42 protein-coding genes (2 of these 42 running past the window's edge) are annotated in these 57,671 nt (G+C 60.1%); 21 read left to right on the top strand and 21 right to left on the bottom strand.

Annotated features, from left to right (window positions below):
• From JQR87_RS10350 to JQR87_RS10330, 5 genes are all read right to left on the bottom strand, one after another.
• Positions 1-305 carry the 5' portion of a TRAP transporter substrate-binding protein gene (locus JQR87_RS10350; protein ID WP_407297456.1) on the bottom strand. 691 nt of this gene lie to the left of the window's left edge, so the window shows 305 of its 996 coding nt (coding positions 1-305); its start codon is at positions 303-305; its stop codon lies off the left edge, out of view.
• Positions 306-516: 211 nt separating this feature from the next.
• Positions 517-1,920 (bottom strand): efflux transporter outer membrane subunit, encoded by a 1,404-nt coding sequence (locus tag JQR87_RS10345; RefSeq protein ID WP_407297458.1) that lies wholly within the window; start codon positions 1,918-1,920, stop codon positions 517-519.
• Positions 1,917-5,087 carry an efflux RND transporter permease subunit gene (locus JQR87_RS10340; RefSeq protein ID WP_407297460.1) on the bottom strand — a complete coding sequence of 1,057 codons (3,171 nt, stop codon included), beginning with the start codon at positions 5,085-5,087 and terminating at the stop codon, positions 1,917-1,919. The genes JQR87_RS10345 and JQR87_RS10340 overlap by 4 nt, the downstream gene beginning before the upstream one ends.
• Positions 5,088-5,181: 94 nt before the next feature.
• Positions 5,182-6,411 carry a multidrug efflux RND transporter periplasmic adaptor subunit MexE gene (gene mexE, locus JQR87_RS10335; RefSeq protein WP_407297462.1) on the bottom strand — a complete coding sequence of 410 codons (1,230 nt, stop codon included), beginning with the start codon at positions 6,409-6,411 and terminating at the stop codon, positions 5,182-5,184.
• A gap of 282 nt (positions 6,412-6,693) precedes the next feature.
• Entirely contained in the window at positions 6,694-7,632 is a 939-nt protein-coding gene (locus tag JQR87_RS10330; protein WP_407297464.1) for a LysR family transcriptional regulator, read from the bottom strand.
• A gap of 267 nt (positions 7,633-7,899) precedes the next feature.
• Here JQR87_RS10330 and JQR87_RS10325 point away from each other — a divergent pair, with 267 nt between their 5' ends.
• The 12 genes from JQR87_RS10325 (at position 7,900) to JQR87_RS10270 (ending at position 27,087) form a co-directional block, all read left to right on the top strand.
• The gene (locus JQR87_RS10325; protein WP_407297466.1) at positions 7,900-8,916 is read left to right on the top strand and encodes a zinc-dependent alcohol dehydrogenase family protein; all 1,017 of its coding nucleotides are present in this window, start codon (positions 7,900-7,902) and stop codon (positions 8,914-8,916) included.
• A gap of 109 nt (positions 8,917-9,025) precedes the next feature.
• Positions 9,026-9,883 carry an SDR family oxidoreductase gene (locus JQR87_RS10320; protein ID WP_407297468.1) on the top strand — a complete coding sequence of 286 codons (858 nt, stop codon included), beginning with the start codon at positions 9,026-9,028 and terminating at the stop codon, positions 9,881-9,883.
• A gap of 29 nt (positions 9,884-9,912) precedes the next feature.
• Positions 9,913-10,932: a Ku protein gene (locus tag JQR87_RS10315; RefSeq protein WP_407297470.1), complete on the top strand. Its 1,020-nt coding sequence runs from the start codon at positions 9,913-9,915 to the stop codon at positions 10,930-10,932.
• A 17-nt stretch (positions 10,933-10,949) separates the two neighbouring features.
• Positions 10,950-11,870 (top strand): non-homologous end-joining DNA ligase, encoded by a 921-nt coding sequence (ligD, locus tag JQR87_RS10310; RefSeq protein WP_407297472.1) that lies wholly within the window; start codon positions 10,950-10,952, stop codon positions 11,868-11,870.
• A 155-nt stretch (positions 11,871-12,025) separates the two neighbouring features.
• Positions 12,026-15,094 carry a formate dehydrogenase-N subunit alpha gene (fdnG, locus tag JQR87_RS10305; protein ID WP_407297474.1) on the top strand — a complete coding sequence of 1,023 codons (3,069 nt, stop codon included), beginning with the start codon at positions 12,026-12,028 and terminating at the stop codon, positions 15,092-15,094.
• 9 nt (positions 15,095-15,103) lie between these two features.
• Positions 15,104-16,039, top strand: coding sequence for a formate dehydrogenase subunit beta (fdxH, locus tag JQR87_RS10300; RefSeq protein WP_407297476.1), 936 nt, complete (start codon positions 15,104-15,106; stop codon positions 16,037-16,039).
• Positions 16,036-16,728: a formate dehydrogenase subunit gamma gene (locus JQR87_RS10295; RefSeq protein ID WP_407297478.1), complete on the top strand. Its 693-nt coding sequence runs from the start codon at positions 16,036-16,038 to the stop codon at positions 16,726-16,728. Before fdxH ends, JQR87_RS10295 begins: the two co-directional genes overlap by 4 nt.
• 45 nt (positions 16,729-16,773) lie before the next feature.
• Positions 16,774-17,667, top strand: coding sequence for a formate dehydrogenase accessory protein FdhE (gene fdhE, locus JQR87_RS10290; RefSeq protein ID WP_407297757.1), 894 nt, complete (start codon positions 16,774-16,776; stop codon positions 17,665-17,667).
• 457 nt (positions 17,668-18,124) lie between these two features.
• Positions 18,125-20,137, top strand: a complete 2,013-nt coding sequence (locus tag JQR87_RS10285; protein WP_407297480.1) for an alpha-1,4-glucan--maltose-1-phosphate maltosyltransferase — start codon at positions 18,125-18,127, stop codon at positions 20,135-20,137.
• A gap of 144 nt (positions 20,138-20,281) precedes the next feature.
• On the top strand, positions 20,282-23,605 hold the full coding sequence (gene treS / locus JQR87_RS10280; RefSeq protein ID WP_407297482.1) for a maltose alpha-D-glucosyltransferase: 3,324 nt from the start codon (positions 20,282-20,284) through the stop codon (positions 23,603-23,605).
• Positions 23,602-25,818 (top strand): 1,4-alpha-glucan branching protein GlgB, encoded by a 2,217-nt coding sequence (glgB, locus tag JQR87_RS10275; RefSeq protein ID WP_407297483.1) that lies wholly within the window; start codon positions 23,602-23,604, stop codon positions 25,816-25,818. The genes treS and glgB overlap by 4 nt, the downstream gene beginning before the upstream one ends.
• 276 nt (positions 25,819-26,094) lie before the next feature.
• Positions 26,095-27,087: a cation diffusion facilitator family transporter gene (locus tag JQR87_RS10270; RefSeq protein ID WP_407297485.1), complete on the top strand. Its 993-nt coding sequence runs from the start codon at positions 26,095-26,097 to the stop codon at positions 27,085-27,087.
• Between the two features lie 125 nt (positions 27,088-27,212).
• Here the strand turns inward: JQR87_RS10270 and JQR87_RS10265 are convergent, their stop codons facing one another.
• From JQR87_RS10265 to JQR87_RS10240, 6 genes are all read right to left on the bottom strand, one after another.
• The gene (locus JQR87_RS10265; protein WP_407297487.1) at positions 27,213-28,244 is read right to left on the bottom strand and encodes a lysylphosphatidylglycerol synthase domain-containing protein; all 1,032 of its coding nucleotides are present in this window, start codon (positions 28,242-28,244) and stop codon (positions 27,213-27,215) included.
• Positions 28,241-29,476: a cardiolipin synthase ClsB gene (gene clsB / locus JQR87_RS10260; RefSeq protein ID WP_407297489.1), complete on the bottom strand. Its 1,236-nt coding sequence runs from the start codon at positions 29,474-29,476 to the stop codon at positions 28,241-28,243. Before clsB ends, JQR87_RS10265 begins: the two co-directional genes overlap by 4 nt.
• Positions 29,473-30,276 carry an endonuclease/exonuclease/phosphatase family protein gene (locus JQR87_RS10255; protein WP_407297491.1) on the bottom strand — a complete coding sequence of 268 codons (804 nt, stop codon included), beginning with the start codon at positions 30,274-30,276 and terminating at the stop codon, positions 29,473-29,475. The genes clsB and JQR87_RS10255 overlap by 4 nt, the downstream gene beginning before the upstream one ends.
• The gene (locus JQR87_RS10250) at positions 30,273-31,190 is read right to left on the bottom strand and encodes a DUF72 domain-containing protein (protein ID WP_407297493.1); all 918 of its coding nucleotides are present in this window, start codon (positions 31,188-31,190) and stop codon (positions 30,273-30,275) included. The genes JQR87_RS10255 and JQR87_RS10250 overlap by 4 nt, the downstream gene beginning before the upstream one ends.
• A 16-nt stretch (positions 31,191-31,206) precedes the next feature.
• Complete coding sequence (locus JQR87_RS10245) at positions 31,207-32,472, bottom strand: zinc-dependent alcohol dehydrogenase (RefSeq protein WP_407297495.1); 1,266 nt, start codon at positions 32,470-32,472, stop codon at positions 31,207-31,209.
• Between the two features lie 270 nt (positions 32,473-32,742).
• Positions 32,743-33,663 carry a LysR family transcriptional regulator gene (locus JQR87_RS10240; RefSeq protein WP_407297497.1) on the bottom strand — a complete coding sequence of 307 codons (921 nt, stop codon included), beginning with the start codon at positions 33,661-33,663 and terminating at the stop codon, positions 32,743-32,745.
• 99 nt (positions 33,664-33,762) lie between these two features.
• Here JQR87_RS10240 and JQR87_RS10235 point away from each other — a divergent pair, with 99 nt between their 5' ends.
• Both JQR87_RS10235 and JQR87_RS10230 read left to right on the top strand, forming a co-directional pair.
• The gene (locus tag JQR87_RS10235) at positions 33,763-34,593 is read left to right on the top strand and encodes a DODA-type extradiol aromatic ring-opening family dioxygenase (RefSeq protein ID WP_407297498.1); all 831 of its coding nucleotides are present in this window, start codon (positions 33,763-33,765) and stop codon (positions 34,591-34,593) included.
• Between the two features lie 21 nt (positions 34,594-34,614).
• Positions 34,615-34,899, top strand: a complete 285-nt coding sequence (locus tag JQR87_RS10230; protein ID WP_407297500.1) for a DUF2218 domain-containing protein — start codon at positions 34,615-34,617, stop codon at positions 34,897-34,899.
• Positions 34,900-34,913: 14 nt separating this feature from the next.
• Here the strand turns inward: JQR87_RS10230 and JQR87_RS10225 are convergent, their stop codons facing one another.
• From JQR87_RS10225 to glgA, 7 genes are all read right to left on the bottom strand, one after another.
• Positions 34,914-35,768, bottom strand: a complete 855-nt coding sequence (locus JQR87_RS10225) for a M23 family metallopeptidase (protein ID WP_407297502.1) — start codon at positions 35,766-35,768, stop codon at positions 34,914-34,916.
• A gap of 233 nt (positions 35,769-36,001) precedes the next feature.
• Positions 36,002-38,152, bottom strand: coding sequence for a glycogen debranching protein GlgX (gene glgX, locus JQR87_RS10220; RefSeq protein WP_407297504.1), 2,151 nt, complete (start codon positions 38,150-38,152; stop codon positions 36,002-36,004).
• Between the two features lie 105 nt (positions 38,153-38,257).
• A complete protein-coding gene (locus JQR87_RS10215) occupies positions 38,258-38,653 on the bottom strand; it encodes a DUF2934 domain-containing protein (protein ID WP_407297505.1) in 396 nt (131 codons plus the stop codon).
• Positions 38,650-41,463 (bottom strand): malto-oligosyltrehalose synthase, encoded by a 2,814-nt coding sequence (locus JQR87_RS10210; RefSeq protein ID WP_407297507.1) that lies wholly within the window; start codon positions 41,461-41,463, stop codon positions 38,650-38,652. Before JQR87_RS10210 ends, JQR87_RS10215 begins: the two co-directional genes overlap by 4 nt.
• Positions 41,460-43,538 carry a 4-alpha-glucanotransferase gene (malQ, locus tag JQR87_RS10205; RefSeq protein WP_407297509.1) on the bottom strand — a complete coding sequence of 693 codons (2,079 nt, stop codon included), beginning with the start codon at positions 43,536-43,538 and terminating at the stop codon, positions 41,460-41,462. The genes JQR87_RS10210 and malQ overlap by 4 nt, the downstream gene beginning before the upstream one ends.
• On the bottom strand, positions 43,535-45,319 hold the full coding sequence (treZ, locus tag JQR87_RS10200) for a malto-oligosyltrehalose trehalohydrolase (protein ID WP_407297511.1): 1,785 nt from the start codon (positions 45,317-45,319) through the stop codon (positions 43,535-43,537). Before treZ ends, malQ begins: the two co-directional genes overlap by 4 nt.
• A gap of 12 nt (positions 45,320-45,331) precedes the next feature.
• A complete protein-coding gene (glgA, locus tag JQR87_RS10195) occupies positions 45,332-46,882 on the bottom strand; it encodes a glycogen synthase GlgA (RefSeq protein ID WP_407297513.1) in 1,551 nt (516 codons plus the stop codon).
• A gap of 300 nt (positions 46,883-47,182) precedes the next feature.
• Between glgA and JQR87_RS10190 the strand changes: the two genes are divergently transcribed.
• Positions 47,183-47,683 (top strand): CinA family protein, encoded by a 501-nt coding sequence (locus JQR87_RS10190; protein ID WP_407297515.1) that lies wholly within the window; start codon positions 47,183-47,185, stop codon positions 47,681-47,683.
• A gap of 84 nt (positions 47,684-47,767) precedes the next feature.
• Here the strand turns inward: JQR87_RS10190 and JQR87_RS10185 are convergent, their stop codons facing one another.
• Complete coding sequence (locus tag JQR87_RS10185) at positions 47,768-48,880, bottom strand: mechanosensitive ion channel family protein (protein WP_407297759.1); 1,113 nt, start codon at positions 48,878-48,880, stop codon at positions 47,768-47,770.
• A gap of 191 nt (positions 48,881-49,071) precedes the next feature.
• Here JQR87_RS10185 and JQR87_RS10180 point away from each other — a divergent pair, with 191 nt between their 5' ends.
• Positions 49,072-49,602, top strand: coding sequence for a ferritin-like domain-containing protein (locus JQR87_RS10180; protein ID WP_407297517.1), 531 nt, complete (start codon positions 49,072-49,074; stop codon positions 49,600-49,602).
• Between the two features lie 43 nt (positions 49,603-49,645).
• Here JQR87_RS10180 and JQR87_RS10175 read toward each other — a convergent pair whose 3' ends face one another.
• A complete protein-coding gene (locus JQR87_RS10175; protein WP_407297519.1) occupies positions 49,646-49,927 on the bottom strand; it encodes a DUF1652 domain-containing protein in 282 nt (93 codons plus the stop codon).
• Positions 49,928-50,100: 173 nt separating this feature from the next.
• Here JQR87_RS10175 and ligD (JQR87_RS10170) point away from each other — a divergent pair, with 173 nt between their 5' ends.
• The 5 genes from ligD (JQR87_RS10170) (at position 50,101) to JQR87_RS10150 (ending at position 56,828) form a co-directional block, all read left to right on the top strand.
• Complete coding sequence (ligD, locus tag JQR87_RS10170) at positions 50,101-52,665, top strand: DNA ligase D (protein ID WP_407297521.1); 2,565 nt, start codon at positions 50,101-50,103, stop codon at positions 52,663-52,665.
• 578 nt (positions 52,666-53,243) lie between these two features.
• Positions 53,244-53,462 (top strand): DUF3203 family protein, encoded by a 219-nt coding sequence (locus tag JQR87_RS10165; protein WP_407297523.1) that lies wholly within the window; start codon positions 53,244-53,246, stop codon positions 53,460-53,462.
• A 208-nt stretch (positions 53,463-53,670) separates the two neighbouring features.
• Positions 53,671-53,952 (top strand): general stress protein, encoded by a 282-nt coding sequence (locus JQR87_RS10160; protein WP_407297525.1) that lies wholly within the window; start codon positions 53,671-53,673, stop codon positions 53,950-53,952.
• 48 nt (positions 53,953-54,000) lie between these two features.
• On the top strand, positions 54,001-54,207 hold the full coding sequence (locus JQR87_RS10155; protein WP_407297527.1) for a DUF2795 domain-containing protein: 207 nt from the start codon (positions 54,001-54,003) through the stop codon (positions 54,205-54,207).
• Between the two features lie 479 nt (positions 54,208-54,686).
• Positions 54,687-56,828 carry an FAD-dependent oxidoreductase gene (locus JQR87_RS10150; protein ID WP_407297529.1) on the top strand — a complete coding sequence of 714 codons (2,142 nt, stop codon included), beginning with the start codon at positions 54,687-54,689 and terminating at the stop codon, positions 56,826-56,828.
• A gap of 16 nt (positions 56,829-56,844) precedes the next feature.
• Here JQR87_RS10150 and ampC read toward each other — a convergent pair whose 3' ends face one another.
• Positions 56,845-57,671, bottom strand: the 3' portion of a protein-coding gene (gene ampC / locus JQR87_RS10145) for a class C beta-lactamase (protein ID WP_407297531.1). 334 nt of this gene lie beyond the right edge of the window; only the last 827 of its 1,161 coding nucleotides appear in the window; its start codon lies off the right edge, out of view; the stop codon is at positions 56,845-56,847.

The following is a 57,671-nucleotide window of genomic DNA, read 5'->3' as shown; positions in this document are numbered from 1 at the left end:
ACTTGAAGTTGCTTGGTGTACTTCTCGAACTTGGCCAGCGAGGGTGCCAATAGCTGCACCTCGTTCTTGGCAAGTGCATCAAGCTCATTTGCATCGCCGTACAGCGAGGAGTTGGGGTACACCTCGACGGTTACCTGGCCGGGCAGACGCTCTTCTGCCAGCTTCTTGAACAGCAGGGCACCCTGGCCTTTGGGGGTATCCTCGGCGACGACATGCGAGAACTTGATAACGATCGGCTCAGCTTCGACCGCGGTCGCGGTCAATGCCAGCAGCAGGCCGGCAAGGGTGATGATCGGCTTGACCATGAAAAGGCTCTTTGTTTTTGGTGGGTTGGCATAACATCCGGAGCCGGATGCGATTGAGCTTCAATGAAGCCTTATGCCAAATAAGCCGCACCGTAAAAAGGGCTTTCTCACAGAATTCATAATTGAGGCAGCGAGAGTTGGAGCAGGTCACATTTTGGTGGCTGATGAGGCTGCTCTGCGCCCAAAGTCAGCGGCGCAGAGCAACCCCCGACTAGCTGCTTGTCAGTTGCCAGCCGCCGCCGAGTGCCTTGTAGAGACCCACAACGCCTCGATAGACGTCGACTTCTGCCTGAGCCTGCGCATCTTCGGCTGCCAGCCGTTCACGTTCGGCATCCAGGAGTACCAGAAAGTCCACCGTACCTTCTCGGTAGCGGATCGCGGCTTGCTCCGCTGCTGCGCGACTGGCGCCCGACTGGCGCAGCAGTGCCAGTAGTCTTTCCTGGGCTCGTGAATAGTCGCTGAATGCGTTTTCGGATTCCTCCAATGCGAGCAGCACTTGCTGCTCGTAACTGGCCAATGCCCCTTCTGCGTCCGCTTTTGCACCTCGCAATCTGGCGCGAACGCTGCCCATGTCGAACGCCGCCCAGGTGATACTCGGCGCGACGCCCCAGGCCTGGGCTGCGCTAGAACCGATCTGCGAACCACGCCCTGCGATGAAGCCCAAAAAACCACTCAGGCTCACACGCGGAAACAGATCGGCAGTCGCTACGCCCACATTGGCAGTGGCGGCAGCCAGCTGCCGTTCAGCCGACAGAATGTCAGGTCGCCGACGCAACAGTTCGGTGGGGTCTCCAATTGGCAATGCCTTGGCAATAGCAGGCAAGTCGCGTGGGGCCAGATCGACACTGAGCCTATCGGCGCGCTGGCCTAGGAGGGTCGCGATGCGATTGGTTGCTCGAGTCTGCTGCGCCTGCAACTGTGGCAAGCTGGCCTCGGTCGCCGCCAGCCGCGCATCGGCGCGCAGCACATCGAGCTCACTACCCACGCCAGCGTCGCGTAACTGCTCGGTCAGCCGATGTGAGTTGCGCTGGTTTTCGAGATTTTCCCTCGCGATGCGTTCACGCAATTGCGCGCCGCGCAGCTGGCCGTAGGCATCGACCAGTTCGGCAATCAGGCTGACCTGGAGCTGGTAGAGCTCAGCTTCTGCGGCTTCGCTCTGTGCTTCGCTCGCTTCGATGCGCCGTTGAACCCGGCCGAACAGGTCGAGCTCCCAGGCCATGTCCAGTCCCAGATCGTAGCGCTCGATGCTGCTGCGCTCCTCGCCGAAGCCAGGTTGCTGAGCCTCGCCGTATTCGGCACTGGCCCCAGCGGTCACGGTCGGGAAGCGATCGTTGGCCACATCATCCCGAATCGAGCGAGCGGCGCGGAGCCGGGCGAATGCGATGCGCAGTTCGCGGTTTTCTGCCAGCGCTTGCCCCACCAGTGCGTCGAGCGTCGGATCGTCGAACTGACGCCACCAGGCCGCCTGGAAACGTGACTGATCGAAGCCAGCCGTCGCAGCACGTTCGATCTCTACGGGAGCAACCTCAGGCGTGCGGTAGTCCGGCCCTACTGCGCAGGCGCTCAGGGCAAGAGCGGCTGTAAGCAGTAGCGGGGTAGATATGACAGCCTTCATGCGTGCGCCTCCTCAAGTACTGCTTTGTTCTCAGCGCGCCGTTCGACATAGGCACGAATCACCAGATAGAACACGGGCGTCAGCAACAGCCCGAAAAAGGTAACACCGAGCATGCCGCTGAACACCGCGACGCCCATGGCGTGCCGCATCTCAGCGCCGGCCCCGGTGGAGAGCACCAGCGGCACCACACCCATGATGAACGCGAAGCTGGTCATCAAGATCGGACGCAGCCGCAGGCGGCAGGCCTCAAGTACCGCGGACAACCGATCCATGCCTTCTTCCTGTTTGTCCTTGGCGAACTCGACGATAAGGATCGCGTTCTTGCATGCCAGGCCGACGAGCACGATGAGGCCGATCTGGGTAAACACGTTGTTGTCGCCGCCAGACAGGATTACCCCGGTGATGGCCGACAGCAGCGTCATCGGCACGATCAGGATCACCGCCAGCGGCAGGCTCCAGCTCTCGTACTGCGCCGCCAGTACCAAGAAGGCCAGCAGCACGCAGAGCGGGAACACAAACATCGCGGTGTTACCAGCCAGGATCTGCTGATAGGTCAGCTCGGTCCATTCGAAGCTCATGCCGTTCGGTAGCTCGGCTTGCAGCAGCCGCTCCATAGCCGCTTCGGCCTGGCCGGAACTGTAGCCAGGTGCCGCCGCGCCGTTGATTTCAGCGGTCAGGAAACCGTTGTAGTGCATCACGCGATCCGGGCCGGAACTGTCACTGACCTTGACGAAGGTTGAGAGCGGCACCATCTCGCCGCGGTTGTTGCGCACCTTCAGCTGACCGATCTGGTCGGGTGTCAGGCGAAACTTCTGTTCGGCCTGTACATTGACCTGATAGGTGCGACCAAAACGGTTGAAGTCGTTGGCATATAACGAGCCAAGGTAGACCTGCATGGTGTCGAAGATCTGATCGATCGCTACGCCGTGGGTCTTGGCTTTCTCCCGGTCGATGTCGGCATCGATCTGCGGCACGTTCACCTGATAGCTGGTGAACAACCCCGCAAGCTCGGGATAGTCCGCGCTCTTGGCGATGACGTTCTGCACCTGCTTGTACAGCTCCTCATAGCCGAGGTTGCCACGGTCCTGCACCTGTACACGGAAACCGCCAATGGTGCCCAGCCCTTGTACCGGCGGTGGCGGGAAGATCGCAATGAAGGCGTCTTGTATCTGGGCGAACTTGCCGTTCAGGTCAGCAGCAATTGCGTTGGCTGACAGTGAGGGGTCCTTGCGCTCATCGAAGGGCTTGAGCGGGGTGAAAACGATCCCGCTGTTCGGGCTGTTGGTGAAGCCATTGATGGAAAGGCCTGGGAACGCCACGGTGTTCTCGACACCGGGGTGGTCGGCAGCGATTTGCGACATGCGCTTGATGACATCCTCGGTGCGATCCAGCGTGGCGGCATCTGGCAGCTGCGCGAAGGCGACCAGGTACTGCTTGTCCTGCGGCGGCACGAAGCCGGTCGGTGTGCTGGCGAAGCCCATATAGCCCAGTCCCACCAGGCCCAGATAGATCACCAGGGCGATGCCGCTGCCACGCAGAATGCGTTTTACCGCGCCGACGTAGCCGTGGCTGGCGCGTTCGAACACCCGGTTGAACGGTGCAAAGAGCCAGCCGCCAAACAGCTTATCCAACAGACGCGAAAAGCCGTCTTTTGGGGCATCGTGGCTGCGCAGCAGTGCGGCCGCCAGCGCTGGTGAGAGCGTCAGGGAGTTGAACGCCGAAATCACCGTCGAGATTGCGATGGTCAGGGCGAACTGTTGATAGAACTGCCCAGTGAGGCCGGAAATGAACGCGGTCGGGATGAATACGGCACAGAGCACAAGCGCCGTCGCAATGATCGGTCCGGTCACTTCCTTCATGGCCTGCTTGGTGGCTTCGACCGGCGACTTTCCGAGGCCGATATTGCGCTCGACGTTTTCCACCACCACGATGGCGTCATCCACCACGATGCCGATTGCCAGCACCAAGCCGAACAGTGACAGCGCGTTGAGCGAGAAACCCAGCATATGCATGACGGCGAAGGTACCGATCAGCGATACCGGCACGGCCGCCAGCGGGATGATCGAAGCACGCCAGGTCTGCAGGAAGAGAATCACCACCAGCACCACGAGCACAATGGCTTCAAGCAGGGTATGCACCACCGCCTCGATGGAGCCGCGCACGAAGATGGTTGGGTCGTAGACGATCTCGTAATCCACACCTTCCGGGAAATCTTTCTTCAGCTCGGCCATGCGTGCACGTACCGAGTCGGAGATTTCAATCGCGTTCGAGCCAGGACGCTGGAAAACCGGAATGGCGACGGCAGGCTGGTTATTGAGCAAGGAACGCAGCGCGTACTGACTGGAGCCCAGTTCGATACGTGCAATATCCCGCAGGCGGGTGATCGAGCCGTCTTCGCCGGCGCGAATGATGATGTTTTCGAATTCTTCCTCGCTGACCAATCGGCCTTGGGTGTTGATCGACAGCTGGAAGTCCGTCGCGCCCGGTGCAGGTGGCGCACCCAGCGAACCTGCTGCAACCTGGCGATTCTGCTCGCGGATCGCATTGACCACGTCGGTCGCGGTGAGGTTGCGTGAAGCGACCTTGTTCGGATCGAGCCAGACGCGCAGAGAATAATTACCCATGCCGAACAGCTGTACGTCGCCAATCCCGTCCAGTCGCGCCAGCTCGTCCTTGACGTTGAGCGCTGCATAGTTGGACAGATAGAGCATGTCGTAGCGCTCGTCCGGCGAGGTCAGGTGCACCACCATCGTCAGGTCGGGCGAGGCTTTGTCCACCGTCACGCCCAGGCGCTGGACTTCGGTCGGCAACGTCGGCTGGGTACGTGTGACGCGGTTTTGCACCTGCACCTGGGCATTGTCCAGGTCAGTGCCCAGCGCAAAGGTGATGGTCAGCGTCAGCATGCCGTCTGCGGTCGCCTGGGACGACATGTAGAGCATGCCTTCGACACCGGTGATGGCCTGTTCGAGTGGCGAGGCTACGGTTTCGCCGATCACTTTCGGGTTGGCACCCGGGAAGCTGGCGCGGACCACGACAGTCGGCGGCACGACCTCGGGATACTCGCTGATCGGCAGTTGGAACAGCGAGATGGCTCCACCGATCAGGATGATCAGTGACAGTACCGCGGCAAAAATCGGCCGCAGGATGAAGAACTGAGAGAAATTCATGACGCACTCCGGGGGAGAGGGTGCGCATGACGCACCCTGACGGAATCGGTGTTGTGGGGCGCCTCGGCGCCGGTCAGCTGGACGCGTGGGCCGTTTAACTGCTCGGCCCGCGCGCCAGGGTGCGATCGACCAGCTGAGGGTTCATTGCGGCTGAAACGGCGCGGCTCTGCTCTTTCAACGCGGCGAGGGTATCTGCATCTGCCATCGGTACATTCTGCGGCTGTACGGCGTTACCTGGCCGAACGCGCTGCAGGCCGTTCACAACAATGGTCTCGCCATTTTTCAGACCGCTACGCACGATGCGCAGGCCCTCCAGCTTCGGACCGAGCTCAATGGAGCGATACTTGACTGTGTCGTCCTTCCCAAGAACCAGGACGAACTTCTTGCCCAGGTCGGTTCCGACCGCGACATCCTTGATTAGGACTGCGTCGTAAGTGGCGCTGCCGACCAGCTTCAGGCGGGCATATAGACCGGGCGTGAAGCGCCCGTCACGGTTATCGAACACGGCGCGACCGCGAATGGTGCCGGTGCGCGGGTCCACCTGGTTGTCGATGAAGTCCATGTGTCCCAGATGTGGATGGCCTTCCTCGCTGGACAGCCCGAGATAAACGGGTGTTTCCTCGCCACGCTCACCGTCGCGGGCAAGCTCGCGGTACTTGAGGTAGGTGCGTTCGTCCGCCTCGAAGTAGGCATAGACCTTGTCGGTCGAAACCACCGTGGTCAGCAAGGCTTCGCCAGTATTTACCAGGTTGCCCGCGGTGATCAACGCGCGACCAACCCGACCATCGATGGGCGCCGTGACGCGGGTGAAGCCGAGGTCCAGCTTGGCCGCATCGAGCTGCGCCTGGATGGCCGCGACGGCCGATTTCGCTTCGCTGGCGGCGCTCGCTCGCGCATCAGCCAGTTCGGCGGAAATGGCGTTGTTGGCGCGCAGGCGTTCACCGCGCTCGGCCTCGCTTGCTGTGCGGCGCTCAGTGGCGCGAGCCTGTTGCAATTCGGCCTGCAAGCGTTTGACCTGGGCCTCGAACGGGCGCGGGTCGATCTGGAAAAGCAGGTCCCCTTTCTTCACCTCCGAGCCTTCCTCGAACGCAACCTTGTCGATGAAGCCCGACACGCGAGGGCGAATTTCAACCGACTCGGGCGCCTCCAGGCGTCCGGTAAGCTCATCCCATTCGGTGACTTGCTGTTCGATGACCTCGGCAACGCTGACGGCGGGCGCCGGCATGGCCGCCTGGGTGGCTTCCGGCGTTTTCCCGCATGCGCCGACAAGGGCTGCAGCAACTGCAACCAATGGGTAACGCAAGGCTTTGAGTGAACGATCCATGCTTGACTCCGCAACTCGTTTTTTTGATGGCGGAAGTGTGGGGGCTGGCCCGCTCAGGCAGAAATCGAACGAGGCGAATGTAAATATCAGCCGCGATGATGTTGCAGCATTTGTCAGTGATGGATGCCTGGTATGAAAAGCGCCGCTGCGCTGGTGCCTGGCCCAGCGGTTCGGGAGTAATGGCGCGGGGCAAGTCAGCGACCCGCAGGGTGACTTCAGGCAACCACACCAACATCAATACCGGGCATCAATGCGGGCGCGCGGAGTGTGGCAGGCAAGCCGTCAGGCTTGATCGGTCTGAGGGTTCAAACTGTCCGGGTCGCCTACAAACATCTGGATACGCGAACGTAGCCAGCGCTCGGCTGGGTCGTTGTCCTGAGCGCCGCTCCAGGCCATGGACAGTTCAAAGTCTTGGCTGGTATCGAACGGCAGTGGCTCGGCACGCACGCCACCGTTAGCCGCGAGCGCGGAGGCCGCATAGTCCGGCACTGTCGCGACCAGGTCGGTCCCGGCCAGCAAACTGCCCAGGCCGTTGAACTGGGGTACGGCCAGCACGACCTTGCGCTTGCAGCCGTGCAAAGCCAGCTCTTCATCAATATAGCCGTTCAGGTCACCAGCAAAGGAAACCATGGCGTGCGGGCGCGAGCAGTAGTCTTCCATGGTCATGCGCCCAGGAATGCTGTCGGCGCGCAGCAGCATCGGTTTGGGCCTGCGCAGGACCTTGCGCTTGGCATTGGCCGGCAACTCCTCGGTGTAGCAGACCCCCACCGAGATCTCGCCCGAGGCAAGCAAGCCGGGCATTAGCAGGTAGTTGGCACGACGCACCACCAGCACCACACCCGGCGCTTCGGCACGAACCCGCCTGAGCAGCTGCGGTAGCAGGGCGAACTCCACCTCGTCTGTCAGACCGATGCGAAACACCAGCTCGCTGGTGGCGGGGTCAAAGGTAGACGCGCGGCTGACCGCGGTGGAGATGGAGTCCAGAGCCGGTGAGAGCAGGCCGGCAATTTCCTGCGCGCGTGCAGTGGGCTCCATGCTGCGACCGGTGCGCACGAACAGCGGGTCATCGAAAAGGGTCCGTAGCCGTGCCAGTGCAGCACTGATCGCAGGTTGCCCCAGAAACAGCTTCTCAGCGGCGCGGGTCACGCTGCGCTCATGCATCAGCGTTTCGAAAACGATGAGAAGGTTCAGGTCCACGCGGCGAAGGTCGTTGCGGTTCATGCCATTCACTTCAAGCTGTGGTCAGACAAAGGCACGGCTGACCTTTTGGAGGGTTGCGGTAGCATTCTAGACAGATCGCAGTGACGACGGCATGTCCATTTCCGCTTTAAAATCGCACAAACCTGCAGCTCGTGGTGCGGGTTTACATACAGCTCATCATCATTCCTAGGCATGGCAACTATCGAGCGGAATGCGGGGATCGCTGCTGGAGTTGTGTGGACTGTGCAGATAGAGTCACTAACACAGTAGTAATCGAGGGGTCTTCTAATGTCCCGCATCATCCGTTTTCACCAGTTCGGGCCTGCCGACGTGCTGCGCTATGAACAGCACGACGTGCCGCGGCCAGGCCCGGGCGAAGTGCTGGTCGATGTGAAATCGATCGGCATCAGCTGGAACGACGTGCTCTGGCGCCAGGACCTGGCACCGCGTCACGCGAAGCTTCCCGCTGGGTTGGGCAGCGAAATTGCCGGCGAAGTGCGGTCGGTAGGCGACGACGTGGACGGCTTTGCGGCCGGTGATCGAGTCGCGAGTTTTCCAGGCCATGATCTCAACCAGTATCCGCTCTATGGCGAACAGGTACTGCTGCCTCATACCTCCCTGGTTCACCACCCGGACATGCTTAGCGCAACCGAAGCCAGCATCCACTACACGCCGGCGCTGGTGTCCTACTTTGCGCTGGTTGAGTTGGCTCAGCTCGAGCCAGGGCAGTACGTGCTCGTTACGCAGGCGCGGCATTGTACCGGTCCGTCCGCTGTGCAACTGGCCAAGGCGCTCGGAGGGCGTGTCATCGCCACCTGTGATACCGCCGAAGATCGCGATTTCCTCCGTGAACTGGGTGCCGAAACGGTGATCGTCACTGAAGAGGAAGATCTCGTCGGGCGGCTTCAGAAGATAACTGGCGGGGCGGGCGTCGAGGTCGTGCTGGACGGTTGTGGCGGCTCTCAGATGAAGCTGCTGGGCGACGTAATTGCCCCGCGTGGCAAATTGATCCTTTATGGCCTGAACGGCGGCAACGAGACTGCATTCCCTGCGTGTGCGGCGTTCAAAAAGAACTTCAAGTTCTTCCTGCACTGCCTGTGCGATTTCACTGGCCAGCCCGAGCTGGGCATCGAGCAGAATCGTGACGCGGTTCAACGAGCCTTGCGGCACATCAATCAGCTCACTGCGGACCGGCTGATCACCCCGCAGGTCGACAGAGTGTTCGGCTTCGATGAGGTGGTCGCCGCTCACAAGTATGTCGAAAGCGGGGTGCCCCGGGGGCGCGTCGCAATGAGCGTCGACTGAGCTGAGTCCTGAGGCCTGATACAAGGCCTCTCATCGCTTCGCAGAAACTTTTCCGTCCGGTGCCAAGTCCTCCGACTACAGGTTTTTTAGCCCTTACGGAGGATTCAGCATGCCCGATGAAAACCAGACGCTTCCGCCTCAACAGCAACCGGAGCCTGGCAAAGAAAGCGAGATGAACCCGCGCCCGGAGTATCAGGGTGAAGACTACAAGGCCGCCGGCAAGCTTCAAGGCAAGGCCGCAATCATCACCGGCGGTGACAGCGGCATCGGTCGCTCCGTTGCCGTGTTGTTTGCTCGCGAAGGCGCTGATGTGGCGATTCTCTACCTCAACCAGCATCAGGACGCCGAGGAGACCAAACGTGCAGTTGAAGCGCAGGGCCGCAAATGCCTGACATTCGCTGGCGACGTGGCGGATCGAGACGTGTGCCGCAAGGTGATCGACGAGACGGTCGGCGCGTTCGGCAAGCTCGATATCCTGGTCAATAACGCGGCTGAGCAGCATCCGCAGGAAAAGCTCGAAGACATCAGTGAAGAACAGTGGGAGAAAACCTTCCGCACCAACATCTTCGGCATGTTTCAAATGACCAAGGCCGCACTGCCGCACCTGAAAAAAGGCGCCTCCATCATCAACACCACCTCGGTGACTGCCTACAAGGGCAGCCCGCAACTGTTGGACTACTCATCGACCAAGGGCGCCATCACGGCCTTCACACGCTCGCTGTCGATGAACATCGCCGACCGCGGCATCCGTGTGAACGGAGTAGCGCCTGGCCCGATCTGGACGCCACTGATCCCGTCGACATTCGATGCGGACAAGGTCGAGAAATTCGGCGCCAACGTGCCCATGGAGCGTCCCGGCCAGCCCGATGAAGTGGCGCCAGCCTACGTATATCTGGCCAGCAGCGACTCGTCCTATGTCAGCGGCCAGGTGATCCATGTGAATGGCGGCACCGTGGTCAACGGCTGACCGAACGACTGTGACAGGAGGGAAGGCATATGCCCCGTACGATCTGGAAAGGTGCCGTCAGTTTCGGCCTGGTTCATATTCCTGTGTCCCTGGTGCCTGCCACTACGCGATCTGGAATCGATTTCGATTGGCTGGACAAGCGCACCATGGACCGGGTGGGCTATAAGCGCATCAACAAGACCACCGGGGAAGATATCGAGAGCGAAAACATCGTCAAAGGCGTTGAATACGAAAAGGGCAATTACGTTGTCATCAGCGATGACGAAATCAAGGCAGCGCACCCGGAAGCCACGCAGACGGTGGATATCGTTGCCTTTGTCGATGCCAAGGACATTTCCTTCCTGTACATCGCTACGCCGTACTACCTCACCCCGGATCGACGGGGTGAAAAGGTTTACGCACTGCTGCGCGAAACACTCTCACAGACCGGCAAGGTCGGCATTGCCAATGTCGTGCTGCGCAACAAGCAGCATCTGGCGGTGGTGATGCCGCTTGGCAAGGCGCTTGTAATGAATACCCTGCGCTGGGCCGATGAGGTTCGGGGAGTCGAATACCTCGAGATGAAGGATGAGGCAATCAACGCCGACCTCAATCCGAAGGAACTCGACATGGCCAAGCGGCTGGTGGAAGACATGAGTGAGGATTGGAACCCAGAGCAATACAAGGACACCTTCCAGGACCAGATCATGGATCTGGTCGAAACCAAGGCCCGCGAAGGCAAGCTCGAAGCCGTGGGTGGACCGGAAGAGGCGGTGGATCGTCGCAGTGCCGATGTCATCGACTTGACCGAACTGCTCAAACGTAGTCTGGCCGGCAAATCATCGGCCAAGAAGGCTGCGCCGGCAGAGGAGGTGGATGACAATGGCGGTGACAGCGAAGAGGCGGCAGCACCTGCCAAACGGGCTGCAAGCAAAAGCGCGGCCAGTAAATCCAAAGCTCCTGCCAAGGCCACAGCCAGCAAAACCTCAACCAGCAAAACCTCGACGGCCCGCAAGGCCAGCAGCAGCAAGCCTGCTGCCAGCAAATCCAGCAGTAAAAAAGCGAGCTGAGCTTGTGAGGAATCCGCATGGCTGAGAAAACGGCCAAAAGCCGCCCAGATGTAGGCGGCATCGGCATCAGCAATCCGCAACGGGTTATCGATCCCGCAAGCGGTGCCACCAAGCTGCAGCTCGCCCAATATTATCAGGCGGTTGGCCGCTACCTGACGCCGCATCTGGTCAAGCGCCCGCTGTCCATCGTTCGAGCGCCCGAGGGGGTGGGTGGGGACAGCTTCTTTCAGCGACACTGCGGCCGCCTGAAAATGCCTCACATGCGGGTCCTAGACAAATCACTCGATCCCGAACACGCCCGTCTGATCCAGGCGGACAGCGTGACAGCGGTGGTCGAGGCGGCGCAGATGGGCACCATCGAGCTCCATACCTGGAACGCGCGTAGCGACCGGATCGACAAGCCGGACCGGGTCGTGTTCGACCTCGATCCCGACCCCGAACTGCCGTGGTCGAGCATGGTGGAAGCAACGTGCATGACCCTCGATCTGCTCGACGAGCTCGGCCTTCAGGCGTTCCTCAAGACCAGCGGTGGCCGAGGTATACACGTGGTTGTGCCCATCGACCGCCGTCATAGCTGGGATTGTGCAAACGAGTTCGCCCGCGGTGTAACGGTCCGGCTGGCAAAAGAGGCACCCGAGCAGATCGCCGCGAAGATGGGCCCGAAGAACCGGGTCGGCAAGATATTCGTCGACTACCTGCGCAATCAGCGGGGCGCGAGCACTGTAGCGGCTTTTTCCGCAAGAGCGCGACCCGGCCTGCCGGTCTCGGTGCCAATCGCCCGGGACGAGCTCGATCAGATCAGCGGTGCTGATCAATGGACCATCCTCAATCTGTTCAAGCGCCTCGAACACCAGAAGCACGACCCCTGGGCCGATTACGCCACGACCCGCCAGACGCTCTCAGCGCAGCTGATGAAGGATCTCGCTGCCCGTCGGTGACGCGACGGGTGACCTGTCTATCACCCATTCCTGAACTAGCCTTGTACTAGCGTAGCGACATACGCCGCCCCGTCTGTCCCTCTGGATGAACCATTCCAGAGCGGTCCAGTCGATGTGGTTAGATGGGCAGACATAATAAGTAACAGGAGATACCAATGACCGTGCGAGTATCCCGGCGACAGTTCCTGAAGTTCGGTGCGGCTGGTGTAGGCGCTTCGAGCATGGCCATGATGGGATTTGCGCCTGATGAAGCAATCGCGTCGATTCGTCACTTCAAACTGACCGGCGCAAGAATGACCCGCAACATCTGCACCTACTGCTCGGTAGGCTGCGGCATGTTGCTCTACTCCCGTGGCGATGGCGCGATCAATGTGATCGACGAGATCTACCACGTCGAAGGCGACCCGGATCATCCGGTTAGCCGCGGCTCGCTATGCCCTCGGGGCGCGGGCGTTCTGGATTTCATCAATAGCCCTTCGCGGGTCAAATATCCTGAAGTGCGCGAGCCATACACAAACGAATGGAAGCGCATCAGTTGGGACGAGGCCTACGATCGCATCGCCCGCTACATGAAGGAAGATCGGGACCGCAACTTCCAGACTCACGACGAAGAAGGCCGTTTGGTCAATCGCTGGATGACGACTTCGATGGTGGCGGCTTCGGCCTGTACCAACGAAACCGCGTACCTCACACAGAAGATTACGCGGGCTCTTGGCATTCTCACGATGGACAACCAGGCGCGCGTATGACACGGACCGACGGTGGCAGGTCTTGCCCCTTCATTCGGTCGCGGTGCCATGACGAACCATTGGGTCGACATCGGTAACGCCAACGTCATCCTTTCCATGGGTGGCAATTCCGCGGAAGCGCATCCGGTTGGTTTCCGCTGGGTGATGCACGCGAAGACGCGCAACGATGCGCGCCTGATTTCCGTGGACCCACGCTACAACCGAACCACGGCGGTCTCGGACATTCATGCCTGGCTTCGCACCGGGACGGACATCGTGTGGCTCGGCGGGCTGATCAACTACCTGATCGAAACCGGCCGTTATAACCATGAGTACGTCATCAATTACACAGACGCGGCCTTGCTCGTGAAGGAAGGTTTCGGCTTTGAGGATGGCCTGTTCACCGGCTTCAATCCCGAAGATCGAACCTACGACCGCAGCACCTGGAACTTCGATCTGGACGAGAACGGATTCGCTAAAACCGATCCGACGCTCGAAAACCCACGCTGCGTATTCCAGTTGATGCGCAAGCACTACAGCCGTTACACCTTGGATCAGGTCGAAAATATCACTGGGATGCCACGCGACAAGGTGCTGACGATCTGGGACCTGATTGCGACCACCGCTGCGCCCGACAAGACGATGACCATCCTGTACGCGCTGGGCTGGACTCAGCACACCATCGGCTCGCAGATCATTCGCACTGGCGCCATGGTCCAGTTGCTGCTGGGCAACATGGGTATGCCAGGTGGTGGCGTGAACGCCTTGCGCGGTCACTCCAACATCCAGGGGCTGACGGACATCGGATTGCTATCGAATCTGCTGCCCGGCTACATGAACCTGCCCTCTGCCAACCTGCAGAACTACCAGGATTACATGAAGACCCGTGTCAAGCCGCCGCTGCTGCCGGGCGAGGTGTCTTACTGGAAGTACTACGAGCGCTTCCACGTAAGCCTGATGAAGGACTGGTATGGCGACGTGGCCACGGAAGAAAACAACTGGTGCTATGACTGGCTGCCCAAGCTGTCCGCACCGCTGTACGACGTGCTCTACGCGGTCAACCAGATGACCAAGGGAGAGATGACCGGGGCCTTCTGTCAGGGCTTCAACATCCTGGCCTCGTTCCCGAACAAGCGGAAAGTGACCGAGGGCCTGTCCAAGCTGAAGTGGCTGGTCATCATGGACCCGCTGGAAGTAGAAACAGGCGAGTTCTGGAAGAACTATGGCGAATACAACCCGGTGAACCCGGCGGAAATCGCCACTGAAGTATTCCGTCTGCCGACCACCTGCTTTGCCGAGGATGATGGTTCGATCACCAACAGCTCACGCTGGCTGCAGTGGCACGTGAAGGCCGCACCGCCACCCGGCGTTGCGATGACCGACACCGCGATACTGGCGCAGGTCATGGTCCGTCTGAAAGCGATGTATCTGGAGGAGGGCGGCGCCTTTCCTGACCCTATCCTCAATCTGTCGTGGGACTACACCAATCCGCTGTATCCGTCAGCCGAGGAACTGGCGAAGGAATACAACGGCCGGGCACTGGTAGACCTCACCGATGACAAGGGCAACATCATCAAGCGTGCCGGAGAGCTGCTGGATGACTTCACCCAACTTCGCGATGACGGCAGCACTGCCTGCGGTTGCTGGATCTACTCGGGTTCCTACACCGAGGCCGGCAACATGATGGCGCGGCGCGATAACAGCGACCCGTACAACACTGGTACTACGCTGGGCTGGGCTTGGGCTTGGCCGATGAACCGACGGCTGCTCTACAACCGTGCTTCGGCTCGGCCGGACGGCACGCCGTGGGCGCCGAACAAGGCCTTCATCTGGTGGAACGGCGAACGCTGGATCGGTGCTGACGTGCCGGACTATCCGGTCTTCACGCCACCTTCAGCCGGTGTCGGTCCCTTCATCGTGACGCAGACGGGTACCGGGCACTTCTTCGCCAGCGAATGGCTGAACGAAGGTCCGTTCCCGGAACACTACGAGCCGATGGAGAGCCCGATCGATCGCAACCCTCTGCACCCGAACAATCCGTTGGCGTACCACAATCCCATCGTCCGGGTGTTCCCGCAGGACCGTGACGATTTCGGTACGAACAAGGAGTTTCCGTACGCGGCGACGACGTACCGGCTGACGGAGCACTTCCACTTCTGGACGACTCACGCGCTGCTGAACTCGATCATGCAACCTGAGAAATTTATCGAGATGAGCGAGGTGCTGGCGGGCGAACTTGGAATTGCCCAGGGTGAACGCGTACGGGTGCGTTCGAAGCGAGGCTTCATCGAGGCTGTGGCTGTAGTGACCAAGCGCATGGTGCCCTTGCAGGTGGACGGGCGAACCGTTCACCAGATTGGCATCCCGCTGCACTTTGGCTTCAAGGGCGTCGCCCGCAAGGCCCATCTGACCAACTCCCTGACCCCCTTCGTGGGCGACGGCAACACGCAAACACCGGAATTCAAGTCGTTCCTGGTGGACGTCGAGAAGCTCTAGGAGAAGGCTATGCGAGGAGACCAGATCAACCTGCAGAACATCGTCGCGCGATCAGCGACGACTACTCCCTCTCCCCAGGTTCGCCAGGGCGGGGTGGAGCCCGTCGCCAAGCTTATCGACGTGTCCGTCTGCATCGGCTGCAAAGCCTGCCAAGTCGCCTGTTCGGAATGGAACGACCTGCGTGACGAGGTAGGCCACTGCCACGGTGTGTACGACAACCCCATCGACCTTACCGCCGAGTCGTTCGAGGTCATGCGTTTCAGTGAGTACGAGGATGAGCAGGGCAACCTCGAATGGCTGATCCGCAAGGACAACTGCATGCATTGCGCCGAGCCGGGCTGCCTCAAGGCCTGCCCGTCCCCTGGAGCCATCGTTCAGTACGCAAACGGCATCGTCGACTTCAATTCCGAGCACTGCATTGGCTGTGGCTATTGCATAGCGGGGTGTCCGTTCGACATCCCCCGCATCTCGGAGCGGGACAACAAGGCCTATAAATGCACCCTGTGTTCGGACCGTGTCTATCACGGTCTTGAGCCGGCGTGCGTCAAGAGCTGCCCGACCTCGGCGATCATGTTTGGTACCAAGGAAGACATGCTCGATTACGGTGCTAGTCGGGTAGCGAACCTCCAGGAGCGCGGCTACGAAAACGCGGGCATCTACGATCCGCAGGGCGTCGGTGGCACCCATGTGGTCTATGTGCTGCAGCACAGCGACAAGCCAGAGATTTACAGCGGTTTGCCGCGTGACCCGCATATCGCGCCGACGGTTGAGCTTTGGAAGGGCGTGACAAAGCCCATCATGTCGGTGGCGCTGGGGATGTCGGTGCTGGCGGGCTTCTTCCATTACGTGATGAAAGGGCCGAAAGAGGAACCGGAGGACGATCCGGATCCGGAAAACGCACATGACGCCCGTGAGATCGATAAGCGCGGGGAGGACCGGCTATGAGCCACTCGAATGTCAAACACGGCATCCTGCGTTACGGCTGGTGGACACGGGTGAACCACTGGCTCATCGCGATCAGCTTCGTCCTGCTCGTGCTGAGCGGCCTGTCGCTGTTCTATCCGGCGTTCTTCGGGCTAACGGCGTTGTTTGGCGGGCCGGAGCCGACACGCATCGTGCACCCGTACATCGGCGTGTTCATGTCGTTGTTCTTCGTCATTCAGGCGGTGCGCTTTTTTGGCGACAACCTGATCCGTCGTCACGATATACAGTGGGTAAAGCAGATCCGTGACGTACTGGCTAATCGCGACGACCGGTTGCCGCCGGTGGGTAAGAACAACGCCGGTCAGAAGCTGGTGTACTGGATCTTCCTCGCCACGGTCCCGGTGCTGCTGGTAACCGGTGTCGTGCTCTGGAGGCCGTGGGTCGCCGATGAGATGCCGATCTGGGCGCTGCGCTGGGCCGTGACCATCCACGCCTATACCGCCTTTATCGCAATCATCACCCTGGTGATTCACGTGTACTCCGCGATATGGGTGAAGGGTTCGGTGCGCGCAATGACTCAAGGCCGCGTCAGTCACGCCTGGGCACGCCATCACCACAATCTCTGGTATGAAGAGGTTCGCCGCAAGGGCGGCCATGACGACCCAGGTGGTCTTTCGCCCAACCGTGACGTGCCGTCGAAACGAACTTAAGGAGCTACAGTGAACCACTCTTTCGGAAGTGCGCCTTCGGGGATCATGGAGGCGCCGAACGTGGTATTGCCGAACGCCAAGGTGTTCAGCAAGCGCGCTACACGCCTGCGGGAGCTGGTCCAGCAGGTTCCGCCGCTGGACGAGTTTCTCGCCTTCATGGCGCGGTTGGTGCAAGCCCAGCATCAAGTGCTCAACGAACGCGAACCGTCCTGGCGACCGGCTGCGGATGCGTTCGATCAAGCGTTCAAACATGGCTTGCCGCCGCTTGGTTTTCAGGCTCTGAAACGTGACGTGCCCTGGCATGAAGACCTGCTGTCGATGCTCGATGCAATGGATCTTCATGTCGGTGAAAGCCAACGGCCCTTGCTCCAGAGACTCCGAGAATCGTCACGTGAACAGCTCGATGCGATGGCCGACGAGATTCTCGAAGGGCGTCCCGGTGATGACACAACTCGACCACTGCTGCCGCTGGTGACCGCTGCGCTGCAAATCAGCTGGATGAGGCTGGCGATCGCTCTGCCTCGACCGCCTGACAAACCCGAAGGTGAAGCAAAGGGGCTGTGTCCATGCTGCGGTTCGCCGCCAGTCGCCAGTGTCATCCATAACGAGCGTCATCGCGCAGGCGTGCGTTATCTGCAATGCTCGCTGTGCGCCACCGAATGGCACCTGGAACGGCTCAAATGCAGCGTATGCGACGGTGGCGCAAAGCTGCTCTACCTCACGCTGGATGACGAGCAAGGCAAGCCGGCCATGCCAGTTCAGGCGGAGTCGTGCGGGGAGTGCCACAGCTACCTGAAGATCATGCTGCGTGAAGAACACGGCCGCGCCGATCCCGTGGCAGACGATCTTGCCAGTCTCGCGCTCGACATCTTGCTGGCCGAGCAGGGCGAATATGGCCGTAGCGGATACAACCCGTTGTTGATCACCGGCAGCGACTAGCGCGATAGGCTTTTGCCTAACGTACGATCAGCGTGGTGGCTATCAGTAGCGCTCGCGTCGTTTGGGATCGCCAGCAAGCTGGCTCCTACAGGCAGGGCTTGGTTTAGCTTGGCGCTGTACGAAGGGAAGAGAACGCTTTTGTAGGAGCCACCTTGGTGGCGATTAGTAGCGCTCGCGTCTTATGAGATCGTCAGCACGCTGGCTTCCACAGGAGCGGCCTGTCTCCGCACCAAACCATCCGTCTTGTATTTGGCCGAAAACAACCGCAACGCCTTGTGTGGCAAGCGGTAGCGGCCTTTCAGGATGAACTTTTCAGGCCTCCTTTGGTTCGGAAAGAACAGAGTCCGAGAAAGCCTGCCTGACGGGTTTTCCCCGGTACAACCAGCCCCGCTCGATAGCCAGTTCCGAGCAGGCAGTTTTGCCGTTTCGCTGCACTTTCGCCTAGGAGCCCCGTTCGATGACCGATGCAAAGCCCCATCCGGTGATTCACCCCCGACTTGAACAGGCCTTGCGGATGCCGCGCATAGCCATTGAATCGACCCAACCTGTGCTGGAGGGGGGGCGGTTCGCCGCAAAGGCGACCATCGGCCACCCAATCAACGTAACGAGCAAGATCTTTGCCGACGGGCACGATCAGCTGGCAGCGTCCATCTGCTGGCGGACCAAGAACGAAACCACCTGGCGTAGGGCGCGGCTCAAGCTGATCGGCAACGACAGTTGGGTGGGGCAATTCACGCCGACCCAGGTCGCTTCGCATGAATTCATGATCGAAGCCTGGTGGGACATCTACGAAACCTACCGCTACGAGCTCTCGAAGAAGCACACCGCAGGGGTTCCGGTGCAACTTGAACTGGAGGAGGGCCGTTTGCTACTGGAGAGAGCCAGCCAGCGCGCGCAGGGCGAAACCAAAGCCATCATCGATGATCTGCTGCATCGCCTGAGCATGGCGCACCTGGACGACGAGCGCGTTTCGGTGATGTTGGCCAATGAAACGGCCGCGGCGATGGCTGACGCCGACCCGCGCGAACATTGCAGCCAGACCGAAGTATTCCCTGTAGAGGTCGAGCGTCCGCTGGCATTGTTTGCCAGCTGGTACGAGTTGTTCCCGCGCTCCGAAACCGATGATCCTAACCGTCACGGGACCTTCCGTGACGTGCACAAGCGTTTGCCTTCGATCCGCGACATGGGTTTTGACGTGCTGTATTTCACGCCGATCCATCCCATCGGACGCAGCCATCGCAAAGGGCCGAACAACACGTTGCAAGCCGGCCCGAATGATCCGGGCAGTCCTTACGCGATTGGCAGTGAAGCCGGCGGGCACGATGCGGTGCACCCTGAACTCGGCACGCTGGATGACTTCCGTGACCTGGTTGCCGCCGCCCGCGAGCACGGCCTGGAGATTGCCCTCGACTTCGCCATACAGTGCTCACAAGACCACCCCTGGCTCAATGAACATCCGGGTTGGTTCTCCTGGCGCCCTGATGGGACCATCCGTTATGCGGAGAACCCGCCGAAGAAATACCAGGATATCGTTAACGTCGATTTCTACGCGGAAGACGCCATGCCGGACCTGTGGATCGCCCTGCGCGATGTGGTCTGGCACTGGGTGGAGCAGGGTGTGAAGATCTTCCGGGTCGACAACCCGCACACCAAGCCACTGCCGTTCTGGGAGTGGATGATTGCCGATATACGCGAGCGCGACCCGGATGTGATGTTCCTCTCCGAGGCCTTCACCAAGCCGGCAATGATGGCGCGGCTGGGCAAGGTCGGCTTCAACCAGAGCTATACCTACTTCACCTGGCGCAACAACAAGACCGAGCTGAGCGAGTACTTCACCGAGCTCAACGAGCATCCGCTGCGTGATTGCTATCGGCCGAATTTCTTCGTCAACACGCCCGACATCAACCCGTTCTTCCTGCACGACTCCGGGCGTGCTGGGTTCCTTATCCGGGCTGCCCTGGCGACCATGGGCTCGGGGCTGTGGGGCATGTACTCAGGCTTCGAGCTGTGCGAATCCGCGGCGATTCCGGGCAAGGAGGAATACCTGGATTCCGAGAAGTATCAGATCCGGGTTCGGGACTATCACGCACCCGGCAACATCGTGGCGGAGATCGCTCAGCTCAACCGCATACGTCGGCAAAATCCGGCCTTGCAGACGCATCTCGGCTTCAAAGCGTACACGGCCTACAACGACAACATCTTCTACTTCGGCAAGCGAACGCCGGATCGCAAGAACTTCATTCTCGTCGCTATAAGCCTCGATCCGCATAACGCCCAGGAAGCGCATTTCGAGCTTCCACTGTGGGAAATGGGCCTGCCGGACCATGCCGAAACACGAGGCGAAGACCTCATGAATGGGCATCGTTGGACCTGGTACGGCAAGACTCAGTGGATGCGGATCGAACCATGGCACTTGCCCTTCGGCATTTGGCGCATCACGTCGGACGCGATGGATCCCGACTTAAAGTAATGTGTTAGATGCTGAATAAAAAACGATAATTATCAGTCGGTTACAGGCTACTAATGATCCTCTTTGTAGCCGGCTGGTTTACTTCTTCCGCCTCGCCTTGCCACACGTATGGCCAGCTCAGAGGTCGGTGAAAGGAATGAGACCATGGCCAGAGCGCGTAAACCTGCTGCCTTTATCAAGGATCCTCTTTGGTACAAGGATGCGGTGGTCTATCAGGTCCACCTGAAGTCTTTCTTCGATTCGAATAACGACGGCGTCGGCGACTTCCAGGGCTTGATCGACAAGCTCGATTACATAGCCGACCTCGGCGTGAACACTATTTGGCTGCTGCCGTTCTACCCATCGCCGCGTCGCGACGACGGTTATGACATTGCCGAATATCGGGGCGTGCACCCGGACTACGGCACCATGGCCGACGCCAAGCGTTTCATTGCTGAAGCTCACAAGCGTGGCCTGCGAGTGATCACGGAGTTGGTCATCAACCACACCTCCGACCAGCACCCGTGGTTCCAGCGCGCCCGCAAGGCGAAAAAGGGCTCCGCGGCGCGCGACTTCTACGTCTGGTCCGACACCGACGAGAAGTACGACGGTACGCGCATCATCTTTCTCGACACCGAGGCGTCGAACTGGACCTGGGACCCGGTTGCTCAGCAATACTTCTGGCATCGGTTCTATTCACACCAGCCGGACCTCAATTTCGATAATCCCCTAGTGATGAAGGCAGTCCTGAGCGTGATGCGCTACTGGCTGGATCTGGGGATCGACGGCCTGCGTCTGGATGCCATTCCCTATCTAGTAGAGCGCGATGGCACCAACAACGAGAACCTGCCTGAAACCCACGACGTGCTGAAAAAGATTCGCGCGGAAATCGACGCCAACTACCCCGACCGCATGCTCCTGGCCGAGGCTAACCAATGGCCGGAAGACACGCAGCTCTACTTCGGCGGGGAGGATGGCGGGCTCGGCGATGAATGCCATATGGCCTTTCACTTCCCACTGATGCCGCGCATGTATATGGCGCTGGCTCAGGAAGACCGGTTCCCGATTACCGATATTCTCAGGCAGACACCGGATATTCCGGAGAATTGCCAATGGGCAATCTTCCTGCGCAACCACGACGAGTTGACGCTGGAAATGGTGACCGACAAGGAGCGCGACTACCTCTGGAACTACTACGCCAGTGATAAACGCGCCCGTATCAACCTTGGCATTCGTCGTCGCCTGGCGCCGCTGCTCGAGCGGGACCGGCGGCGCATCGAACTGCTCAACAGTCTGCTGCTGTCGATGCCCGGCACGCCAGTAATCTATTACGGCGACGAGATCGGCATGGGCGACAACATCTTCCTCGGTGACCGCGACGGTGTGCGCACGCCAATGCAATGGTCGGTGGACCGCAACGGTGGCTTCTCACGTGCCGACCCGCCAAGTCTGGTGCTGCCGCCAATCATGGATCCGTTGTACGGCTATCAAGCGATCAATGTGGAGGCTCAGCAGCGCGACCCGCATTCGCTGCTCAACTGGACGCGGCGACTGCTTTCGATCCGCAAGCAGTTCAAGGCATTCGGCCGCGGCACTCTGAAGATGCTGGCGCCGAGCAACCGCCGCATTCTTGCGTACATACGCGAGTTCACAACGGCAACGGGCGAGACGGAGGTGATCTTCTGCGTCGCCAACGTGTCGCGCTCGGCACAGGCTGCAGAACTGGAACTGTCGCATTACGCCGGAATGGTGCCGGTGGAAATGGTAGGCGGCAGTGCCTTCCCGCCGATCGGCCAACTGCCGTATCTGCTGACATTGCCTCCCTACGGCTTTTACTGGTTCCAGCTGGCAACCAGTCACCAGATGCCCAGCTGGCACCAAGAACCGGTGGAAACCATGCCTGACTTTCAAACGCTGGTGCTCAAACGCCTGGATACGCTTACCACAGCCAACAAGCGGATACTTGAAACGGAATCGCTGCCAGCCTATCTGCCGAAGCGGCGCTGGTTCGCCAGCAAGGATGCCACGATCAACTCGATCAAGATCTGCTACAGCGTGCCGTTCGGCGACCCACAACGCCCGGTCCTGCTGAGCGAAATCGCGGTTGAAGCGGGCGGGCGCACCGACCGTTATCAATTGCCGCTAGGCTTCCTGGACGAAGGTGACTTCGACATCGCACTGCCACAGCAACTGGCCATGGCGCGGGTTCGTCGCGGACCGCAGGTAGGCCTGCTGACCGATGCCTTCGCGCTCAAGCAGTTCGTACTGGGCGTCATCCAGGGGCTGCGCGAGGCGCTGGTGTTGCCGTGCGGCGACGGGGAAATACGCTTCCAGCCAATGGCTCAGCTGGCGGATGTCGAAGTAGCTGCCGACGCTGAGGTGCGTTATCTCACTGCGGAGCAGTCCAACAGCTCAGCCATCATCGACAGCAGCATGATGATCAAGGTGCTGCGCCGCGTCTCGGCGGGCATGCACCCCGAACTGGAAATGGGTAGCTTTCTGACCGAGCAAGGCTTCACTCATATCTCGGCGATGCTGGGACAGGTGAGTCGTTTCGACAAGAACGGCGAGCAGTACGCGCTGATGGTCGTGCAGCGCTTCCTGGACAACCAGGGCGATGCCTGGGAATGGACACTCAATACGCTGGACCGAGCGGTACGCGACCAGATTGCCGGGGGCGTCTCGCTGCATGAAAACCAGTTCAGTGCGCTGGAGGAGCTGGAAGCCTTCAACCGGATTCTAGGCCAGCGCCTTGGCGAAATGCACATGACCCTGGCGGTTCAGACCGACAACCAGGCGTTTGCTGCCGAGCCGACCAAGCCCAAGGATGCGAAGGAGTGGACCCAGCTGATTTCCGGACAAGTCGAACACGCGCTGGATCTGTTGCAGGCTCGCCGTGGCGATCTGGATCGCAAGGCTACCGCCCAGGTCGAGCAGCTGCTTGGCCAACGCACGCAGCTAATCGCCGAGGTGAAGCGGCTGGCCGATCGCACGCTCGGCGGGCTGCGTACACGCGTACACGGTGACCTGCACCTTGGGCAGATACTGGTTGCGCAAGGCGATGCCTACTTCATCGACTTCGAAGGCGAACCGGCGCGCTCCCTGGAAGAGCGGCGCAGCAAGCTGAGCCCGTTCAAGGACGTTGCCGGTGTGCTGCGCTCCTTCGAATACGCCACAGCGATGACGCTGCGTAATGCCCAGGCCAGCGATAGCTCAGAAGCGGCCGATCAGGCACGACGCAATATTTCCGACACCTATCAGCAAAGCGCGCGTGCGGTGTTCCTCGACGCCTATCGTGAAGCGACCGCCGAGTTGCCTCACGCCTGGAAGGACTCCGCTGGGGCCGAAGCGGCCCTGGCGCTGTTCAGCCTGGAGAAGACTGCGTATGAAGTGGCCTATGAGGCAGAGAACCGCCCGGCCTGGTTGTCCGTCCCGCTTCAGGGGCTGGCTGCACTGGCACAACAGATTTCCGATGGAGGTTCCCAATGAATGATCGTCCGGTCGTGACAATGCCCGGTGAAAACCTGCTGCCAACCGATGCTGACGTCGATGCGCTGGTGCGCGCCGAACACGGCAACCCATTTTCCATACTCGGCCCCCATCCGGACGGTGACGGGCTGGTCATAAGGGCCTACTTGCCCAACGCCTTAGGGGTCGAGGTGCTTGAGCGCACTGGCGGGCGTGTATTGGCGGCGATGGAGCAGGGCCAGGTGCCGGGCTTCTTCTTTACCCGACTGACCAATCAACAGCCCTACCTGCTGAAGATTCGCTGGGCGGGCGGCGAGCAGATCACCGAAGACCCCTTCAGCTTTGGCCCTCAGCTCGGCGAAATGGACATGTACCTGTTTTCCGAGGGTAATCACCGGCAGATCGGTCGAGTCTTCGGTGCGCAGCCGATGGAAGTCGATGGTGTGCAAGGTGTGCGTTTCTCGGTATGGGCGCCTAACGCCCGTCGCGTGTCGGTGGTCGGCAGCTTCAACGGCTGGGACGGGCGTCGCCATCCGATGCGCCTGCGCTTTCCGTCTGGCGTGTGGGAGCTTTTCATTCCCCGTCTGCAACCGGGTGAGGCGTACAAGTACGAGATCCTCGGTCCGAACGGCATCCTGCCGTTGAAGGCTGATCCCATTGCACTTGCCACAGAGCTGCCACCCGGCACCGCCTCGGTGATTTCGCACCCGCTCGAATATGAATGGAAGGACGAGGCATGGCTGCAGCAGCGGGCGGCGCAGCAGTCGATCAAAGCGCCGATGACCATTTACGAGTTGCACGCCGGTTCCTGGCGTCGCGACGGCGGGGATGACGGCCGCCTGTACAACTGGCACGAGCTGGCTGAGCGGTTGATTCCCTATGTGGTCGATCTGGGCTTCACTCATATCGAGTTGATGCCGATCATGGAGCACCCGTTTGGCGGTTCGTGGGGCTACCAACTGCTGTCTCAGTTCGCCCCCAGCGCTCGCTACGGCACTGCCCATGACTTTGCCGCGTTCGTCGATGCCTGCCATAACGCCGGTATCGGTGTGATCCTCGACTGGGTGCCAGCGCATTTCCCTACAGATGCTCACGGCTTGGGCGAGTTCGACGGTACGGCGCTTTATGAGTACGCGCACCCGTTCGAGGGCTTCCATCAGGATTGGGATACCTATATCTACAACCTGGGACGGACCGAGGTGCATGGCTTCATGCTCGCATCCGCTTTGCACTGGCTGCGTGAGTTCCACGTCGACGCATTGCGTGTGGATGCGGTGGCCTCGATGCTGTACCGCGATTATTCACGCAAGGAAGGCGAGTGGATTCCCAACCGTCACGGCGGTCGGGAAAACCTCGAAGCGATTGATTTCCTACGTCATCTGAACGATGTCGTGGCCACCGAAACGCCCGGTGCGCTGGTCATTGCGGAAGAATCCACGGCATTTCCCGGCGTGAGCAAGCCCACATCCGAGAACGGGCTGGGCTTCGCCTACAAGTGGAACATGGGCTGGATGCACGACACGCTTCAATACATCCAGGAGGATCCAATCAACCGGCAGTACCACCATGACAAGTTCACCTTCGGCATGGTCTATGCGTATTCGGAAAACTTCGTGTTGCCGATTTCGCACGATGAAGTGGTGCACGGCAAAGGCTCGTTGATCGACAAGATGCCTGGGGACCGTTGGCAGAAGTTTGCCAATCTCCGTGCGTACCTCTCCTTCATGTGGACGCACCCCGGCAAGAAGCTGCTATTCATGGGCTCTGAGTTCGGTCAGTGGCGAGAGTGGAACCATGATCGCGAGCTTGATTGGCATCTGCTGGAAGAGGCCGATCACCGTGGCGTCCAAAACCTCGTGCGCGACCTCAACAGGCTATACAGCCATGAGCCTGCCTTGTATGAGCTGGATTCCGATCCGGCAGGCTTCCAATGGCTGATTGGCGACGACCGCGCCAACAGCGTTTTTGCCTGGCTCCGCAAGGGCTCCAATGGCGATCCGCTGCTGATCGTCGGTAATTACACGCCGGTCGTTCGCGAGAGCTATCGCATTGGTGTGCCCGTCGACTGCCGCTGGGAGGAAATCTTCAACAGCGACGCTGAGTGTTATGGTGGCTCCAACGTTGGCAACGGTGGTGGCATTCTCGCCGAGCAGACGGCCGCTCATGGACAGGACGTATCGCTGTCCCTGACGCTGCCGCCGTTGGGTGTGATCATTCTGAGACCACAGAGGTAACCGCGTTCGGCTATAACGTGGTCGTCACGCCTGTGACGACCACGTTGATTACGTAGAGGCCTTGCCGACCCATCAGCCTGATGGCTTACCATTCTGTCGATCTGCGGTTAGTCAGATCTAACACACCGCTGGCCTGACATCCCTAAGCAAAGTCTACTCAGACCCTCTTTGAGAGGCGATCGACAGGCATCGCGCTGGCACAACGATGTGATCTGAACTGTTTAACCAGCGCAAACCCGAACCCTTCTGGCGAAAGCGATGACAGAGGAGGCCCCGATGCCGGAACTCGACCACCATCATCGAGCTCACAGCCACAGCCACAGCCACAGCCACAGCCACAGCCACAGCCATGGTCATGGGGGCGGAAAAACGCTGGTGTTTGCACTGGCATTCACGACGGCGTTCGCTGCGGTGGAAGTGATGGGTGGACTGATAGCCGGTTCGCTTGCACTGCTGTCTGATGCAGGGCACATGTTTACCGACTCTCTTTCGTTGGGGATCGGTGCCTTTGCCGCCTGGCTGTCGAAAAAGCCATCGTCGCGTCAGCATTCCTTCGGGCTGAAGCGCGCCGAAATGCTGGGCGCACTGTTCAACGTACTGTTCATGTTCGGCGTCATCGTGTTCATCGCCTATGAGGCCTTCCTGCGCATGGCCAATACGCCGGAGGTGGCGGGCGGCACAGTGCTGGGGATCGCCGCGCTCGGCTTGCTTGTCAACCTGATCGTTGCCTGGGTGCTCATGCGCGGCGAGCAGACGATGAACGTGCGCGGCGCATTTCTGCATGTCATCGGCGATCTGCTGGGGTCCGTCGCGGCGCTCGCCGCCGGTACGATCATCTATCTGGGCGGGCCTTCGATCGTCGATCCGCTCTTGTCATTGCTGGTCTGTCTGTTGATCTTGATCAGTGCCGTTCGACTGCTGCGTGAAGTGACACACGTGTTGATGGAAGGCGTCCCCAAAGGAATCCGCGCAGAGGATGTTGGCAGCGCCCTGGTCGAAATCGACGGGGTGCGCGCGGTTCACGACATGCATATCTGGAGCTTGTCATCGAGCAGCCAGGCCATTGCGGCGCATGTTGATGTGGAGGCGATAGCGCGATGGGGAGAGATTCTGCCGCAGCTCCAGGCGATACTGCGTGAACGGTTTGACATCGAACACAGCACGCTGCAACCCGAAGATGCCGCTATACGCCAGGCCTGTGACGCCGATCCGAACTGCGGAGCGGGGGATTCGATCAGTCCTCAGAGCCTAGGCGAGGCGTCCGGATAAATCGCGGCGAACGCCAAGAGCAGCTCAAAGGCTGTCCTGGCTTTCACACCTCGGCGCGTAACCGCAGGGGTGTCGTGTCGGTTGGCGTGTACGCTCAGGCGGGCAGAGCCAGCGCCGGTGTGCAGTCAGGATGCAGTCCGGGGCTGATCTTCGCGGGTCTCTTTGTTGCTGGAAGCATCGTTGCGGAGAGCTTGGTTGCTCGACCGCAGCTTACGGGCCCGCAGTTCAAGCACCACGTAGATGACCGTGGCGAACAGAAGCGGAATGAGGAAGTACACGACCCGGTAGCCGATGAGCCCCGCAACGATGCTGGCCGAGCTGAGCTCGCCGCTTAGCATCGTTACGAACACGGTCTCGATGACGCCCAGCCCCGCCGGAATATGCGCGATGACACCCGCTACGCTGCTGATCATCAGAATGCCTAGCACCTCGGGATAGGGCGCCCGCTGTGACAGCATGAAGTAGACCACCAGCGCCATCAGGGCCCAGTTAGAGGCGCCCAGCAACATCTGCAGTAAGGCCAGGCGCAGTGTGGGCAGATTGATTTCATGCGTGCGGATCGTCCAGTGGCGGCGCTTGGAAAAGCCACAGGCCCACAGATATACGGCCGAGCCCAGCAGCAGTGCGCCTCCCAGTACGCGCAATGCGGCGTGCCCGATCTCCCAGTCAGCCGGAGGCGTAATCCAGCCCATGGCAAAGATCAGCCCGGCCAGCCACAGGTAACCCAGCCAGTTGGTCAGCACACTCATGGTGAACACACGAGTAATCTGCGATGTGCGAAGGCCAAATCGGGAGTACAGCCGGTAACGCAAGGCGATCCCGCCAACCCAGGCGCTCAGGTTGAGATTGAACGCATAGCAAACGAAAGTGACCGGCAGAATTTGCCGGACCGGCATGTCGTGCTGGGCGTAGCGCTTGCCCAGCACATCGAAGCAGCAGTACACCGCATAACTCGTTGCAGTCGCTGCCCCAGCCAGCCACAGCGTTTTCGCATTGTAGTTGCGTAGCGTCTGGTAAACCTCATTCCAGTCGATGTTGCGCGCCAAGCCGATCAACAGCCCGGCAACGAGCACGAAGAAGACGTAAGTCAGAATCTTCTTGATCAATGGCCAGCGGCGGCGCCAACCGCTCTGAGGCTTGTCGCGCGGCTCGGTCATTGATGGTCTCGCTGCATGGGCGCTGGGCTCGGGTCCAACGGTTCCGGATCGAGCAACTGCAGTTTCGGCTTGTGCGCAGGCAGCAGGCCCACCAATTGTGGGAAATGACGAAGAAAGTGGAAGATGATGAAGACCAGCGGAGCGCGCCACCAATAGCCCCGGACAATGCGTTCCAACGGAATGCGGCGGCAATCGTGTTGCAGCAGACGGTCCAGGTTCTCATGCAGCTGACGGTTGAACGAGTGATCACGAATGATCAGATTCGCCTCGAGGTTCAACGACAGGCTCAGGGGATCGAGATTGCTCGACCCCACGGTGGACCACTCGTAATCGGCCAGCGCCACCTTGCCATGAAGCGGCCGACGGCAATATTCGTGGATTTCGACGCCGTCGCTCATCAGGTAGTTATAAAGCATGCGTGCGCCAAACTTGGCGATCGGCATATCCGGCTCGCCCTGCAAGATCAACCGGACCCGCACGCCACGACGCGCCGCATTGCGGATCTCACGCAACACCCGATAGCCCGGAAAGAAGTAGGCATTAGCAATCAGCAGGCGGGAGCGGGCGTCGCGGATAGCCTGTAGGTAATGCTCTTCGATGTCGTTGCGGTGATAGTTATTGTCTCGCGTGACGAATAGGGCCCGGGCTTCCCCTCGGCTGACACCCACAAATCCGTTGCTATGAGCTCGTGGTCGCCGGTGCCACCAGCGCCGATTGGTCTGTGTCGCCGCGATGTTGGCCAGCGAGAAATGATGAATATCATGGACGACCGGGCCTTCGACCCGCAGCGCATAGTCCTGCTTGGCTGCAGGACCGAAATCGCCCAAATGGTCGGCAGAAAAGTTGATGCCGCCGATGAAGGCGATATCGCCGTCCACTACGACAATCTTCCGATGCATGCGGCGGAACACGTTCAGACGCTTGCCGAGCACCCGCTTGCCCGGGTCGAATACGTGCACGCGCACGCCGGCCCTTGCCATCGCCGCGGCAAAATCGCCGTCGAGATCAGCCGAGCCATAGCCATCTACAGTCACGTCCACACTGACGCCGCGCTCCGCTGCGGCAATCAGGGTTTGTTGCAGCTCCTGTCCGACCTTGTCTTTGAAAAAGATGAAGGTTTCGAGCAAAACTTCCTTTTCAGCGGCCGCGATGGCCTCGAACACGGCAGGGAAAAATTCCTCGCCGTTTTCCAATAACTGAAGACGATTCCCGTCTCTCCAGTGAAAATTCATAACTTTATCTCCACCGCTAAGGGCAGATGATCGGACAAGTGCGTCCAGGGTTTGTTACCAAGTATTTGCGCTTTATGGCTCGTGGCATTACGCACGTAGATCCGATCCAGACGCAAAATTGGCCAGCGTGCAGGGAAGGTTTTCGCAACCTTGCCCTGTGACACTGCGAACACCTCATGCATCCCCGCACAGCGGTCGAGGACCTGAGCACCCTTCAGGCGCCAGTCGTTGAAGTCACCGGCGACCACGACGGGAGCCTTTTCAGGAATCGAGTCGAGCAGGTCGCAGAGCAGTCGCAGCTGCTGTTGGCGATGGGATTCGCGCAAACCGAGATGCACACATATCGCGTGGAACTCGTCATGTCCCGGGACCTGCAGCACGCTATGCAACAAGCCGCGACGCTCGGGACCGGCTATGGAAATATCCAGGTTCTCGTAGCGGGTGATCGGAAATTTCGACAGCAATGCGTTGCCATGGTCGCCGTCCGGGTAGACGGCATTACGGCCATAGGCAAAGTCGGTCCAGATGCTGTCGGCGAGAAATTCATACTGGGACATTTTCGGCCAGTCGTGAAAGCGCATCGCGTGCTTTTCGTGAGTGCCCAGTACTTCCTGCAGAAACACGACATCAGCCGACACCGCGCGGACCGCTTCGCGCAGCTCCGGCAGGATGAACTTGCGGTTAAGCGCGGTAAAACCCTTATGCGTGTTGACCGTCAGGATTCGGACGGTGTCCACCGCCGAAGACATGTGAGCGTCAAGCTGACTGCTGTCTAGAGGATGGTTTTTGTCCAGATTCACGCCAATGCTCCTTCCAACTGGCCTGGAGTGGTTTCCAGGTCTTTATCCAGCCCGAGCCGGCGCAACAGCTGTCGCGCATCGTACGGCGCCCGGACCTTTACATCGTTATCGAAATAGCAATAAACAGCGCGTTGCTTGCGCGCCGGTGGCTTGGTGTCGCTGATCAGATGCGCGTCGTCAGGCTGTCCGCCTTCGCTCCAGAGGCTGATGCGCTGGGCCCAGCGTTCGAGTGCTTCATCGGTGTAGCCGCTGGTGTAGAGCTGGTCGGCGCCGTGAAGGCGGATGTAGACGAAATCTCCGGTGAGGTCCTCTCGATAGGGCCACTTACCGGCCGTGTCGGCCACAACCAGCGCAACTCTGTATTTGCGCAAAAGCGCCACGAAGGCTGGATCGACAAAGCTCTCATTCCGTATTTCGACCGCATGCCGAAGTGGACGTTTGCGGTCAATCTGCAGATAACTACGCCCCTCCATGCGTGGCTCACAGTCTTTCGCCATTTCCAGTGCGGCTTCGGTGTCATGTGGCAGCAAGGCGAGGAAGGTTTCGAAGCGCTCGGGATCGAATTTGAACGAAGGGGGGAACTGCCAAAGCATCGGGCCTAGCTTGTCCTTTAGCGCGAGGACGCCGGAGGCCAGGAAGTTGGCGATGGGCTTCTCTACGTCCCGAAGGCGCAGCACATGGGTGATGTAGCGCGGCGCCTTGACGCTGAAAACGAAGCCCTCGGGCGTCTCGTCATACCAGCCGGCGTATAACTCCGGCTTTTGCAGCGAATAGAACGAGCCGTTGATCTCGATACTGCTCACGGCTCGCGAGGCGAACTTCAGCTCGTTCTTCTGGACAAGCCCTTTCGGGTAGAAGTCGCCTCGCCAGGGTGCGTAGCGCCAGCCGGAAATGCCTATATGGATGGCTGCCATCGCGTACTCCTTTGACCTAACGCGGATTCTGCATGCTGGTCGGATCGCTGGCGGGGAAGGTGTCTGCGACGGCCTTGTCTACTTGTGTTTCCTCCGAGCCATGCACTTCGGAGCGCTCTTGCTGAGGTTTCAGCTCGACCTTGATCCAGCCACCCTCGCGGCGATCAAACGCCTCGAATGCTGCTATGACATCGGTCATTGGCTTGACCTGTGTAAGGATCTTGGTTGGATCGATGCGCCGCGCCTGGATCATTTCGATAAGGCGTGGGATGTATTTACGGTGGTGGCAGTTGCCCATGTTCATGGTGATGTTCTTGTTCATCGCCATGCCGATGGGGAATGTCGTGGCATCCGGCGGATAAACGCCGATGATCGACAAGGTTCCGGCCTTGGCCAGGCACTGGACGCCCCATTCGAGCGCCTGGGAAGGGGCATCACCCGGTTGCCACTTGGCGTTCTGATCGACCTTTGCGCCATCGGCAGGTTTGCCGCCGCAGCAACCGTGCTCCGCATCGACACCCACGGCATCGATCACACGGTCTACACCGATTCCGCCGGTCAGACGCTTGAGCGTTTCGATCGGATCTTCCCGATTGAAGTCGATGGTCTCGGCGCCTTGGCGCTGAGCCATCCGCAGACGGTCGTCATACTGGTCAATCGCAAAGATTCGCCCAGCGCCCAGCAGCTTCGCGCTGGCAATGGCAAATTGGCCGACCGGGCCGCAACCGAACACGGCTACCGTGTCGCCGGCTTCAATTTCGGCCATCTCGGCACCGAAATAGCCGGTCGGGAAAATGTCCGACAGCAGGATTGCTTGGTCGTCGGTGATTTCCGGCGGCAGCTTCACCAAGCCGATGTTGGCAAAGGGAATGCGCGCTTTTTCCGCTTGCAATCCGTTGAATGGGCCTGTCGCCGCCGGACCGCCAAAAAATGACGTACCGGCTTCCTTACCATTTGGATTGGCCACGTCGCACTGAGCGAAATAGCCCGAACGGCAGTACGAGCAGTTACCGCAGGCGATCGTCGAAGGAATGACCACGCGATCGCCGATCTGCAGGTTCCGCACGTCTTCGCCGAGTTCTTCAACGATACCGACCGCCTCGTGGCCAAGAATGGTGCCGGGCTTCATACCGCTGAAGGTGCCACGCACGAAGTGCAGGTCCGTCCCACAGATGGCAGAGGCGGTGATTCGCACGATGGCGTCAGTAGGGGCTTCGATCTTCGGGTCGGGTACGTCTTCGAGGCGTATATCGCCAACGTCGTGATAGACAACAGCTTTCATGGCGTCTCCATAAACGGTCCAACCGCGCCATCTGTGGCTTCGATTGGTCTGAATGGTGGGTGACATCCTGCGTGTCGGCCCCGGTCGTTCAACGGGGCGAAGAATCCTGGATGGCGCTCGGCCTCAGTCGGGCCGGCGGTTCGTAAGCCGCTGCCTCACACAGCCTGCTCCTTCAATCCGACTGATAGCGGCTTTGCCGGTTCATCTTTTTTTCAGTCAACGGCGTGAGAGGAGGGGAGCCTTGATACCTTTCGGCGGGTTTCCACGGGATCACCGGGGCGGCGAATCCCAGGGTAAATCATGGGCGAAGGCTTCGATCAGGTAATCGATCATGGCGCGCACCTTGGCAGGTGGCCGCCGGTTCGGGGGATAGACCACGTGAATCCCGCCAAGCCCCAATGGCGGATGATCGAGTTCGACAGTGACCAGCTCGCCGCGTGACAGCGCTGCAGCAACGATGAATTGCGGCTGATAGATCAGCCCCTGGCCACCGACCGCCGCAGCGACCAATGCGGCGCCATTATTGGCGATCAGATTGCCACCGACCGGCACGCGCACGTCGCCGTCCGCGCCGAACGCCCACTCACGGCTGCCGAGTAGTGTTGAAAGGCTGTAGCCCAGGCAGTTGTGCTGGCTGAGTTCGCTGACCTTTTGCGGCGTGCCGTGAATATCGAGGTACCTTGGTGACGCGCAGACCCGCATCGGGCAGTCAGCCAGACGTCTGGCCTGCAGGGGGCTGTCGCTGAGTCTGCCAATGCGAACAGCAAGGTCCCAGCGACCATCGACCAGGTCGACCTGGCTGTCGGTCAGCCCCAGTTCAACCTTTACCGCTGGGTGACGGAGGCTGAATTCAGGCATGAGCGGCGCTATGAACCGGGTGCCGAACGACAGCGGGACGTTCATGCGTAGCGAACCTGAAGCCTCTATTAGCTGGGAGGCGACACTGGCTTCGGCTTCGTCGATTTCCGGCAGGATGCGCAGGCACGCCTCAAGATAGCCATTGCCTGCATCGGTCAGCTGCAAGCGCCGGGTGCTGCGGTGGAAAAGCTTGACCCCCAGACGGGCTTCCAAGGCATCGACATGCTTGGTCGCCATCGCCGGCGACAGCCCCAGATGCCTGGCCGCAGCGGACAGGCTGCCGGCGCTGGCAGCCCGTGTGAAGACCCGCATTCCAGTCACTCGATCAAGCATTCACTTCTCACTCAGAGTAGGAACTGTAGGCGCGTTTTGCCTGGTTAATCAAAATCAGAGTGTAATCCATACTGTCGGCTCGGCCAGCTAGGAATTGTTATGAACACCAACCATGAACAAGTAAACAGCCATTCGCGGATGCCGACTCTGTTTGTGCCTCACGGCGCCGGGCCCTGTTTTTTCATGGACTGGAACCCACCGGATGCCTGGGGGCGGATGGCTGATTTCCTGAGAAACATTTCTCATCGGTTGCCGCAGCGCCCGAAGGCCATTGTTCTGGTATCAGGCCACTGGCTGGAGCACACAGTGAAAGTCACAGCTTCGCAACAGCCGGAGCTGATCTTCGACTATCACGGCTTTCCACAGCACACCTATGAACTGACTTACCCCGCGCTTGGCGATCCGGCTCTTGCCGCACGAATAGTGAGCTTGCTTGGCGCGTCCGGTATCGCGGCGGGTCAGGATGCGCAACGTGGATACGATCACGGCGCATTTATCCCGTTGAAGTTGATGTTTCCCGATGCGGACGTTCCGGTGGTGCAGCTCTCGTTACGCCGCGATCTCAATGCACAGGCGCATCTGGATGTTGGGCACGCCCTGGCACCCCTGCGCAATGAGGGTGTGCTGATCGTTGGCAGCGGGATGAGCTTTCACAACATGTCCGGTTATGGGGATGCGCGCTTTGCGCCGATTTCCGATGAGTTCGATCACTGGCTGGAGCAGACCGTAGCCGCTGCGCCTGCTCACCGCGACGTTGCGCTGCAGCGATGGGACGAAGCGCCTTCGGCGCGGCTTTGTCATCCCCCGCGAGGTGAAGAACATCTGTTGCCGCTACTGGTCGCAGCAGGGGCCGGCGCGAGCAGCGCGGGGCGCAAGATCTTTTCTGACCGTGTCATGCAGACCACCTTGTCTGCATTTCAGTTTGGCTAACCATCATCACGAGGAACAACCATGTCCGAATCTACCGTACAGATTGAGACCACCGACGCCAGCCGGCTGATTCGCCGGCTCTGCAAACATTGGAGCCACAAGTTCGAGGTCAGCTATGACGACCAGAAGGGCCAGATTGCCCTGGGCGATACCCTATGTACGCTCACAGCGGGCGAGGGCAGCCTGACAGCACAGCTGCAAACTGAAGACGAGGCACGGTTGGACCAAATGGAGACGGTAGTGGCCGATCACCTGCAACGCATGTCTGCAGATGAGACCTTTACCTTCGCGTGGAAGCGGCGCTGATCGCACCGACTTCGTCAATTGTTACTGGCGAAATTTGGCAGCGTGCTGACCGGCCGTGAAAAGCGGAAGGGGATTGACAGCATCGAGTCACCGAACGCTTTTTGAACGACGAAATGCAGGTGCGGGCCGGTGCTGCGGCCCGTGTTGCCAGATTGACCTAGCAGGCTTCCGACCTTGACCTGTTGTCCTGGCTCGACTTTCACCGAGCCACGCTTCAGGTGTAGGTAAGCGCTGTGCGTGCCGTCATCGTGGACGATTCGGACATAGTTACCCGCCGGGTTCGGCATGCGACCGTGCTGACCGTCACTGGCTTCCAACACCGTTCCGGCGCGAGCCGCAACGATTGGCGTGCCCACCGGCATGGCTATATCGACCGCATAGCGACCTTTTGGCGACGTATGGCTGTAATCGCCGCCGGCTCCCTGCGAAATCGAGAACGGACCGCCCCGCCAGGGCAGCGCGTAGGCGTAACCGCCGACAGACCCTTTCTTGCCCGGCTCGGGCGAGTAGATCAACGAATAACTGAACGAGTGCTGATACATCAGCGGGTAACCGGGCTGGCGCTTGCGTAACGTGGCGATGCGCATGCGGGTCCGTGCTGGCACCGTCTTGCGGACCACGCCTTTTCCGACGCCAGTGACGTTAACCATCCGCGTTAGGCGCAGCACGACTTCGACCGGAACGTCTGTGTCGTTGCGTACATCCATCGCTTTGCCCGATCCGATACGGTTCACATAGAGCTTTACAGTGCCGGGTTTGGCAGCGGGAAGCGTCGCGTTGCTGATGGTCCCGCCTGCAAGCGAGGGCAGGGCAACGATGGAACAGAACATCAGCAGAACGAAGGGAATAGTCAGCCGAGTGAGATGCATAAAGAAGTGATCCGTCACGGATGGGATACTCTGCCCGCGACTGGCAGGAACAAATCCGTAGGTTCATGAACGCCGCGCTGTGGGTTGGGACTTGAGTCGGTTGGCGGGGTTCAATACCGCACGTCGAGATCAAACGAATGATTGAGTGTCCGCACCATTGAGCCTCTGCCGAAAATACAAAGCCCCGGGATCGGGGCTTTGATGGTGACCTTCGTCAGGCACAACTGCCGCGGTTATTCTTCTTCCTTGATCAGCTCGAACAGCAACAGCGAGCGACCGGTGAGGGCGTATTCGTTGTTGAAGTCGAAACGCTCGGACCTGGCGTTGGGGTTGTTGGTATCGATCAGGCGATTCCAGTAGATGCCTTGAGGCACCTCGGGAAGTGCGAAATTGACCACGTCATGATGTGAGTTGACGATAAGCAACAGGGTGGCGTCCGAGCCGGCTTTGCGGATCCCCGTCGGCTGTGCACGCCCATCGAGCAGCATGCCCATGCACCGGTTGTTGCCGTCTTCCCAATGCTCGACGGTCATTTCCTCGCCATGCGGCGCCAGCCAGGTGACGTCCTTGACACCCAGCTCTTCGTTATAGGCGCCAACAAGGAAGCGTCCGCGACGCAGCATCGGGTAGCGCTGGCGCAACCGGATCAGCTTTCGCACGAATGCCTGCAGCGTGCGGCCGTCCTCGGAAATATCCCAATTCACCCAGCCGATTTCGCTGTCCTGGCAATACGCGTTGTTGTTGCCGTTCTGGGTGCGCGCGAACTCATCGCCGGCAACAATCATCGGCGTGCCCTGAGAAAAGAGCAGGGTGCCAAAGAAGTTACGCATCTGCCGGAAGCGCAATTCGTTGATCTCCGGATCGTCGGTCGGCCCTTCGACGCCATGGTTCCAGGAGATGTTATTACTGCTGCCGTCGCGGTTGTCTTCGTCGTTGGCCTCGTTGTGCTTGTCGTTGTACGACACGAGGTCGTTCATGGTGAAACCGTCGTGGGCAGTGATGAAGTTCACCGAGCTGAAGGGCCGACGGCCACGCTGGTTGAACAGATCCCCTGAGCCGGTCAGGCGCGCTGCGAAGTCCGGTAGTTGATCGCCGTCGCCCTTCCAGAAGGCGCGTACCGTGTCGCGATACTGGTCGTTCCATTCGGCCCAGCCGGGCGGGAAGCCGCCGACCTGATAACCGCCGGGGCCGCAGTCCCAGGGTTCTGCGATGAGTTTGGTCTTGGCCAGTACCGGGTCCTGGCGGCACGCGACAAGGAAGCCATGTCGTTCGTCGTAGCCGTCATGCTCGCGGCCGAGGATGGTGGCCAAGTCGAATCGGAAGCCATCGACGTGCATCTCTTCAGCCCAGTAGCGCAGCGAGTCGGTGACCATCTGCACGACGCAGGGGTGGCTCATGTCCAGCGTATTGCCGGTGCCAGAGTCGTTGATGTAGTAGCGCTTCTGGTCGGGCATCAGCCGGTAGTACGAGGCATTGTCGATGCCGCGCATCGAGAGCGTCGGGCCCAATTCGTTGCCTTCAGCGGTGTGGTTGTAGACCACGTCGAGGATCACCTCGAGATCCGCGTTGTGCAGATGGGCGACCATTTCCTTGAATTCGCTGATTTTGCCGCTCGCGAGGTACTTCGGGTGCGGCGCGAAGAACGCGATGCTGTTGTAGCCCCAGTAGTTGCTCATCCCTTTTTCGAGCAGGTGCTGATCCTGTACGAAGCCGTGGATTGGCAGAAACTCGATTGAGGACACACCGAGCTTGCGCACGTAGTCGATCACATCCGGCGTTTTGAAACCGGCAAAGGTGCCGCGCATGTCTTCCGGTACGGCCGGGTGCTGCATGGTGAAACCCCGAACGTGGGTTTCGTAGATGATCGTGCGATCCCAGGGCACCTGTACCGGGCGGTCAAGGCCCCAGGTGAAGGCTGGGTCGATGATTTTTGACTTCGGCACGAAAGGCGCACTGTCGCGCTCGTCAAAACTGAGATCAGCATCGGCGTGGCCGATGGTGTAGCCAAACAGCGCCTCGGACCATTTCAGTCCACCGACCAGCTGCTTGGCGTAGGGGTCAATCAGCAGTTTGTTCGGATTGAATCGGTGGCCCGCGTCCGGCTCGTAGGGGCCATGCACGCGGTAGCCATAGATCTGTCCAGGGTGTGCGTCCGGCAGGTAACCATGCCAGATCTCATCGGTGTACTCGGGTAGCTCGATGCGCTCAAGCTCGGTCTCGCCATCGGTGTCGAACAGGCACAGCTCAACCTTGGTGGCATTCGCAGAGAAAATGGCGAAGTTGACCCCCAGCCCATCCCAAGTGGCGCCAAGCGGGAAGGGAAGGCCCTCACGGATACGTGAAGGCGTCAGAATTTGAGGCGCCGCAGGCGTTTTTCTACTCATGAAATCTCCGATGGCAGCTCTGGTCAGGTGCTGTGCAGTACGGTGGGGCGCCATGGCTGACCGGCTCCGAGGCGAAACCGGCTCAAAGGCATGACGCGGTGTCTTTCAGCTGTCTTTCTTGGCGCGGGGTGTCCGGGCCTTCTTGACGCCTTCCGGTGTGCCTTGGGCGGCGTCGGTACCCGCCTTGGCTTTGGGGCGTGCAGTCCCCTTGGTGGGCGCGACGGCAGGCTTGGCTGGCTGGACGTCTTTCTGTTCCTTGGTTTCCTTGGCGGGCTTGGCTGCCTTGGTCGCCTTGGCGGGTTTTTCAGCAGGAGTCGCATCCGTTGGTTTAGTAACCGCCTTGCGCGTCTTAGCTGCAGGCTTGGCTTCGGCGCTACCGCTCTCGGCCTCGGCAAGCTTGCGCGCCATTTCCCAATGACGGGCGTCTTCCCCATGCGGCCGACCTTCCGATACCCAGATGTCGTATGCCAATTCGCGGATGCGCTGCTCTTGTTTAGTCATCGTTCTGATTCTCCTGTTGAACTGATTGTCAGCTGTAAAAGTGCAAGGGGCAGATGTTGCAAGACCTCGGTTACGCTTAAACCTTCTTGTCTGGGTGTGACTGTAATTCCGTCAAAAAGTCGCTCCACTGCATGACCGCTCAGCGCATCGGGCAATCGAACATGGGTGTCGCCCCAGCGCTCAGCTGGGACAAGCGGTTTCTGGCTGTCGCTCAGCAGGCCGCTGGCCAGGCGGGTTGCGATCACGATCAGCCAGCTGCCGTCCAGCTCACGGGCAAAGGCGACCAGGCTGTCGGCGTGCTCGCCTTCGACCTTCAGCGGCAGATAGCGGCCCTCGGTAAACAGACGCGGATTGGCGCGACGCAGCCTCAACGTGTTGGCGATCAACCATTGTTTGATGCGGCCGTCCTGCCAGCTCTCCATCAGCTCGGCTGGCTGCGCGTCCAACCGGAAGGTAGCGCGTCGACGATCGAAGTCGACAGGGCGGCGGTTGTCAGGGTCGACCAGGCTGAAGTCCCAGTAGTCCGCGCCCTGATACAGGTCGGGTACGCCCGGCGTGGTCATGCGCAGGACGGTCTGGGTAAGGCTGTTCAGCGCACCGGCCGGTGCCAGTTCGACGGCGGCCGCGGCGATGTCGTCCCGCAGCGTTTTGCATTCGTCGCCGAGCAGCAGAGCGCGCAAGTAATGTTGGCAGGCGCCTTCGTAATCCCCGTTGGGATCGGTCCAGGTGCTACGCAGCTTGGCCTCGCGCACAGCCTTTTCCTGCCACTTGATCATCCGCTCGCAGAACGCCTCCATAGCCGGTTTGTCGTCGGCTTTCAGGTCCAGGGGCCAGCACCCAAGCAGCACCTGATACAACAGCATTTCATCGCCGGCCGAGGGTGCCGGGCCCTCCGGCAAATCCTGACGTTGGCCATAGGCGAGCTGGCGCCAGTGTTTGACCTTGCTGGCAAACCATTCGGCGCGCTCGCTGATCACAGTCATCCGCGCACGGGTGTCTTCGCCGCGTTTGTGATCATGGGTCGCGGTGGTAAGCAGGTTGCGTGGAAAATGCTCGGCACGCTCAAGGCATTGGGCATGGAAGGCATCGACCGGCGCGCTGAAGGTCTGCGGGTCGAAGCCGACATCGTTACGCGACAGCAGCGCGCCGGAGCGGTAGCAGGCGGTGTCTTCCACGGCCTTGGCGGCGGCAGGCGAGGTCAGCTGCTGGAAGCGCGTACAGGCATAGCGGCGAATCCGTCGCGCAGGTCCCGGCGGCAGCGATCGAAGGTCTTCACCGCCCAGCCAGCGATCAAGGTGATCGAGCAATGGCCAATCGGCTTCGCTGAGCGTTGTACGCGCTCCGGCCAGCGCCTGCTGAAAGAAGGGTTCGTCAGCCTCACGACGGCCGCGCGCGGCAATGTAGGTGCGATACACCGGGAAATGCACGATCAATTCGAGCAACCCACGGCGGATTGCACCGAGGGTAATGTCGCGAGTCATCACGTCATAGCGCGCAACTTGCAGAAGCGCCTGGGCGACGGTTTCAAAATCGCCGGCTAGCGGTCCTGTGAGCACCAGCTGTCGCGCCTGGCGAACCTCTTCCATGAAATCAGCCGGGCGGTCGGCGGTTTCGCTCCAGAGCGAGCACAGCACGGACTTGCCGGCCGGATCATGTTGCAGCAGCGACACCTGGTTCATGAATTCATAGCCAGTGGTGCCGTCGACGCCCCAGTCGTCATGCAGACGCTCGCCCTCGGCCAGGATCTTCTCGACATAGATCGGTACGTGATCCTGCTCCGCTTCTTCAGGGCGAGCGGCATTGAGCCGATCCACACGGCGCCGCAGACGGCGGCAGTAGCCGCGCGGGTTGGCCAGCCCGTCGATGTGATCGATGCGCAGGCCGTCGACGAGGCCTTCGCTGATCAACTCGAAGATCTTGGCGTGGGTTTCCTCGAACACGACGGGGCGCTCGACACGCAGGCCGCCCAGCTCGTTGATGTCGAAGAAGCGTCGCCAGTTGATGTCGTCGCCCGCGGTGCGCCAGCTGGCGAGGCGATAGTTCTGCCGTTCGAGCAGGCCGTGCAGGCGTTTGAAACCTTCTTCGGTGGTCGAGTCGTAGTGCCTGAGCGACTCTTCCACCATTTGCCGGGTGCTGCTGTCCTCCAGCAGGCGGGCCAGGTCGGCACGTAATTCACGCGCAGTCTGGTAGGGCGCCGGCTCGGTTTTCAGTGCATCGAAATGCTGCGCCAAGGTGCGCAATTCAGGCTGATCGGTCAGCCGCAATATTTCGCCGTAGGTGGGCGGCGAGATGGGGAAACGATGCTCGTAGTGCTCGGCGTAGAAGGCTCCGTTCTCGATGTCCAGGCGCAGGGGAATCTTGCCGTCTTGCAGCGCCTCGCCATAGTCGCTGCCCAGGAAAGGGACCAGAAGCTGGCCTTCGAGCAAGGGGTCGGGGGAATTCCACTGGATATCGAAAAACTGCGCGTAAGGGCTGCGCCGACCCCATTCCAGCACGTCGAGCCACCAGGCATTGCCGGAGCCACCGACTGCCATGTGGTTGGAAACGATGTCCAGTATCAGACCCATGCCCTTGGCCCGCAGGGCGTCGACCAGGCGACGCAGCGCGGGCTCACCCCCGAGCTCCGGATTGATACGGGTTGGGTCGATTACGTCATAACCATGCATCGAGCCGGGACGCGCCGTCAGCAGGGGCGAAGCATAGATGTGGCTGATACCGAGGTCGGCGAAGTAGTCGACCAGTGCGGTGGCATCATCAAGGGTGAAATCACGATGGAACTGCAGTCGCAACGTGGCGCTAAGGTCTCTCATCGGTGTTCGCTTCCAATGGTCTGTGTCCGCGCCTTGGCGAGCATCGCCAGGCGGTTTGAGCAGGCAGCGTCATCAAGCAAGGCGGCGCTGTCCTTGGGATAACGGCGGCGCCAGTTCGGATGGGTGTCGACAATGCCCGGCATGTTGGGCTGCTCCAGCAGGCACAGCGCGTCCTCTACCGGAAACAGCACGAGAGGCACGGGCGTTCGGCCTAGGAAGACGGCGCAGGCATCGGCCAGCACCTCGGGGTCGGTAAGGTCGCCTTCGACGTTCGGCGCATACTCGTTGAGCAGCTTCAGCAGCCCCGTCCGCTCGCGATCACGCTCCTCCAGCTGGGCGGGACGGTCATCCTCACTGTTCTGGCCCACACGAATGCGCCAGTCGATGTCGTGCGCCTCCCACCAGCCATTGATGGTCGGCAGGTCGTGTGTGGTCGAGGTGCCGATTGCGCTGCTCGGCCAGTCCTTCGGTGACGTGAAGGTGCCGGTGTGGTCACGTTCGAAGAACAGCACGCGCATGCCCAGCAGCTTGCGTGCCGCCAGCTTCTCGCGCAGCCCTTCAGGCACGGTGCCCAGGTCCTCGCCAAGAATTACGGCGTTGCGTCGCCAGGCCTCGAGGGACAACAGCCGCAGCAGGTCATCGAAAGGGTAGTTCAAGTAGGCGCCCTCGGTAGGGCCGGCCCCTTCGGGCATGACCCAGAGCCGCATCAGTCCCATCACATGGTCGATCCGCATGCCGCCGGCATGGGCAAGATTGGCCCTGACCATTTCGATGAATGCCCGGTAGCCGTGAGCCTTGAGTCCCCACGGGGAGAAGGCTGAGATGCCCCAGCTCTGTCCCTGACGGTTAATGATGTCCGGTGGGGCTCCGACGCTCAGCGATGCGAGCACTTCATCCTGACGGCTCCAGGCCTGGCTGCCACCCCCGTCGGCTCCTACGGCCAGATCGCTGATCAGCCCGATCTTCATCCCGGCGCTGCGGGCGGCGGTCTGAGCGCGCTCAAGGCCGCGGGTGATAAGCCACTGGCAGAACGCGTAGTAGCTCACCTCATCGGCGTGTTCCTGGGCGAACTGCTCGACGGCTGGGCTGCCTGGCGTGCGGTACTGCTCGGGCCATTCACGCCAGTGTTGCGGATGCCCATCAGGACCGAGGAGGGCGGCGTGTAGCGCCTCGAAACGGCAGTGGTTTTCCAGCGCTTCGCCACCCGCCTCGCGGAAGCTATCGAAATCTGCCTGCTGCGCGTTGCCGCCCGTGGCGAAGTCTTCGTAGAGCTTGCGGAGCAGGCTTAGGCGCGCGCTGGAGACTGCGCCCCAATCAATCAGCTCGAGTCGTTCGAGGCGCTGCAGTTCCTCACCGAGGCCGCACGATTCGATGGCCATCCGCAGCGGTTTTTCGCCGAGAATGGCGCCAGGCGCGCTGTGCAGAATATTGAAGAACAGGCGGCTCGATGGCGAGTAGGGGCTGTACTGCCCGCTATTGCCGGAGAACATCGCATGCAATGGACTGATGCCCAGTGCATCGGCACCATGGGCTGCGGCGTTGCGCGCGACCTCTTCCAGCGCCTGCGTGTCGCCAAGCCCGCCGTCACCAGGCCGTCGGAGCCCGTAAACCTGTACTGTAACGCCCCAGGCTGCAGGGCCGGCAACGTCTTCGACGCTTGGGCAAGCGTCCGGCGCGACCGCCAGCGTCAGCTGCTGGCCGGCGATGCTCAGCTGGTGGTAACCGGGCTGTACGATGCCCGCCAGCTGTGCTTGCTCGTCCAGCGCGCCGTCCTGTTGGGTACCGTCTTCCAGGGTCAGGGTGTAATGCGCTGACGGCTCGAAATACCGGCTGAGGTCCAGCGCCGTGTTCTGATCGACCGTGAGCATGGGCGGCACGCTGGCTGCGCCCTCGCCGGCGTCGAGCTTCTGCAGGCTGCGCTCGATCTCGTCATCGCTGTCTGCCGGAAGGCCGAGACCGTTGAGCACGGCACGCAACACCTCCGGTTTGACCCTTTGATCCTTGCCATCCGCATCTACCCATTCGATGGACAGGCCAGCCGCCTTGGCCAGGCGGTTCAGTCGTTCATCGGTCATTGAGACACTCCTGGTGAGTCGAGCAAGTACATCCTGGCAGTGCGCGCCGGTAGCGTGTCCTTGCTGCCTTCGTCGCCGTCGCGGCTACTGTGCAGCAAGCGGGCGGTCGAGGCGGGGGGCGTCACGGCTACCTCGCTTGCACTCAGGTTCAGTTCCAGGCGCAGCTCACTGCCGTCGCCCAATTGCCAGCGGGCCAGGGCGCTGGCATCGCCCAGCGCTTCGGCTCCGAGAAACTTCGATCCCTGTAGACGCGGCACGATTTCGGCGTGGCGAAGCTGCAGTAGCTGGCGATACAGGCTCAGCCATTCGGCGTGCTCGGGCTCGTTGCGCTTGCTGTAATCAGGCTTGGACGACTCGAAGGTTTCAACCGCGTTTGGATCGGGAATACGCTCGCGGGTGTGTTCGTCGGCGAATTCGGCAAACTCAGCAAATTCGCCACGGCGGCCCTCGCGAACGGCGTCGGCCAGTTCGCCGTGGTGGCTGGTAAAAAACAGGAAGGGCTCGCGCGCGCCCCATTCTTCGCCCATGAACAGCAGCGGCACCATCGGAGAAAGCAGCAGCACGGCCGTCGCCGCTTTCAACGCATCCGCGGGCGCCAGGGTTATCAGCCGGTCACCAAAGGCACGGTTGCCGGTCTGATCGTGGTTCTGCAAAAACAGGACGAATGAGGTGGGGGACAGGTGGCCGCTCGGTTCGCCTCGGGATTCTCCGCGACGGTTGGTCTGGCCCTGGTAGATGAAGCCCTCGCCCAAAAACCGGACCAGTTTGTCTGTCGAATCCTGATGGTAATCCCCGTAATAACCCTGGCTCTCATCGGTGAGCAGGGTATGGAGGATGTTATGGCCGTCATCGTCCCACTGCGCGGTGAAGTGATCCGCCAGCAGGCTGGAGCGGTTGTCTTCGTTTTCCAACACCAGATGCACATGACGACCCGGTTCGACTTCCGCTCGCACGCGCTCGGCCAGTTCAGGCAGGAAGGTACGGTCTGGAATCGCGTGAACAGCGTCCATCCGCAGCCCGTCGAACCGATAATCCATCAGCCACATCAGGGCGTTGTCGATGAAGAAATCCCGCACCTCGCGGCGACGGAAATCGATGCCGTCGCCCCACGGCGTTTGCTGGTCATGGCGGAAGAAATGCTTGGCGTAACGGTGCAGATAATTGCCGTCCGGCCCAAAGTGGTTGTAGACCACATCAATGAAGACCATCAGACCCAGGCCGTGAGCTGTGTCGATGAGGTGTTTGAGCTGATCCGGCGTGCCGTATGAGGCCTCCGGGGCGTAGAGCAGAACCCCGTCGTAGCCCCAGTTGCGGTCGCCAGGGAATTCAGCGAGCGGCATCAGCTCGATGGCGGTAACGCCCAGGTCCGCCAATGCCTGCAATCGTTGCTCGATCTCCGCATACCCGCCGTAGCTGCCTACATGCAACTCGTAGAGCACGGCCTCGTGCCAGGGGCGACCCTTCCACTCCGGGTTGCGCCAACGGTAGGCAGCACCATCGACCACCACACTCGGATCGTGAATGTCTGCCGACTGCGCTCGCGAAGCGGGGTCAGGCACCTGGAGTTCGTCATCGATGAGAAAACTGTACTGCGTGCCAGCACCGACGTCCGCGTCAATGCTGTACCAGCCGTCATTTCCTTCCTGCATCGGCAGCGTGTCGCCGCCAACTATCACCAGGCTGACGCTCTGCGCGTCAGGAGCCCAGAGCCTGAACCGGGTACGGGAATTATCCAGGAGCACCGGTCCGTGTTGCCCGTTGCGGGCGGGCCTATTCTGCATTGATGGACCTCATTAGATAGTGGCACTGGCCTCGCGTCGTCCGCCTAACAGCTGTTGGTACAACTGGTCGTAGGGCTCGATCGCGTGACGCCAGAAAAATCCTCCGCTCATGGCACGGCAGCGCATGGCGTTGAGCAGATGCGCGTGCTCATGCACGGACAACGCGCGCTCTACGGCGCTGCGATAGCTGTCGATGGTGGCCTCGTTGAACAGAAAACCGGTGACGCCATCATCGATGCTGTCTGCAAGTCCGCCGGTGCGGTGGGCGATGGGGAGTGATGCGAAGCGCTGGGCATACATCTGGCTCAGGCCGCAGGGCTCGTAGCGAGATGGCATGAGCAGGAAATCGCTACCGGCAAAAAGACGGCGGGCGTCGGTTTCGTTGAAGCCGATATGGGCGCCGACTCGGCCGGGGAAGCGTTCCACGAGACGGCAAACTTCCTCTTCGATATGGGGATCCCCGCGGCCGAGGATCGCCAGCTGTCCCCCGCGCTCGACGATGGTTTCGGCAATCGCGATGGTCAGGTCGATGCCTTTTTGGTGAACAAGGCGAGACACAACCGAAAACAGCGGGCCGGTGCTTTCGTCCAATGCGAAGAGGTCCCTTACATGCGCGGCGTTAGCGTGCTTTCCGGACCAGTCGTGCGGGCCGAACGGGCTCACCAGATGCGAGCAACTCTGTGGTTCCCAACTTTCGTCGATGCCGTTGAGCAGGCCACTGAGCAGGCCTTGCCGGGCCTTGAGGCTTAGAAACCCCTCCATGCCGCAGCCAAACTCAGGCGTGGTGATTTCATGAGCGTAAGTGGCACTGACCGTGGTGACGTGCTTGGCGTAGGCGATGCCCGCCTTGAGCAGCGAAAGGGCCCCATAGAACTCCATGCGCTCGGGCCCGCAGGCTTCATGAGGGATGGCCAGCGAGCGACGCAGGCTCATGTCGATGTTGCCCTGATAGGCCAGGTTATGGATGGTGAATACGCTTGGCGTGCTGAGGCCGCGCCAGTGCATATATGCCGGGGTCAGGCCGGTCGGCCAGTCATGGGCATGTACCAGATCGGGCGTCCAGCGAATCCCGGCGGTGCCGCCGGCAATGTCGGCGCCCGCCATGCACAGGCGGGCGAAACGGATCGGGTTATCCGGCCAGTCCCGACCGTGCTCGTCGCCATAGGGCAGACCGTCACGCTCGTACAGCTCAGGGCAGACCAGTACATAGATGATCAGGCCATCTGGCATGTCCAACCGTCCGATCTTGCACGCCGGCAGATCGGCCTGGGACATGACATTGCCCACTATGCGAATCGGGTGACCGCTCTGCATCACCTGCGTGTAACCGGGGATAAGCACACGCACGTCGTGCCGGTCGCTTAGTGCGCGTGGCAGCGCAGCGGACACATCGGCCAGGCCGCCCGTCTTGACCAGGTCGGTCAGTTCGGATGTTACAAATAGGATCTTCTTCTTGTCGTCCTGTGTGCTGCGCAACTGCAGCAATGGACGTTCGGCTTGCGGGGTCAAGCGTTGTGTTGTGTTCAAGCGGGCAGGCCGGGCGTTCACAGCAGCAATACTCATACATACATCTCCCAAGCGGCTGGCGTTTGCGCCGAGCCTGTTACGAGCACGTTTCTTCCACGCAGCACCTCTCTGAGCGCTGCAAACCATGAGCACGGCAAAACTGTGTTTTTCTGTATTGAGGCCGCTTGTGGCGCGGCGTAGAGCTGCGTTGGCCCTACCTTGAAGAAAGACCGGGGTGCCGTGAAATAGTTCTCACCTTTGGGCGGAATGCGAAGGGTGGGAACTTTGCATTCAGGCCGCACCTCGGAAACCTGACTGAACCAAGGCGTGCTACCGCAATAACTAGGAGTCCTGACCATGCAAGACCTTGCCGAAATCGTGCAGTTCCTACGCGACAAGCAGATGAAGTTGACCACTGCCGAATCCTGCACCTGTGGCCTGATGGCCTCCCTCCTGGGTGACATTCCCGGATGTGGCCAAGCACTCGACAGTGGCTTCGTCGTCTATTCGCCGAAAGCGAAGAACCGACTGCTGCACGTCAGTTTCGAAACCATCGAAACCTTCGGCCTGACCAGTGAGGAAGTCGCTACCGAAATGGCCATCGGTGCGCTTAACGCCAGCGTCGCCGACATGGCCGTTGCCAATACCGGCGTGGCCGACGACAACGAAGAAGATGCCGGCGGTACCCAGTGCTACGCCTATGCGCTGATGCAAGGTGAGCGCCAAGTGAGCATCAGCGAGACGGTACAGTTCGACGGTGATCGGGTTGAAATCCGCAAGCAGGCGGCACGCTACGGGCTAGAGCAGCTGCCGTCGAAGTACGAGGAACTGGTGCGTAAACTGCAGGCTGCCGACTAGACGCCCGGCTTTAACCGCCACGCATCACAACGCACCGAAAGCCCGCACAAAACGCCTCGATGCGCCGTTATGCAGCGCAGCGCATCAAACCGGCGGCTGACGTTCCGGCTCTACATGCTCCGGCACACTGTGGTCGACGACAGGCTTGCGACCCACGCTGAGGTCGGCGCGCAGCTGCGGCAGGCTTTGCGGATACTGACGCTGAATGAAACTGATGATTGCCTCACGCAAATGGCAGCGTAGATCCCAGTTGCGGGACGAGTCGGGAGAGCTTACGAGTACCCGCAACTGAATCGATTTCTCGCTCGTGTCAGTCACCTGCAGGACGATGACTCGTCCATCCCAGAGCTCAGGTACTTCCTGGCACAGCCGACGCAGTTCTTCTCGCACCGGCTCCAGCGGCAGTGAATAGTCGACCCAGAAAAACACCGACCCTATGATGCTGGAGTTGCGCCGCGTCCAGTTCTGGAACGGTTTTTCGATGAAGTATTGCAGCGGCACGACGAGACGGCGGTCATCCCAGATGCGCACGATGACGTATGTCCCGGTGATTTCCTCGATGCGCCCCCATTCGTTCTCGACGATAACCACGTCATCGAGCCGGATCGGCTGAGTAATCGCGATCTGGATGCCTGCAATCAGGTTGGCCAGCACCGGGCGCGCCGCGAAGCCGACGGCTAACCCCGCCAGGCCTGCCGACGCGAGCAGGCTGGCGCCGAACTGCCGCGCCGCAGGAAACGTCATCAGCATGCCGGCAGCGCCAATGAGCAGAATGAAGAAGCTCAGGGTGCGCAGCAGTACCCGCGATTGCGTCTGGATTTGCCGAGCGCGGAGATTGTCAGTCACATCGACCGGGTTCTTCAGTCGTACGGCCAGCTCGACGCCGCGCAATAAACGCATCCCCAGCCAGGTGAAACAGCCAATAATCACCAGGGTCGTGAGCCGACGGGCCAGGCTGATCATCGCCAGGTCGTCACTCGCAGCCATCAGCACAGCTTGCAAGCCCATCAGTGGAAGCAGCACCCGAACGGGCTTTTCAAGCTGCTCCGATACGGTCTTGGTGAAGAGGAAACCGCGCCCCAGCCGAAGCATCACTGCCGTCAGTACCCGGCTGAACACGCTCAGCACCACCACCACGAACGCCGCGACCAGCAGCGTGCGCAGCGCCGGTTCGGTTATGTAGTTTTCCCAACTCAGGAAAGGCTCGAGAAATTCGATGGGACCAACTCCATTTCAACAGTTGCATGAGTGACTGGCGGGCCTATGCAAAGTTCATGGAGAGTGCAGGCAGTCGGGTTTGCGGAACTCCGCTGGCTTGACGTCTCTCACACATAGCAAGAGGGCGGTGATTACGCCCTATGGCTATCCAAACCAGTGGGAGAAGAACCATGCACAGCGCACAGACAGGAAATGACATCCGCACCGAACGACTTATCGAATGGCTACGCGATGCCCACGCCATGGAAGCGCAAGCTGAAACCATGCTGAACAAGCAGGCCAGCCGCATCGAGCACTATCCGCAGCTGAAGGCGCGGATCGAGCAGCATATCGCTGAAACGCAGAACCAGGCGAAGCTGATCGAGAGCTGCCTGCAGCGTTATGACAAATCCTACTCAGGTTTCAAAGACATGGGCGGCAAGATGATGGCGATGGGGCAAGCCATGGGCGGCATGATGGTCAATGACGAAATCGTCAAAGGCGCGCAGATGGGCTACGTCTTCGAGAATCTGGAAATCGCTTCCTACGAGATTCTGATTGCTGCAGCCAAGGCAGTAGGCGACACCGAAACGGCCGATATCTGCACACGCATCCTGGCCGAAGAAGTCGCAATGGCAGAGTGGATGCGCAGCCATCTGGCTGAGCTGACTCAGGCCTATCTGACACGAACTGCCGAGCCGAACACCGAAGCGAAGCGCTGATGGAGCAGGCCGCCGAGTTGTCGGTCAATGCGCTGCCAATTGGCTAGCCGCCGACAACCTTGGCGGCATTCGCAGCGATCGGCATGCCACTACGCGTCGCATAGAGTTCGAAGCGCAGCTCCTGAGCCAGCTGGACAAGGTTTGCTGCATCTCGGCATTGATCGTCGGTGATGCCGAACACAGTGAGTTCCTCTCCGTCAGCGGCGTCTTCATAGAGCCGGACGGTGAGGTGACTGTCTTCCTGAACATGGCAGTCACAGCGGAAAGGGTGGAGATAATCGCGAAGGATGTTTTCTATGGTGAGCAGAGGTAGACGTGTAGCCATGATCCTTCCTCCCATCGACGTCCGCATGTGGAAAGCCGCCCCGCCAACTTGGCGCAGCCTGGATTACTCATCATCTTCAAACGCTAGCAGGCCCTGTCGAGATGTAAACAGTGTGATGCCACCGCTTGGCAGAAGGCTCGCAGCTCGGATAACTCTATAACGGAGTCGCGGCCATGGCCCTGGATGAATACAACCGAAAGCGCGACTTCACCGCGACCCCCGAGCCTGGTGGCGAGAGCGGCACTGGCAAACGCCGGAAGAATCATGCATTTCAGTACTGCATCCAGAAGCACGACGCGACGCGGCTTCATTATGACTTTCGCCTCGAACTTGATGGGACTCTGAAAAGCTGGGCTGTTCCGAAGGGACCGTCCCTTGATCCAAAATCCCGACGTCTGGCTGTGCATGTCGAGGACCATCCGCTCGAGTATGCGACGTTCGAGGGCAGCATCCCTAAAGGACACTACGGTGCGGGGGACGTTATCGTCTGGGATCGTGGCGTCTGGGTGCCCGAAGGTGACCCGCAAGAGGGTTATCGCAAAGGCAAGCTCAAGTTCAGCCTCGAAGGTGAAAAGCTGAGCGGCACCTGGAATCTGGTACGCACTCGCATGGATGGAGGGAAGGAACAATGGTTCCTTATCAAGTCCAACGACGATGCCGCCAGACCGGAGAGCGAGTACGACGTCGTCGAAGCGCTGCCAGACAGTGTTCTAAGTGATCGGACCCTGATACCGCGTCAGCGCGGTAAAGCCAAACAGCAAGCCGCACCCAAAGCGGTTAAAACACCTGCCCGTAAACACAGTCGCAAGGATGAAGCCCGCGCTACGCTGACCGGTGCCAAGCAGGCGCCGTTGCCGGAAAGCTTCAAGCCGCAGCTCGCTACGCTGGTCGAATCGGTCCCGGACGGGGATTGGCGCTATGAAATCAAGTTCGACGGGTATCGCATCATGGCGCGCATCGAGTCGGGCAAGGTTCAGCTCTTCACGCGCAATGGCCATGACTGGACACAGAAGATGCCGCAGCAAGCCGAAGCGCTCGCCGGGCTTGGTCTGGAGTCAGCCTGGCTGGACGGCGAAGTGGTCGTGCCCGATGAAGACGGCACGCCGGATTTCCAGGCGCTGCAGAACGCTTTCGAGGCTGGGCGCAGCGGCAGCATCGTCTATTACTTATTCGACATGCCCTACTTGAACGGCATGGACCTGCGCGAGGTTCCGCTGGAAGAGCGTCGTGCGGCGCTGAATCAGGTGCTGGATGCTGACGAAAGCGAGCTGTTGCGCTTCTCGGCCGATTTCACAGAGCAGCCAGAGAGCATGCTCGAGAGCGCCTGTCAGATGAAGCTTGAAGGGCTGATCGGCAAGCGTGCTGGCAGCACATACGTCTCCCGACGCAGCAGCAGCTGGGTCAAGATCAAATGCAAGCATCGGCAGGAATTCGTCATTGTCGGCTACACCGACCCGAAGGGCGCGCGCAGTGGTTTCGGCGCGCTCTTGCTGGGGCTGCATGACGAACAAGGTCAGCTGGTATACGCCGGCAAGGTGGGAACCGGCTTCAACCACGCCACGCTGGAAAGCTTGCACGCCAAGCTCAAGCCGCTCGAAGTCGACAAGAGCCCCTTGGCAAAGGCACCACCAGCCGCGGACGTGCGCGGCGCGCACTGGCTCAAGCCTGAGCTGATGTGCGAGGTCGCCTACGCAGAGATGACCCGCCAGGGCGTGGTGCGTCATTCGGTCTTTCATGGCCTGCGTTCAGACAAACCGGCCAAAGCCATCACCCACGAACGTCCGGCCAAAGCTGCCAAGGTATCCAGCCCGGCAAAGCCGAAGAAAGGCAATCCGGCTCCAAACACAGCGGGCGGCAAGATCAAGATCTCCAATCCCGAGCGCATCATCGATAAGTCGATCGGTGCGACCAAGATGGAGCTGGCGCGCTTCTACGCTGACGTTGCGCCCTGGGCGTTGCCGCACCTGACACAGCGGCCGCTTGCGCTGGTCCGCGCACCGGAGGGCATCGAAGGCGAGCTGTTTTTCCAGAAGCACACCGAGAAACTGAGCATCCCGCATATCACTCAGCTGGATCCCGCTTTGTTTCCTAAACATGCTGCGTTGATGACCATCGACACCGTCGAAGCTCTGATCAGCGCAGCGCAGATGGGCACCATCGAACTGCACACCTGGAATGCCCTGGCGCCAGTGCTCAACCATCCAGATCGTTTTGTGCTCGACCTCGACCCGGACCCTGCGCTGCCCTGGAAGCGCATGGTCGAAGCCACTCAGTTGACCCAGACCTTGCTTGACGAGATCGGATTGCAGTCCTACCTCAAAACAAGCGGCGGTAAGGGCCTGCACATCATGGTGCCGCTGAAACCCGTGCATAGCTGGACCGAAGTCAAAGCCTTCAGCCAGGCCATTGCGCAGTACATGGCCAAGTTACTGCCGCAGCACTTTTCTGCAGTCAGCGGGCCGAAGAATCGAGTCGGCCGCATCTTCATTGATTACCTGCGCAACAGCCAGGGAGCCAGCACCGTTGCGGCCTATTCGGTTCGAGCCCGCGAAGGGCTTGCTGTTTCGGTGCCCATTCATCGGGATGAACTGACCGATCTCAAAGGCGCAAACATCTGGACCATCCGCAACCTTATTCCTCGCCTGGAAGAACAGGGTGATGACGATCCATGGGATGGGGTGAGGTCATCGAGCCAGATGATCACTGCGGCTATGCGTAAGCAGCTTGGAGCGAAATGAGGCACGGGTGGCATCCTGGCTGCCTGTTTTTTTAGCCTTTCGTCCGATAAAACTGTTGCGTCGGTTCAGACTGGGCCAGCTTGGAAAGCCAACGACCACCGGAGAGGTGTTGATCAGCCTGCCATGGTGGGTCAACTGTTGCGTGGCTCTGCTGCGTGCAGGGGTTCGTCTGTTTGAGATGTGCAGGCGTTTGCGACTCGCTCGCGATACAGGATCCGGAAACGCCTGTAAATCTGCACAGCGAAGCGGCTGAGTTCGATTTGCAGCAGCTCTTCGTCGGCCCACCAAACTTGGATACGCGCTCGGTATTATGGACCTGCGAAGTTGGCATCCTTTAGTGTTTGTAGCAAGATCGAGACTCACCCGTTATGCCCTGTCTCAATGATCTGTTTCATTGGCTCACAAGACCTGGCAGATCGAAAAAATAATTCGCTCCTCATCGTTCCGTTTAATTTCTGTAAGCTGAATAGCGAATGTGTACTACCCAAACGGAAGTTACATATTTCTTGTATGCAGGAAAACCCTGGCTCCGAAAGAGCGGTCTATTCATTGTATGTTCTAACCGATGAGGGCCTGCCATGTCAGTGAAAATAGATAATATCAACCGCACCTGCAGTATCAGCCAGAACGGTGTTACCCACCACTGCATGCTTGCGGAGGCCACCATAACGACAGGGGAGACGGACAAACGACCTTTGCTTGTAATTAAAGAGGCGAAGTCATATATCACCGATGCCCAATTGATGAGTTTAATTAATGGTGGCGCGAATGATGAGCGGGGCAAGGCGGATGGCTGAGACTAACCGGAGCGGCAGTTTATCCGAATAGTCCGATTGATGTGCCCGTATGCCAAGCCTTGTGTGCCGCCAATTACCTTTCGTCGTGCGTGACTCGCAGGTGCGACGAGTGGCAGGAATCATTTTATGAGGTGCCTTTCGTAGATAGGAGAGTGCTTCGCCAAGAACGTTGGCGTAGCGCTAAATGCAATCGGCTAGGAGAGGCATCATGGCTAAAGATGACAGCATGAGCGTTAACGAAGCGGGTCGTAAGGGCGGAGAAGCAACCTCGGAAACTCATGGCAAAGAGTTTTACCAAGAGATTGGTAGCAAGGGTGGTCAAAACAGTGGTGGCAACTTCGCCAACGATCGGGAAAGAGCTTCCGAGGCGGGCCGCAAGGGTGGTCAGAATAGTGGCGGAAACTTCGCCAACGATCGCGAAAAAGCTTCCGAGGCGGGTCGTAAAGGAGGCGAAAACAGCAACAGCGGTGGGCGCGGAAATTCTCAATAACTTAAACTGGCGGAGGCTTGCCTCCGCCTTTCTTTACCGGAGGAAGTCATGACTAGAGGAGTTGGTGGCGAGTCCCCTGCAAACGTAACCACTTATCTAAAGGGAATAGATTACCCTGCACAAAAGGAAGATCTTCTTCAGCATGCGCAAAAGAACGGTGCGGAGCCCGAAGTACTTGATGTGCTTAAAGGCATGCCAGATCAGGAATACAACAACATGGCCGATGTTATGAAAGGCTACGGAGAAGCTCGCTAGTGCTCGGCAATTGTCCAAAAAAGCCCCTTGACGGGGCTTTTTCCGTTTTAAGCAGAAGATATAAGCGCATGGGCTAAGTGTTTAGCATGTCTGTAGGATGCTGTACCGGTGAGCTAAGGGACTGGTTCGTCTTCCCGAGTAAGTTTTTCTGATGGCCAGCCGGCAGCCCTGAGGCTGCACTCGTCACAATCAATGTCGCCCTGGCGGAGCGCTGATAGGTGGCCAACGAACCGGTCACAGTAGCGCGATCCGGCACATATTCAGCGAGGCTATCTCCGTCCCCTGCACTGATCGTCGGCGCAGCCGGAACATCCGCAACCCGCTCAGCTCCAAGAAAGGCCCAGCTAAGAGTCTTTCCCTTATATGAATTGCTGTTTTCGTAGCGTCTGCCAAGTACTTGCGGCTTCATCGGCATCCTGGCTGTCCCGTCCATCTGCCATGCACAGTTGCTGCCGACGCGCTCTAGAGCATTGCCGCCCATGAAGCTCACTCGTTGGTTTATCGTGCTGTTCTTCGTGGTCTCGGCGGTCTGCTTCTTCTGGTTCGATCTCGAGCAATACCTGACGCTCGAGATGATCCAGGCTAAGAGCGGGGGGCTGCGAGATCAGGTCCAGGCGCACCCCTGGTGGGCCGGCTCGGTATTCTTTGCCGTTTACGTGGCACTTACGGTGATGTCGTTCCCCGGCACCGTGGTGCTGACGCTGCTCGCTGGCGCCTTGTTCGGCCTGGTCGGCGGTACCCTAATGGTGTCCTTCGCCAGCAATATCGGGGCGTTGATCGCGATGCTGATCAGCCGGTTCATGCTGCGCGACTGGATACAAAAACGATTCGCCAAGCACATCACCAGCATCAACCGTGGGCTCGAGCGAGACGGGGCGTACTACCTCTTTTCGCTTCGGCTGATTCCTCTGGTTCCATTCGTGCTCCTGAACCCCGCCCTCGGCTTGACGCGAGTGGGCATCTGGACGTTCTGGTGGACCACACAGCTGGGGATGCTTCCGGGCCACGCCATTTATGTGAGCGCGGGACGACAGCTGGCGCGCATTCGCGAGATCTCGGATATCCTCTCGCCAAGCATGATCGGTACGCTGGTTTTACTTGCGGTGTTCCCGCTGGTCGCAACCAAGCTGCTGACGCTCTACAAGGCGCGAAAGGTGTACAGCGGTTGGGAGAAGCCTAAAAGCTTCGAACACAACCTGCTGGTCATCGGTGGCGGCAGTGGCGGCCTGGCGGCTGCGCGTATTGCGGCATCGATGAAGGCGCGTGTGGCGCTAGTCGAACGGGAGCGGCTCGGCGGCGCGGCGCTCCACAGTGGCAGCGTACCGGCACGGGCCCTGATGCGGGCGGCAAACCTGACCCACACGCTGCGCCAGGGCGACATGCTGGGCGTGCGCGTGCAAGCCGAGGTCGACTTCGGTGAGGTCATGGAACAGGTCCGTCGCACCTTGAACGAAGCGCAAGCGCAGATCACCGCTGAGTCGTGCAAAGCCATTGGTGTCGAACTGATACAGGGCGAGGCCCACCTGACTTCACCTTGGACGGTGCAGGTCGGCGAGCGGACCATCAGCAGCCGTGCCATTGTCATCGCTACGGGAAGCCAGCCCGTTATCCCGTCCATACCGGGCATCGAGCATGTAGAGCCGCTGACCTGCGAGACGGTCTGGGGCTTACAAGATCGCCCTGATCGGCTGCTTATCATGGGCGGCGAGGCGAATGCCTGTGAGCTGGCTCAGGCGTTTCAGCGTCTTGGCTGTCAGGTTACGCTGGTGGCTGAAGGCGACTCGCTGCTGCTTAACGCTGAGCCCGAAGCGCGTGAGGCTGTATATGATGCGCTGCGCGCCGACGGCGTACAGCTGCTGCTGGATGCTTCGCCACAGCGCTTCGAAGTGGAGGGGGGCGAGCGCCGTCTGGTTTGCCTGACCGACGACCGGAGCCACGAGCTTGCGTTCGATCGCGTGCTTCTCGCATTGGGCCGTCAGGCTCAGCTGAACGACCTCGGCCTTGACGGGCTGGCGCTCAACACCCACGAAGACGGCAGCCTGGAGGTAGACGAGTACCTGGCGACTCGCTATCCGAACATCTACGCCGTGGGCGCCGTGGCTGGGCCCGATAGCTCCTTTCAGAGCGCTACCCATCACGCCTGGTATGCGGCTGCCAACGGTCTGTTCTCCGGTTTTCGCCGTTTCATGGTCAGTGACCGAGTGGTTCCGCGGGTGGCGTTCACGGCGCCAGAGATCGCCAGTGTCGGCCTGACCGAAGCCCAGGCAAAGCTTGCTCAGCTGGAATACGAGGTAACGCTGCTCAATCTCGATTCGCTAGAAGCAGCGCAGATGAGTGCCGGTAATATCGGCTTTCTGAAAGTGCTCACCGAGCGTGGTCGGGATCGCATTATTGGCGTTACGCTCGTTGGCGAAGGTGCGAGCGAAACGCTCGCAGTGTTCGTCCTGGCTATGAAGCACAAGCTTGGCTTGAAAAAGTTGAGGCGCACCGTGCATATCAATCCGACGTTGGCAGAGGCTAGCCTAGCAGTCGCGGAGGCTTGGCGACGGGCTCATACCGCCAAACATCCGCAGACCTGGGCAGCGCGGTTGCATCGCTGGCGGCTGGGTGGCCAGCCTTAGGCCTGCTACCGGCAAGTCAGTCAAGTTGGCCGAGGATCCGATGCGCGAGCTTTATCCGCTCTTCGTTTGGATAATACCGGTTGGCCAGAATGACAATGCCGACCTGTTTCGCCGGAACAAAAGCCACATACGCGCCGAAGCCATTGGTTGACCCAGTCTTGTTGATCCAGACGGACTGCTGCGGTTCCAGCGGCGGGTTTATCGACTCTACCGGCTGGCGTTCAAGCACCATACGGCTGCCGTTGCCCGCCAGCAGATCATCGAGTTTCACCGGATAGGCATACTGTTCCCAAATCAAGTCCTGGGTCATGGCGCCTACACGGTAGTAGCCGGCTCGCGTCGCCGCCATGGCGCTTTTGATCGACGGGTCGGTTTCGACGAGACCTAGCTGGGCATTAACGAAGCGCAGCAGGTCTTCGCTCGTCGTTACTACACCGTAGGCTTCGTCAGCCAGCAGCGTCGGCGTCAGGCGAACTGGCTGTCCATCCTTGTTGTAGCCCTGGGCGTAGCGCTTCATCTGCTCGGGTGGCACAGCGATATAGGTATCGGTCATACCAAGCTTGGGCAACAGCTCGGATTGCAGCGCATCGGCATAAGTCATCCCCAGGCTTTTTGCCGCAACCCTTCCGAGCAAGCCGATGCTGGGATTGGCATAGCTGCGATAAGTGCCGGTCGGAGAGAGTGGCTGCCAACTGTTGAAATACTGCGTCAGCTGCTGCTCGGTTTGAATGCCGTCAGGTAACTGCAGAGGGAAACCACCTGCCGTATGCGTAGCGAGATTGATGAGGCTGATCCGCTCGAGTTGATCGTTATCAAGCGCCGTCAGGTAGCGGCTGGGGCTGT

Source organism: Stutzerimonas stutzeri, assembly GCF_051028275.1.
GTDB lineage: Bacteria > Pseudomonadota > Gammaproteobacteria > Pseudomonadales > Pseudomonadaceae > Stutzerimonas > Stutzerimonas stutzeri_AS.
The sequence above is the reverse complement of the archived record's forward strand: the minus strand, read 5'-3'. Positions and strand labels throughout refer to the sequence as shown.

What these genes read in the sequence shown, in the direction of transcription:
- JQR87_RS10150 (WP_407297529.1), top strand. Translation starts at nt 54,687, where the DNA reads ATGAAGCTCACTCGTTGGTTTATCGTGCTGTTCTTCGTGGTCTCGGCG.
- JQR87_RS10225 (WP_407297502.1), bottom strand. Translation starts at nt 35,768, where the DNA reads ATGCATCTCACTCGGCTGACTATTCCCTTCGTTCTGCTGATGTTCTGT.
- JQR87_RS10315 (WP_407297470.1), top strand. Translation starts at nt 9,913, where the DNA reads ATGCCCCGTACGATCTGGAAAGGTGCCGTCAGTTTCGGCCTGGTTCAT.
- JQR87_RS10285 (WP_407297480.1), top strand. Translation starts at nt 18,125, where the DNA reads ATGACCGATGCAAAGCCCCATCCGGTGATTCACCCCCGACTTGAACAG.
- JQR87_RS10295 (WP_407297478.1), top strand. Translation starts at nt 16,036, where the DNA reads ATGAGCCACTCGAATGTCAAACACGGCATCCTGCGTTACGGCTGGTGG.
- fdxH (WP_407297476.1), top strand. Translation starts at nt 15,104, where the DNA reads ATGCGAGGAGACCAGATCAACCTGCAGAACATCGTCGCGCGATCAGCG.
- JQR87_RS10330 (WP_407297464.1), bottom strand. Translation starts at nt 7,632, where the DNA reads ATGAACCGCAACGACCTTCGCCGCGTGGACCTGAACCTTCTCATCGTT.
- JQR87_RS10160 (WP_407297525.1), top strand. Translation starts at nt 53,671, where the DNA reads ATGGCTAAAGATGACAGCATGAGCGTTAACGAAGCGGGTCGTAAGGGC.
- JQR87_RS10325 (WP_407297466.1), top strand. Translation starts at nt 7,900, where the DNA reads ATGTCCCGCATCATCCGTTTTCACCAGTTCGGGCCTGCCGACGTGCTG.
- JQR87_RS10265 (WP_407297487.1), bottom strand. Translation starts at nt 28,244, where the DNA reads ATGACCGAGCCGCGCGACAAGCCTCAGAGCGGTTGGCGCCGCCGCTGG.
- JQR87_RS10345 (WP_407297458.1), bottom strand. Translation starts at nt 1,920, where the DNA reads ATGAAGGCTGTCATATCTACCCCGCTACTGCTTACAGCCGCTCTTGCC.
- JQR87_RS10320 (WP_407297468.1), top strand. Translation starts at nt 9,026, where the DNA reads ATGCCCGATGAAAACCAGACGCTTCCGCCTCAACAGCAACCGGAGCCT.
- glgX (WP_407297504.1), bottom strand. Translation starts at nt 38,152, where the DNA reads ATGAGTAGAAAAACGCCTGCGGCGCCTCAAATTCTGACGCCTTCACGT.
- JQR87_RS10190 (WP_407297515.1), top strand. Translation starts at nt 47,183, where the DNA reads ATGCAAGACCTTGCCGAAATCGTGCAGTTCCTACGCGACAAGCAGATG.
- JQR87_RS10250 (WP_407297493.1), bottom strand. Translation starts at nt 31,190, where the DNA reads ATGGCAGCCATCCATATAGGCATTTCCGGCTGGCGCTACGCACCCTGG.
- glgA (WP_407297513.1), bottom strand. Translation starts at nt 46,882, where the DNA reads ATGAGTATTGCTGCTGTGAACGCCCGGCCTGCCCGCTTGAACACAACA.
- mexE (WP_407297462.1), bottom strand. Translation starts at nt 6,411, where the DNA reads ATGGATCGTTCACTCAAAGCCTTGCGTTACCCATTGGTTGCAGTTGCT.
- fdhE (WP_407297757.1), top strand. Translation starts at nt 16,774, where the DNA reads ATGGAGGCGCCGAACGTGGTATTGCCGAACGCCAAGGTGTTCAGCAAG.
- JQR87_RS10235 (WP_407297498.1), top strand. Translation starts at nt 33,763, where the DNA reads ATGAACACCAACCATGAACAAGTAAACAGCCATTCGCGGATGCCGACT.
- JQR87_RS10165 (WP_407297523.1), top strand. Translation starts at nt 53,244, where the DNA reads ATGTCAGTGAAAATAGATAATATCAACCGCACCTGCAGTATCAGCCAG.
- JQR87_RS10270 (WP_407297485.1), top strand. Translation starts at nt 26,095, where the DNA reads ATGCCGGAACTCGACCACCATCATCGAGCTCACAGCCACAGCCACAGC.
- ligD (WP_407297521.1), top strand. Translation starts at nt 50,101, where the DNA reads ATGGCCCTGGATGAATACAACCGAAAGCGCGACTTCACCGCGACCCCC.
- JQR87_RS10340 (WP_407297460.1), bottom strand. Translation starts at nt 5,087, where the DNA reads ATGAATTTCTCTCAGTTCTTCATCCTGCGGCCGATTTTTGCCGCGGTA.
- JQR87_RS10230 (WP_407297500.1), top strand. Translation starts at nt 34,615, where the DNA reads ATGTCCGAATCTACCGTACAGATTGAGACCACCGACGCCAGCCGGCTG.
- ligD (WP_407297472.1), top strand. Translation starts at nt 10,950, where the DNA reads ATGGCTGAGAAAACGGCCAAAAGCCGCCCAGATGTAGGCGGCATCGGC.
- JQR87_RS10210 (WP_407297507.1), bottom strand. Translation starts at nt 41,463, where the DNA reads ATGAGAGACCTTAGCGCCACGTTGCGACTGCAGTTCCATCGTGATTTC.
- JQR87_RS10215 (WP_407297505.1), bottom strand. Translation starts at nt 38,653, where the DNA reads ATGACTAAACAAGAGCAGCGCATCCGCGAATTGGCATACGACATCTGG.
- glgB (WP_407297483.1), top strand. Translation starts at nt 23,602, where the DNA reads ATGAATGATCGTCCGGTCGTGACAATGCCCGGTGAAAACCTGCTGCCA.
- clsB (WP_407297489.1), bottom strand. Translation starts at nt 29,476, where the DNA reads ATGAATTTTCACTGGAGAGACGGGAATCGTCTTCAGTTATTGGAAAAC.
- treS (WP_407297482.1), top strand. Translation starts at nt 20,282, where the DNA reads ATGGCCAGAGCGCGTAAACCTGCTGCCTTTATCAAGGATCCTCTTTGG.
- malQ (WP_407297509.1), bottom strand. Translation starts at nt 43,538, where the DNA reads ATGACCGATGAACGACTGAACCGCCTGGCCAAGGCGGCTGGCCTGTCC.
- JQR87_RS10155 (WP_407297527.1), top strand. Translation starts at nt 54,001, where the DNA reads ATGACTAGAGGAGTTGGTGGCGAGTCCCCTGCAAACGTAACCACTTAT.
- JQR87_RS10175 (WP_407297519.1), bottom strand. Translation starts at nt 49,927, where the DNA reads ATGGCTACACGTCTACCTCTGCTCACCATAGAAAACATCCTTCGCGAT.
- JQR87_RS10180 (WP_407297517.1), top strand. Translation starts at nt 49,072, where the DNA reads ATGCACAGCGCACAGACAGGAAATGACATCCGCACCGAACGACTTATC.
- JQR87_RS10245 (WP_407297495.1), bottom strand. Translation starts at nt 32,472, where the DNA reads ATGAAAGCTGTTGTCTATCACGACGTTGGCGATATACGCCTCGAAGAC.
- treZ (WP_407297511.1), bottom strand. Translation starts at nt 45,319, where the DNA reads ATGCAGAATAGGCCCGCCCGCAACGGGCAACACGGACCGGTGCTCCTG.
- JQR87_RS10240 (WP_407297497.1), bottom strand. Translation starts at nt 33,663, where the DNA reads ATGCTTGATCGAGTGACTGGAATGCGGGTCTTCACACGGGCTGCCAGC.